Origin of the sequence: Pseudomonas sp. PONIH3, from assembly GCF_002934345.1 — a bacterium.
Lineage (GTDB): Bacteria > Pseudomonadota > Gammaproteobacteria > Pseudomonadales > Pseudomonadaceae > Aquipseudomonas > Aquipseudomonas soli.
Genome location: NZ_CP026386.1, coordinates 2,329,019 through 2,383,835 on the forward strand (window position 1 = coordinate 2,329,019; position 54,817 = coordinate 2,383,835).

At 55.5% G+C, this 54,817-nt stretch carries 60 protein-coding genes and 6 pseudogenes (2 of these 66 cut by a window edge); 33 read left to right on the forward strand and 33 right to left on the reverse strand.

The features are described 5' to 3' along the window. On the forward strand, positions 1-578 hold the 3' end of the coding sequence (locus C3F42_RS10725) for a site-specific integrase (protein WP_104444408.1). It extends 799 nt beyond the left edge of the window; only the last 578 of its 1,377 coding nucleotides appear in the window; the start codon falls outside the window, past its left edge; the stop codon is at positions 576-578. Further along, positions 575-1,243 carry a hypothetical protein gene (locus C3F42_RS10730; RefSeq protein ID WP_158659559.1) on the forward strand — a complete coding sequence of 223 codons (669 nt, stop codon included), beginning with the start codon at positions 575-577 and terminating at the stop codon, positions 1,241-1,243. Before C3F42_RS10725 ends, C3F42_RS10730 begins: the two co-directional genes overlap by 4 nt. Here C3F42_RS10730 and C3F42_RS10735 read toward each other — a convergent pair. After that, a complete protein-coding gene (locus C3F42_RS10735) occupies positions 1,232-2,260 on the reverse strand; it encodes an IS30 family transposase (RefSeq protein ID WP_100774681.1) in 1,029 nt (342 codons plus the stop codon). The genes C3F42_RS10730 and C3F42_RS10735 overlap by 12 nt on opposite strands. Between C3F42_RS10735 and C3F42_RS10740 the strand changes: the two genes are divergently transcribed. The 6 genes from C3F42_RS10740 to C3F42_RS10765 all read left to right on the forward strand — a co-directional run bounded on the left by C3F42_RS10740 (position 2,201) and on the right by C3F42_RS10765 (position 10,398). Continuing rightward, on the forward strand, positions 2,201-5,041 hold the full coding sequence (locus tag C3F42_RS10740; protein WP_158659560.1) for a hypothetical protein: 2,841 nt from the start codon (positions 2,201-2,203) through the stop codon (positions 5,039-5,041). The two genes, C3F42_RS10735 and C3F42_RS10740, sit on opposite strands and share 60 nt — an antisense overlap. Positions 5,042-5,235: 194 nt before the next feature. After that, on the forward strand, positions 5,236-5,652 hold the full coding sequence (locus C3F42_RS29350) for a hypothetical protein (RefSeq protein WP_158659561.1): 417 nt from the start codon (positions 5,236-5,238) through the stop codon (positions 5,650-5,652). After that, the gene (locus C3F42_RS10750; protein ID WP_158659562.1) at positions 5,636-6,034 is read left to right on the forward strand and encodes a hypothetical protein; all 399 of its coding nucleotides are present in this window, start codon (positions 5,636-5,638) and stop codon (positions 6,032-6,034) included. The genes C3F42_RS29350 and C3F42_RS10750 overlap by 17 nt, the downstream gene beginning before the upstream one ends. Then, complete coding sequence (locus C3F42_RS29355; protein ID WP_158659563.1) at positions 6,015-7,859, forward strand: hypothetical protein; 1,845 nt, start codon at positions 6,015-6,017, stop codon at positions 7,857-7,859. The genes C3F42_RS10750 and C3F42_RS29355 overlap by 20 nt, the downstream gene beginning before the upstream one ends. An 825-nt stretch (positions 7,860-8,684) precedes the next feature. Then, positions 8,685-8,894, forward strand: coding sequence for a hypothetical protein (locus C3F42_RS29360; RefSeq protein ID WP_158659564.1), 210 nt, complete (start codon positions 8,685-8,687; stop codon positions 8,892-8,894). A 40-nt stretch (positions 8,895-8,934) separates the two neighbouring features. Then, on the forward strand, positions 8,935-10,398 hold the full coding sequence (locus tag C3F42_RS10765; protein WP_104444414.1) for a YecA family protein: 1,464 nt from the start codon (positions 8,935-8,937) through the stop codon (positions 10,396-10,398). A gap of 218 nt (positions 10,399-10,616) precedes the next feature. On the opposite strand, the gene C3F42_RS10770 is transcribed toward C3F42_RS10765, so the two are convergent. Both C3F42_RS10770 and C3F42_RS10775 read right to left on the reverse strand, forming a co-directional pair. Further along, on the reverse strand, positions 10,617-10,826 hold the full coding sequence (locus tag C3F42_RS10770; RefSeq protein ID WP_039612666.1) for a hypothetical protein: 210 nt from the start codon (positions 10,824-10,826) through the stop codon (positions 10,617-10,619). Further along, positions 10,823-11,212 carry a hypothetical protein gene (locus C3F42_RS10775; protein WP_039612665.1) on the reverse strand — a complete coding sequence of 130 codons (390 nt, stop codon included), beginning with the start codon at positions 11,210-11,212 and terminating at the stop codon, positions 10,823-10,825. Before C3F42_RS10775 ends, C3F42_RS10770 begins: the two co-directional genes overlap by 4 nt. A 410-nt stretch (positions 11,213-11,622) precedes the next feature. Here C3F42_RS10775 and C3F42_RS10785 point away from each other — a divergent pair, with 410 nt between their 5' ends. After that, positions 11,623-12,072 (forward strand): 3'-5' exoribonuclease, encoded by a 450-nt coding sequence (locus C3F42_RS10785; protein WP_104445304.1) that lies wholly within the window; start codon positions 11,623-11,625, stop codon positions 12,070-12,072. Here the strand turns inward: C3F42_RS10785 and C3F42_RS10790 are convergent. The 6 genes from C3F42_RS10790 to C3F42_RS10815 all read right to left on the reverse strand — a co-directional run bounded on the left by C3F42_RS10790 (position 12,062) and on the right by C3F42_RS10815 (position 15,241). Further along, positions 12,062-12,436, reverse strand: coding sequence for a nucleotidyltransferase family protein (locus tag C3F42_RS10790; RefSeq protein WP_247722178.1), 375 nt, complete (start codon positions 12,434-12,436; stop codon positions 12,062-12,064). The genes C3F42_RS10785 and C3F42_RS10790 overlap by 11 nt on opposite strands. Before the next feature lie 3 nt (positions 12,437-12,439). Next, positions 12,440-12,649 carry a hypothetical protein gene (locus C3F42_RS10795; protein WP_104444416.1) on the reverse strand — a complete coding sequence of 70 codons (210 nt, stop codon included), beginning with the start codon at positions 12,647-12,649 and terminating at the stop codon, positions 12,440-12,442. Positions 12,650-12,711: 62 nt separating this feature from the next. Beyond that, a complete protein-coding gene (locus C3F42_RS10800) occupies positions 12,712-12,942 on the reverse strand; it encodes a hypothetical protein (RefSeq protein ID WP_029887781.1) in 231 nt (76 codons plus the stop codon). 218 nt (positions 12,943-13,160) lie between these two features. Then, entirely contained in the window at positions 13,161-13,529 is a 369-nt protein-coding gene (locus tag C3F42_RS10805; RefSeq protein WP_104444417.1) for a histone-like nucleoid-structuring protein, MvaT/MvaU family, read from the reverse strand. Between the two features lie 151 nt (positions 13,530-13,680). Next, positions 13,681-14,856 carry a DUF3800 domain-containing protein gene (locus C3F42_RS10810; protein ID WP_104444418.1) on the reverse strand — a complete coding sequence of 392 codons (1,176 nt, stop codon included), beginning with the start codon at positions 14,854-14,856 and terminating at the stop codon, positions 13,681-13,683. Between the two features lie 16 nt (positions 14,857-14,872). Next, complete coding sequence (locus C3F42_RS10815; protein ID WP_104444419.1) at positions 14,873-15,241, reverse strand: hypothetical protein; 369 nt, start codon at positions 15,239-15,241, stop codon at positions 14,873-14,875. 240 nt (positions 15,242-15,481) lie between these two features. Between C3F42_RS10815 and C3F42_RS10820 the strand changes: the two genes are divergently transcribed. Continuing rightward, a complete protein-coding gene (locus C3F42_RS10820) occupies positions 15,482-15,826 on the forward strand; it encodes a stress-induced protein (protein WP_104444420.1) in 345 nt (114 codons plus the stop codon). Positions 15,827-15,880: 54 nt separating this feature from the next. Here the strand turns inward: C3F42_RS10820 and umuC are convergent, their stop codons facing one another. From umuC to C3F42_RS10835, 3 genes are all read right to left on the reverse strand, one after another. After that, complete coding sequence (umuC, locus tag C3F42_RS10825) at positions 15,881-17,161, reverse strand: translesion error-prone DNA polymerase V subunit UmuC (protein WP_104444421.1); 1,281 nt, start codon at positions 17,159-17,161, stop codon at positions 15,881-15,883. Continuing rightward, the gene (locus C3F42_RS10830; protein WP_081011249.1) at positions 17,148-17,576 is read right to left on the reverse strand and encodes a LexA family transcriptional regulator; all 429 of its coding nucleotides are present in this window, start codon (positions 17,574-17,576) and stop codon (positions 17,148-17,150) included. The genes umuC and C3F42_RS10830 overlap by 14 nt, the downstream gene beginning before the upstream one ends. Positions 17,577-17,660: 84 nt before the next feature. Then, a complete protein-coding gene (locus tag C3F42_RS10835) occupies positions 17,661-18,578 on the reverse strand; it encodes a bifunctional helix-turn-helix transcriptional regulator/GNAT family N-acetyltransferase (RefSeq protein WP_059394579.1) in 918 nt (305 codons plus the stop codon). A gap of 188 nt (positions 18,579-18,766) precedes the next feature. Between C3F42_RS10835 and C3F42_RS10840 the strand changes: the two genes are divergently transcribed. After that, entirely contained in the window at positions 18,767-19,459 is a 693-nt protein-coding gene (locus C3F42_RS10840) for a DUF421 domain-containing protein (RefSeq protein ID WP_104444422.1), read from the forward strand. 243 nt (positions 19,460-19,702) lie between these two features. Next, the gene (locus tag C3F42_RS10845) at positions 19,703-20,497 is read left to right on the forward strand and encodes an OBAP family protein (protein WP_104444423.1); all 795 of its coding nucleotides are present in this window, start codon (positions 19,703-19,705) and stop codon (positions 20,495-20,497) included. Positions 20,498-20,675: 178 nt separating this feature from the next. Here the strand turns inward: C3F42_RS10845 and C3F42_RS10850 are convergent, their stop codons facing one another. Together C3F42_RS10850 and C3F42_RS10855 are read right to left on the reverse strand one after the other, a co-directional pair. After that, positions 20,676-20,840 (reverse strand): hypothetical protein, encoded by a 165-nt coding sequence (locus tag C3F42_RS10850; protein WP_218277425.1) that lies wholly within the window; start codon positions 20,838-20,840, stop codon positions 20,676-20,678. Between the two features lie 125 nt (positions 20,841-20,965). Next, positions 20,966-21,874 (reverse strand): alpha/beta fold hydrolase, encoded by a 909-nt coding sequence (locus C3F42_RS10855; protein ID WP_059394582.1) that lies wholly within the window; start codon positions 21,872-21,874, stop codon positions 20,966-20,968. A 340-nt stretch (positions 21,875-22,214) separates the two neighbouring features. On the opposite strand from C3F42_RS10855, the gene C3F42_RS10860 reads away from it, so the two are divergent. Further along, positions 22,215-22,775, forward strand: a complete 561-nt coding sequence (locus C3F42_RS10860) for an isochorismatase family protein (protein WP_104444425.1) — start codon at positions 22,215-22,217, stop codon at positions 22,773-22,775. Between the two features lie 43 nt (positions 22,776-22,818). Here C3F42_RS10860 and C3F42_RS10865 read toward each other — a convergent pair whose 3' ends face one another. From C3F42_RS10865 to C3F42_RS10880, 4 genes and pseudogenes are all read right to left on the reverse strand, one after another. Next, positions 22,819-23,013 (reverse strand): LysR family transcriptional regulator, encoded by a 195-nt coding sequence (locus C3F42_RS10865; RefSeq protein WP_080709236.1) that lies wholly within the window; start codon positions 23,011-23,013, stop codon positions 22,819-22,821. Between the two features lie 183 nt (positions 23,014-23,196). After that, positions 23,197-23,697, reverse strand: coding sequence for a ferritin-like domain-containing protein (locus C3F42_RS10870; protein WP_009681418.1), 501 nt, complete (start codon positions 23,695-23,697; stop codon positions 23,197-23,199). Between the two features lie 24 nt (positions 23,698-23,721). Next, positions 23,722-23,952: a hypothetical protein gene (locus tag C3F42_RS10875; protein ID WP_104444426.1), complete on the reverse strand. Its 231-nt coding sequence runs from the start codon at positions 23,950-23,952 to the stop codon at positions 23,722-23,724. Positions 23,953-23,967: 15 nt separating this feature from the next. After that, positions 23,968-24,678: pseudogene (locus C3F42_RS10880) on the reverse strand (manganese catalase family protein); the annotation flags it as partial. Positions 24,679-24,734: 56 nt separating this feature from the next. Between C3F42_RS10880 and C3F42_RS10885 the strand changes: the two are divergent. Further along, positions 24,735-25,763 carry an IS30 family transposase gene (locus C3F42_RS10885; RefSeq protein WP_100774681.1) on the forward strand — a complete coding sequence of 343 codons (1,029 nt, stop codon included), beginning with the start codon at positions 24,735-24,737 and terminating at the stop codon, positions 25,761-25,763. Between the two features lie 28 nt (positions 25,764-25,791). Here C3F42_RS10885 and C3F42_RS10890 read toward each other — a convergent pair. After that, positions 25,792-25,962, reverse strand: a pseudogene (locus C3F42_RS10890) (manganese catalase family protein); the annotation flags it as partial. 262 nt (positions 25,963-26,224) lie between these two features. Here C3F42_RS10890 and C3F42_RS10895 point away from each other — a divergent pair. Together C3F42_RS10895 and C3F42_RS10900 are read left to right on the forward strand one after the other, a co-directional pair. Beyond that, positions 26,225-26,734, forward strand: coding sequence for a ferritin-like domain-containing protein (locus C3F42_RS10895; protein WP_009681420.1), 510 nt, complete (start codon positions 26,225-26,227; stop codon positions 26,732-26,734). Positions 26,735-26,795: 61 nt separating this feature from the next. Continuing rightward, positions 26,796-27,017: a DUF2061 domain-containing protein gene (locus tag C3F42_RS10900; protein WP_009681421.1), complete on the forward strand. Its 222-nt coding sequence runs from the start codon at positions 26,796-26,798 to the stop codon at positions 27,015-27,017. Here the strand turns inward: C3F42_RS10900 and C3F42_RS29860 are convergent. Together C3F42_RS29860 and C3F42_RS29865 are read right to left on the reverse strand one after the other, a co-directional pair. After that, the gene (locus C3F42_RS29860) at positions 27,014-27,301 is read right to left on the reverse strand and encodes a hypothetical protein (protein ID WP_029886733.1); all 288 of its coding nucleotides are present in this window, start codon (positions 27,299-27,301) and stop codon (positions 27,014-27,016) included. The genes C3F42_RS10900 and C3F42_RS29860 overlap by 4 nt on opposite strands. A gap of 103 nt (positions 27,302-27,404) precedes the next feature. After that, positions 27,405-27,845, reverse strand: a pseudogene (locus C3F42_RS29865) (DNA polymerase ligase N-terminal domain-containing protein); the annotation flags it as partial. A gap of 206 nt (positions 27,846-28,051) precedes the next feature. Between C3F42_RS29865 and C3F42_RS10915 the strand changes: the two are divergent. Genes C3F42_RS10915 through C3F42_RS10925 form a run of 3 tightly spaced genes read left to right on the forward strand, consistent with a single transcriptional unit; the run spans position 28,052 to position 30,859 of the window. Continuing rightward, on the forward strand, positions 28,052-29,254 hold the full coding sequence (locus C3F42_RS10915) for a zinc-dependent alcohol dehydrogenase (protein WP_009681423.1): 1,203 nt from the start codon (positions 28,052-28,054) through the stop codon (positions 29,252-29,254). Between the two features lie 13 nt (positions 29,255-29,267). Continuing rightward, a complete protein-coding gene (locus C3F42_RS10920) occupies positions 29,268-29,501 on the forward strand; it encodes a PLD nuclease N-terminal domain-containing protein (RefSeq protein ID WP_009681424.1) in 234 nt (77 codons plus the stop codon). A 32-nt stretch (positions 29,502-29,533) separates the two neighbouring features. Beyond that, the gene (locus C3F42_RS10925; RefSeq protein ID WP_009681425.1) at positions 29,534-30,859 is read left to right on the forward strand and encodes an SDR family oxidoreductase; all 1,326 of its coding nucleotides are present in this window, start codon (positions 29,534-29,536) and stop codon (positions 30,857-30,859) included. Positions 30,860-30,916: 57 nt separating this feature from the next. Here the strand turns inward: C3F42_RS10925 and C3F42_RS10930 are convergent, their stop codons facing one another. Then, positions 30,917-31,195, reverse strand: coding sequence for a hypothetical protein (locus C3F42_RS10930; protein ID WP_041505960.1), 279 nt, complete (start codon positions 31,193-31,195; stop codon positions 30,917-30,919). Between the two features lie 267 nt (positions 31,196-31,462). Here C3F42_RS10930 and C3F42_RS10935 point away from each other — a divergent pair, with 267 nt between their 5' ends. Together C3F42_RS10935 and C3F42_RS10940 are read left to right on the forward strand one after the other, a co-directional pair. Beyond that, positions 31,463-31,915, forward strand: coding sequence for a response regulator (locus C3F42_RS10935; protein ID WP_104444427.1), 453 nt, complete (start codon positions 31,463-31,465; stop codon positions 31,913-31,915). A 136-nt stretch (positions 31,916-32,051) separates the two neighbouring features. Continuing rightward, positions 32,052-32,270, forward strand: coding sequence for a general stress protein (locus tag C3F42_RS10940; RefSeq protein WP_004573951.1), 219 nt, complete (start codon positions 32,052-32,054; stop codon positions 32,268-32,270). A 376-nt stretch (positions 32,271-32,646) separates the two neighbouring features. On the opposite strand, the pseudogene C3F42_RS10945 reads toward C3F42_RS10940, so the two are convergent. The 4 genes and pseudogenes from C3F42_RS10945 to C3F42_RS10960 all read right to left on the reverse strand — a co-directional run. Next, positions 32,647-33,396 (reverse strand): annotated as a pseudogene (locus C3F42_RS10945) (sensor histidine kinase); the annotation flags it as partial. A 63-nt stretch (positions 33,397-33,459) separates the two neighbouring features. After that, positions 33,460-34,200, reverse strand: a complete 741-nt coding sequence (gene istB, locus C3F42_RS10950) for an IS21-like element helper ATPase IstB (RefSeq protein ID WP_064491510.1) — start codon at positions 34,198-34,200, stop codon at positions 33,460-33,462. Continuing rightward, positions 34,197-35,717: an IS21 family transposase gene (istA, locus tag C3F42_RS10955; RefSeq protein ID WP_081273177.1), complete on the reverse strand. Its 1,521-nt coding sequence runs from the start codon at positions 35,715-35,717 to the stop codon at positions 34,197-34,199. The genes istB and istA overlap by 4 nt, the downstream gene beginning before the upstream one ends. A gap of 129 nt (positions 35,718-35,846) precedes the next feature. After that, positions 35,847-36,650: pseudogene (locus C3F42_RS10960) on the reverse strand (GAF domain-containing protein); the annotation flags it as partial. Positions 36,651-36,833: 183 nt separating this feature from the next. Between C3F42_RS10960 and C3F42_RS10965 the strand changes: the two are divergent. Continuing rightward, positions 36,834-37,211, forward strand: coding sequence for a response regulator (locus C3F42_RS10965; RefSeq protein WP_059394587.1), 378 nt, complete (start codon positions 36,834-36,836; stop codon positions 37,209-37,211). 31 nt (positions 37,212-37,242) lie between these two features. On the opposite strand, the gene C3F42_RS10970 is transcribed toward C3F42_RS10965, so the two are convergent. The 4 genes from C3F42_RS10970 to ligD all read right to left on the reverse strand — a co-directional run bounded on the left by C3F42_RS10970 (position 37,243) and on the right by ligD (position 41,183). Then, positions 37,243-37,653, reverse strand: a complete 411-nt coding sequence (locus C3F42_RS10970) for a response regulator (RefSeq protein ID WP_104444428.1) — start codon at positions 37,651-37,653, stop codon at positions 37,243-37,245. An 83-nt stretch (positions 37,654-37,736) separates the two neighbouring features. Then, the gene (locus C3F42_RS10975) at positions 37,737-38,171 is read right to left on the reverse strand and encodes a DNA methylase (RefSeq protein ID WP_080889160.1); all 435 of its coding nucleotides are present in this window, start codon (positions 38,169-38,171) and stop codon (positions 37,737-37,739) included. After that, positions 38,168-38,392 carry a DUF2188 domain-containing protein gene (locus C3F42_RS10980; protein WP_059394590.1) on the reverse strand — a complete coding sequence of 75 codons (225 nt, stop codon included), beginning with the start codon at positions 38,390-38,392 and terminating at the stop codon, positions 38,168-38,170. The genes C3F42_RS10975 and C3F42_RS10980 overlap by 4 nt, the downstream gene beginning before the upstream one ends. A gap of 4 nt (positions 38,393-38,396) precedes the next feature. After that, a complete protein-coding gene (ligD, locus tag C3F42_RS10985) occupies positions 38,397-41,183 on the reverse strand; it encodes a DNA ligase D (RefSeq protein WP_104444429.1) in 2,787 nt (928 codons plus the stop codon). 176 nt (positions 41,184-41,359) lie between these two features. Here ligD and C3F42_RS10990 point away from each other — a divergent pair. Beyond that, positions 41,360-41,690 (forward strand): annotated as a pseudogene (locus C3F42_RS10990) (isochorismatase family protein); the annotation flags it as partial. A 57-nt stretch (positions 41,691-41,747) separates the two neighbouring features. Here C3F42_RS10990 and ctlX read toward each other — a convergent pair. Continuing rightward, complete coding sequence (ctlX, locus tag C3F42_RS10995) at positions 41,748-42,686, reverse strand: citrulline utilization hydrolase CtlX (RefSeq protein ID WP_058603585.1); 939 nt, start codon at positions 42,684-42,686, stop codon at positions 41,748-41,750. Positions 42,687-42,718: 32 nt separating this feature from the next. Further along, complete coding sequence (locus tag C3F42_RS11000; protein ID WP_059394592.1) at positions 42,719-43,771, reverse strand: ornithine cyclodeaminase; 1,053 nt, start codon at positions 43,769-43,771, stop codon at positions 42,719-42,721. Between the two features lie 183 nt (positions 43,772-43,954). Here C3F42_RS11000 and C3F42_RS11005 point away from each other — a divergent pair, with 183 nt between their 5' ends. From C3F42_RS11005 to C3F42_RS11015, 3 genes are all read left to right on the forward strand, one after another. Continuing rightward, on the forward strand, positions 43,955-44,377 hold the full coding sequence (locus tag C3F42_RS11005) for an Lrp/AsnC family transcriptional regulator (RefSeq protein ID WP_058603583.1): 423 nt from the start codon (positions 43,955-43,957) through the stop codon (positions 44,375-44,377). 357 nt (positions 44,378-44,734) lie between these two features. After that, entirely contained in the window at positions 44,735-46,150 is a 1,416-nt protein-coding gene (locus tag C3F42_RS11010) for an amino acid permease (RefSeq protein ID WP_104444430.1), read from the forward strand. Between the two features lie 10 nt (positions 46,151-46,160). After that, a complete protein-coding gene (locus C3F42_RS11015) occupies positions 46,161-46,394 on the forward strand; it encodes a hypothetical protein (protein ID WP_059394594.1) in 234 nt (77 codons plus the stop codon). Between the two features lie 49 nt (positions 46,395-46,443). Here C3F42_RS11015 and C3F42_RS11020 read toward each other — a convergent pair whose 3' ends face one another. Then, complete coding sequence (locus tag C3F42_RS11020; RefSeq protein ID WP_059394595.1) at positions 46,444-47,421, reverse strand: LysR family transcriptional regulator; 978 nt, start codon at positions 47,419-47,421, stop codon at positions 46,444-46,446. 156 nt (positions 47,422-47,577) lie between these two features. On the opposite strand from C3F42_RS11020, the gene C3F42_RS11025 reads away from it, so the two are divergent. The 7 genes from C3F42_RS11025 to C3F42_RS11055 form a co-directional block, all read left to right on the forward strand. Beyond that, positions 47,578-48,873, forward strand: a complete 1,296-nt coding sequence (locus C3F42_RS11025) for an MFS transporter (RefSeq protein WP_104444431.1) — start codon at positions 47,578-47,580, stop codon at positions 48,871-48,873. Between the two features lie 13 nt (positions 48,874-48,886). Next, positions 48,887-49,642, forward strand: a complete 756-nt coding sequence (locus tag C3F42_RS11030; RefSeq protein WP_059394597.1) for a class II aldolase/adducin family protein — start codon at positions 48,887-48,889, stop codon at positions 49,640-49,642. Further along, complete coding sequence (locus C3F42_RS11035; RefSeq protein WP_059394598.1) at positions 49,639-50,568, forward strand: glyoxylate/hydroxypyruvate reductase A; 930 nt, start codon at positions 49,639-49,641, stop codon at positions 50,566-50,568. Before C3F42_RS11030 ends, C3F42_RS11035 begins: the two co-directional genes overlap by 4 nt. A 28-nt stretch (positions 50,569-50,596) precedes the next feature. After that, on the forward strand, positions 50,597-51,823 hold the full coding sequence (locus C3F42_RS11040) for a Zn-dependent hydrolase (protein ID WP_059394599.1): 1,227 nt from the start codon (positions 50,597-50,599) through the stop codon (positions 51,821-51,823). 139 nt (positions 51,824-51,962) lie between these two features. Then, positions 51,963-53,288: an MFS transporter gene (locus tag C3F42_RS11045; RefSeq protein ID WP_016712287.1), complete on the forward strand. Its 1,326-nt coding sequence runs from the start codon at positions 51,963-51,965 to the stop codon at positions 53,286-53,288. A 73-nt stretch (positions 53,289-53,361) separates the two neighbouring features. Next, positions 53,362-54,669, forward strand: a complete 1,308-nt coding sequence (locus C3F42_RS11050; protein ID WP_104444432.1) for an OprD family porin — start codon at positions 53,362-53,364, stop codon at positions 54,667-54,669. A gap of 58 nt (positions 54,670-54,727) precedes the next feature. Then, a protein-coding gene (locus tag C3F42_RS11055) for a RidA family protein (protein ID WP_059394601.1) crosses the window boundary here: on the forward strand, positions 54,728-54,817 show its 5' portion. Its footprint extends 300 nt past the window's final position; 90 of the gene's 390 nt are visible here — the first part of the coding sequence; it begins with the start codon at positions 54,728-54,730; its stop codon lies off the right edge, out of view.

The window sequence follows — 54,817 nt, forward strand, 5'->3', positions numbered from 1 at the left end:
CGAGTGCTGAACAAGCTCATAAGAAACTTGCCTACAAGGGCCGCACTACAGCGTCCCTTGTGCTATTCGAACCTTTCAAGACAACTTTCTTTGAATCACTTTCCGAATACCTGGCAGTCAGACCAAAGTCTTCAAGTGAATATCTCTTCGTATCCAGCACGAAAAAAACATATGGCTTACCACTACTTTCCTGTCAAAAACAAAACACAACCAACAAACTCTTCAATAGAACCCTGAGGAAAGCACAGGAAAAACTCTGGCCAAATCACAACCAAGATCAGATCTATACATCGCATAGCCTGAGACACTTCTATGGCGTATGGGCCAGAAACTTTGTTTACATCCCAGGCCGCCCAAGCATCGGCTTAGAACTTGCCGAAATCCAAATATTAATGGGCCATAAAGACATTAAATCGACGGCTATCTACGCGAAAATATCGGAAGAGAATTTGATCATCGAAATTGAAATCGCCGAGCGAAACAAGATGTACCTAGGAGACTTTCAAGACATCAACGAAATTCGCTCAGCAGTATACATTGAACTAGGAAACGAACTTAAGTCGCGGATGAAACCATGATTAATTACGGAACAAAAGTCGAAACAACAGGTAACTCCCCTATCGGTCTTGATATGGGAGAGGCCCTATCAGCCTTATCCAAAATGACCCGCAATGAAATGGGAGTCAATTTCAAACTCGACCCGAAGTCAAAAAACGTCCAGGCCAGAAATCGCTTTGCCTTGCAGAACCTTGAAAGCATCAAGTCTGTTTATGACTTCACTCACGAAGACATGCATACAATGTACAAGCTCTGCACCAAAAAAGCAGGCGAACGCACTGAGATTTCCAGTCTGTATACGAAGCTACTGGGATTTCCGCCTATTTTTTTTGAAGACGCATTGGGTTTGAGAGTTTCATTTCGCGCCATGTTCCTAATGCTTTGGATTAAAGGCAAGGTGACTCTTCCATATACATTCACAACAGAGGGTGCTTTTCATAAGTACCCGATGCTTAGCACAACCACGAAAGGCTTCGTATTCAAAATCGCAACCGCTAGCCCACAGACAGTTAAACCATCCAGGGTTTTTCAATACCGCACCAACTGGCATTCTCCTGAGCATGTCTCATTCCAAGAGGCATGGGACGCAGCACCTTTTTTAAGCAAGATCGAAGACAATGATGAGAATGACTTCCGCTATCATGGGCGGTTGCAGGAGCTGAGTGCAACACGGTCATTGAATTGAAACTGGAGCATCATGCCGCATAGCCATGGCCTTCTGCATCACCTCGCCCATAACTTCGATTGGGCATTTGAAGTCGAAGCGCTTACGCGGACGCATGTTCAGTTGCAGTGCGATGGCATTCAGTTCTTCCTGGCTGTGTACCGACAGGTCTGTGCCTTTGGGCAGGTACTGGCGGATCAGGCCATTGATGTTTTCGTTGCTACCGCGCTGCCAAGGGCTGTGCGGGTCGCAGAAGTAGATCGCCACGCCGGTTCTTTGGGTGATCTCGGCGTGTCGCGCCATCTCCCGGCCCTGGTCGTAAGTCATGCTCTTTCGCATCTCCAGCGGCATGCCATTGAGCGCGGCGCTGAAGCCTTCCAGCGCCGAAGTCGCCGTCGCGTCGTTCATCTTTACCAGCATCAGGTAGCCACTGGTGCGTTCCACCAGCGTACCGACGGACGAGGCGTTGGCCTTACCCTTGATGAGGTCGCCTTCCCAATGCCCCGGCATCTGCCTGTCTTCAATCTCCGGCGGGCGCACATGAATACTGACCATCTCGGGGATCTGGCCGCGCCGATCCACACCACCAGAGCGCGGTCGGCGTGTCGTCTTGCTTTGCCGCAGGCAGATGATCAGCTCCTTGCGCAGTTCACCGACCGGCAGGGCATAGATCGCGTTATAGATCGTCTCGCGACAGACGTAGGCATCTCTGAGGCTGGGAATGTTCATGCTGCGCAGCTTGCCGGCAATCTGCTCGGGAGACAAACGCTCACGGAGCATATGCGCCACCAACTCGAAGCGCTCACCACCCGGCAACAGCTTTCGCTTCGGTCGACACACCTGGCGGCGAGCCTGCATCTGCTGCTGGGCCGCGTGGGCCGAGTAGCCGCCACAGACATCTCGATTGCGGCGCAGCTCCCGGCTGATGGTCGAAGGGGATCGGTTGATCAAGCAGGCAATCCTACGCAGGCTGAAGCCTTGAGTACGACCGATTTGAATGGTGGCGCGCTCTTCAACGCTGAGTTCGGTATAAGACATAGTGGCAGCACCGTACCGGAAAGGTCAGGTGTTGCACTCAGTTTTTGCCGCCGCCATGCTTGGTTGCAAGAATTTTCGTCACAATATCCAAACCGAATCACCCAAGAACAATTATTCTACTTAGAAAAATACCAGCAACACCTTAATTCCAAAAAATCATCGCAGAACTCCCCTGACGTCCACGCTCATACTTATGATGAGTTCAAAGAATACTATAACTGCACACCACAACAAGCCAAAGGTTTAACAACCGTAGAACGCCAGCGGCAACGGCGGAACATTAGCAGAAATCAGAAAGCAGTCAAAAAGGCCATCAACAAAAAAGCAAAGCACAAAGAAAACATCGATAACTTTATCAAAGAAACTGACTCTTACAGCCCTGAAGAACTTGCACTGGTACTACGCAAGGCGCCCAAATCGCTAGACAACTTTAACTGGCTGAGCAGCACTCACTACTACACCCGCGAGCACATAGATATTGACAACACTAGCCAGGAGTGGATCGCAGCAAGCGAGATGTTTTTAAATCGCCTTAAAACGAATGGCGACTCTACGTCTTCGAGAAAAGTTAAAATTAAAAATATAAACTTTCTGCTTGACTATTTATTTTGCTACCTACCACTTTGGCTGGAATACAATCCTAAATCATTGATCAGACTTCCTGCCTCGGTATGTGAGTTTGAGCGAGTATTATTTTGGAATAACAATATCAGCGAATCAGACAAGCAAAGTTATTTATTTAAGGCAGCAGGCATCCCTTCTGACATACCGTTGCCTATAACTGCCTGCCAATTTTACGACCGTGCGTATAGCAGCATGACGAAGTCATCTTTCGTTGTTCACATTCATGAGTTTTTTGAGTTCTGCCGAGCCAACCGGGTGTTACTCAATCAAGTACCTGGTTGTTCAATAGACGCCGATTTCGCTAACCCGGTCAATCTTTTAATCGACCGAACAGGTAGTGGTTCACGCGGTGGCAGCAACAAAATCCCTCTTCCTCTTGACAGCACGCTCATCGTCAAGTCCTACATTCAAGCCATCAATGACATAGGCGTTGAAATTCGCACAAGGATTCTTAATAAAGAATTTAGCGAGACTTTCATCGCTGACATTAAATCGAAGGACTGGCTCACGCTTTCCGATTTTAACCTAAGTTACACCATAAAAATCCAGTCATCAATCGATGAGTTCCTGGAAATCCCATTAACTAAAATCGCAAATGTTTATTCATGGTATTTAGGCCGCTACACCAACAATGACCAACTGATTACAGTCCCATGGATGAGTGTTGTCAGAATGCTTTCGATTGCTCTTTATGCGGGTTTGAGAATGCAGAACTGCCAATGGTTGGACATCAACTCGTTTGATCAATTTGTTTCTAGCCTAGACTCATCCGTACTGTCATCAACCATGATGTTTGTGAACACCGACAAAAGTGGGAAGGAACGCCCCGCAGTAGTGTCGACTGATGTAATGAAGTCACTGCTTGATGAGAAAGAATTTCAAAGCAATATCTTCACCAAGCCGATTACTCCTGTTTACTATGAAAACGACGATGATGACCCAAAAGAGTATGGGCCTATCTATCCGTTATTTCGAAGCCCTTGGGTTGGCTACAGCCTGCCCTTCTCAGACACATCCTACACATTAGTATGGCCAAAAATTCTTCTCGGCGTAGAAGAAATCTATAACTCTTTAGTGCCTGAAGACCGACATCATACCTTTGTTAAAACCGCAGCCAATGGCAGGCTCATGGCCATCCACACCCCGCATGCATTGAGAGCGACGTGGATCACGCACATGAAAATTTATGGGCACCTACAGGTTTCCATTATCCAAGGACAGGTTGCACATGAAAATGAATACACCACTAACTATTACGTAGTCCCTAATGCGAAAGAGCTTATGGAGCAGATAGATATTGCAAATTCCAGGGTGGCATCATCTGCTTGGAATAGGCTGAAAGGTATCAAAGAAGCAAATTCACATCCTCAATCCGTCATTCCAAGGGAATGGGCTAACAATAGGGTAGCGTTAGCCAAAGACCAGAACTTTATTAGCATTTCGTCTGCAATAATAGAGACGGAGGCTAGTGGTATAGAATTAATCGCTACTACTGCCAACGAGCCTGTAGCTTTTTTCACTCAGTGTGTCTGTGTCAAAAACGGCGAATGCCCCAAACAGCTGATTGCTTTCACTGGTCGTGAGCGTGTATGCGGGCTCTGCCCCATTGCCGTATTTGGTGTCGACCATTTGCCTGGTATCAGCTGCATTATGAGGCGTTTGGCAGGTAGGTCAGAGCAGCTGATTCAGCAGCTCAAGAAGCTCAAGGCCAGTGACGCTCGCCCCGAGGAAATCGAGTATGTACATCACGATTTGACTATAAACAAACTAGAACTGGCTAGTTATCTTCACATCAGCCAGCTTCTCAACAAACATCTAGAAACAGCCAAGAACGATGTTGGTTTAATCACCAGGTTGCGCGATATCAAAGATTACGTGAAACATGATATCAACATGGGCAATCCCGCACAGCGAGTCATCGCTCAGATCTTAGATAGCTCACTCTTCCCTCAACTTACCGGGGATGGCTATCCACATCTCATCCAGAAAATTGCGAAAAGCCCTGAGTTGCTCCAAGTGGCGCTGAGCGATCCTGATGCAAGAGAAATGTATACCGCTCAAATCCTGACCATCATGACAACCATGGGTATTTCACTTAGTGAACTCAGTGACAGTATTGAGTCTAGGCATATCAAATTGCTTGAGGCCGCCGCATGAATGTAACGGCCAAAGACACTCATCCGAAAAAGAAACAATTAAAATCCACCCTAGGGCGCTTGAAGATCGCCATCAAGCAACTTATATGAGATGAGTCTACGTTCGAGAATAAGTCGCGACTGGCAGAGAAACTTGGAGAAATTATAGATATAGATCCTTCCACGTTCAGAAAATCAAATGGTGAGCATCGAAAGATGCTCAACCAGTATTTACACATCTTGGTTCCTGGCACCAAGGTCGTCGTGGAAGACGTTCAGGTGGAGCTAAAGGCGCTGCGCAGCCAGGTTGTAGAGCGCGACAGGAAAATTGAAATCTACAAAAAAGTGTTATCTGAACAACAGTCTGTGCAATCCCCTCATCCACCCGACGAAGCTAAAGTTCATAGTGAAGAGTATTACTTTGAATACGAGATGACCTGTCTTTTTCTCAAGGATATTTTGAATGCAAACCCTAATCTGAAATTTGACAACGGCAGGCTTTATGATCACGCAACCTTCTCTGGTGATCCCGAGCTTGTCTCTGACAAGAAGCATACTGATGCCTACCTGAGATGGGAAAATGGACGCAATAGAACTCATAAACGAATTGAACAGCTTGAATCTGAAGAATGAACGAGCAATAGCACTAAGGGCAATGGCCGTTGAAAAGATCAACGGTGGGCAACCCTTTTTGAAGCATGGCAATGGGCTGAATCTTACGTGGCTAGCTAACGAGATCGGCACCAGCCGCCAAATCTTTTACCCCGACCGTTGCTCAATTGAGATTGCAAATGTCTTGCAGACGCTAAACAAGAACTTAGACAAGCTCAATATTTCCTCTATGGCCAAAACCAGCAACAGCTCAAAGGATAAAAGAGTACAGACGCATATCCTAAAAGTCAGAGAAGAAAACGCTTTTTTGAGGTCTCGAATTCGTCAGCTCGAAATGCTGAAAAGCTCGATCTTTACCAACTCCTTGCTAATTGACCTCGCTGATGACGATCTACTTAGTTAACGAAATCTCTCATCGCCTTGACGGTACTACTCTCGTCAACTGCATAACCCAACGCAGCCATCGACGGCTGAACCTACGCTTATCTGCAGGCAGCTCCGACACTGCTATATTGGTCGGCAGCGCATACGATTGCACATGGCGTTTCAAACTCGGCATTAGGAATGTGACATCTGTTTTACCAGCAACAATCCCGGATTGTTTCTGGCCTGTGCTTGTTTCTAAAAGTTTTTACATCCCTAACCTGACATTACCCAAGAAACTTAGGTCAACCTTACTTGGCCTCTCTCCCCCCTTGCAAACCCAGCTTTTGAGCTCACTTTCCAAGCGTGAGACTACTCTCTTCGAGGGGTACTTGCCTGAACCATACTTAAGCGAATTAGCCTTCCATATTGCCGAGTCACAACAACGTCATTTGACACTAAGCGCAATGCTACGAGCGGGGATTTCGGTAAGAAATTCTGAGGCAGTTTTCGCAGTCCATGGAAAGGAGTCCCTTCAAGTTATTAAAGACCCTATGAAGCTGCGCCAGTTCCAACCCCTAGCACCCGACTCTCTCCACGATGGTTACCGACTAATTGAATGGCTTGAACGGAATGCCAAGTGCGGTTCAACAATTATAAATGAACTAGATATACCACCTGACCTTCGCCATCGAATAGATTGGTGTAAATCACAAAAACTTATAATTGGTGGTATGGGTAAAGTACAACTCGTCACACATGCTATCCAGCAGCGATTGCTCAGGCAACAGATTCAACGCGTCAGTGATGGATTTTTTCCTCGCTATGCAGCATCTGAAATCGACTATGCGTACTCACGTTATTCCGGGCTCATGGGAACCCTTGATGGCCAGGATTTTTATGAGGCTGTATCGACAGCCATCAACTCTCGCATCTCCTATTTATCCTCCAGTTCCCTTTCCTCCACCTTGGACTTCATATCTGAACTCTCCGCGATGATCCAGCTTCTCGGGGCGCAAGCTCCCCTAATCGTCGTTAGATGGAAAGAACACACACTGCGCTATTCGAGCCTGGATAGTGAATGCAAGCTAATCTCGGAACTTCCACAGATCGAAGATGGGTACAGATCGTTTATCGCGCCAGACTTTCACCACTACAGCATTAGTGACTACCATAGTCTGTTCACGACTCTTACTCCTAAAGACAGGCTGGTTGCAATATCCGACCTGGCTAATGCTACCACTCACTACCCCGGCTCACAGGTTGCTAGGCAGTTCTCCGAATACTTCCAGCATGCCAATATACCTGGCAGCCCAGGCAGCGCTATTGAATCGATAACTGGCACCATTTCATTTAACTTGCAGATAGCCATAGACAAATTAAAAGCCAATAAGAGATTAGTAGCCATCTGCGATGACATGGGGATTGCAGACACAATCAACAGCTTCTCAGTTAATCAGTCTGAGGACGTGCTACTAGCCAACCCAGATAAAACATACTTCAAGTATGACAAGACAATAATTTACCCGCTGATTTCTAGCGATATCTCCCCATTTTTTTGCACGCTCCTTTCGACGAGTGACAAAGGTATTTACGCCGACTCTCCTTCTGGTGCGAAACGAATCTCAAACCAGGCATTGAGCGAGTCGCAAATCGTGGCTGGCTTTGCAATGGTTCCCGAGGTGGCATGTACCATTGGTATTAAGGAAGCGATCCTAGTGTGTAGAGAATCTAACAAACATGCTCTTTCAAGAATGCTAATTAGTTATGGAGTTAACATACAGTCCTGCCTCACCTACCAGGATTCCGAACACTCTCTAAAGCTTTCTTGCAGTATCCAAAGGATCGTACCTATCGTGGAGTAGCTAGATTAGAGCATCACTGGCCCTAATGGGCTATTCAACACGTCCTCTCACCAACAGCTCTCCTGCAAAACATAGCCCTAGCGGGCGTTCATTCTCGGGCATTTGCCTGTCATAGGTCGGCACAATCCGCATTTTTCGTTCCATTCGGGCTTAGCCTCAGCCTCCATTTCCAGAGCATCAGCCGCTGAGATACCATCGAAATAAACCTGTTCAGCCAGGCTCCAGAGAGGACATGGATGCCGAACGTTTGGTCGAAGATGCCAGAGATCATTGACGCCTGGATTGGCCTGTTATCGGACTGCTCCTGATGCCGCTCATCCTGCTGCCCGTTTTCTGTTCGGCTGGATCATGTGGGACTGGGCTTCGCCAGCAGCGATCTACGTTCATCTACGACAAGACCTTCATGATCGCCGTTGGGGTAGCCCTGCTGCTGCTCCTGATCTGGACGGAGGGTTTCAAGGCATCGCTGGATGAGGCACCGACCTTGGCCAAATTCCAATACGAGATGCCTAACCTCGGCTGGTTGCGGCGCTACTACCTTCGCAGGAACGATCTCATCGAGGCCTACTGGCGCGTGTACAACTACGAGGTGAAGAAGACTCGCTCGCGGTGTACCTGCAGCAGTACATGCCCGAGGTGTATCGGAGCCACACCCAGGCGATGTCGTTCATCGCCGAGAGGTTGACGCTTCAGCACGTCAGCGGCCACATTCGAAGCGGGCTCCTCCGCTACACAAAAAATGGGCCGGTAAGCGTGAGATCGCAGCACGTCAGCGGTCACTGGAGATCGAGACGTAGGTGGCTTGGCAAAACAAAGGGGGTCGAAATGAACGTACAGCTAGAACTTATGAATAAAAACATATCCATGCTCCAGGCAGAAATAAAATACCTGCAAACTAAAATCCAAGAATCCAGACACGTAGGTGACCAGGAAAAGCATAGCCAACTCTTAGAGCAGCAAAGCTCTGCAGCCTACTACCTCGAACATGCAATAGGGAAAAAGGCCAAGATAATTATGAACACCAATAAAACCTAGACACTCACAACAGCCAATACTTGCAGAAAGGATATGCAGATTGTTAAAGCCAATCAACAAGGAAGCGAGTGTAAATGAAAGCGAGAAGATTCTTGCCACGATTGCTTCAAATACATTTTTTAGCCTGTGGTGTTACCCCAGTCTGTATCGGTCGTTAGGAAAAGGAAAAGAGCTTACCGACCTCACCGTGTACTTCAATAATACAGTTATACTATTTTCCGACAAGGGGCACGTTAAATTCCAAGAGCAGAATGACCCAAAACTTGCTTGGAGCCGGTGGTACAGAGCCGCAGTCAAGGAATCTGCAAAGCAACTGCATGGAGCAGAAAGTTGCATTAGGAATCACCCAGACAAGATCTTCCTCAACAGCAAACTTGATGAGCCATTCCCTTTTGACTTGAGTAGGCCTGATCTCAAAATACATTTGGTAGCGGTAACCCGAGGAATAGGTAAACATGCCAAGCAGCATTTCGACGCCATAAGGCCCGGCAGCCGTGGTTCGCTCGGCTACTTTTATGGAGCGAATGAAGAACAGTTGCTCGATAAACCGTTCTTCGTCGGCGATGTAGACATGAGCAAAACCTTCGTTCACGTGCTAGATGAAGGGGGTATAAAACTTCTCCTAGAAGAGCTTTGCACACCTGCAGACTTCATCCGATACCTCGAGGTTAAAGAAGATGCAATCCGCAACAAAAATCTTCTGATCAGCGCTGGAGAAGAGGAAACACTTGCATGCTATCTCCAAGAGGATGGTGGCAACGGGTTCGGAAAAATCACCAACCCGCCTCACAACAAAGGCAACTTCCTAGTGATACCCGAAGGAGAATGGGATCATTACAGGAAAACGGTAATATATGCCTTGAGGTATCAACAAAGAAAAGAAGCAAAGCTATGGAATGATATAATTTCCCGCTTCGCGGACGGGATTGTGGATGCACAGGTAGGCGAAGCAAGTAACTTACCGTTCATAACGCATGCAAATGCTGTGCAGGTGTTGGCGTCGGAAAACCTTCTGTCGAGTAGTCTCCTTGCAACTGCCCTATTCGATAAGTTCCATACAGTCCCCAGCGGAACACGCTCAGCACGAACGACTCACTCCATCTGTAATCCAGGCCGAGTGTACGTCTTCGTATTTTTCCCCTGGAGTAATAGATTCAACTCCTATGATGAATATAGGCAGGAGCGAACTGCCTACATGCAGCTATACGCATGTGTAGCGCGGTACAAGTTCCAGAAAGCTAAAGAAATCTTAGTTCTTGGAGCCGACACCAAAGGCCATCAAGGGGGCTCTGAGACAATTTTTGCTATAGATGCATCTGTTCCGCTTACTGGCGATGAGCGAACGACTGCTCAAAAAATCATGAAAACCTACAACATACTAGACAACATTTCTCAGAGAGCAATACCAGGGAACGGGGTGGCGAAGAGCGTTAGCCGAAATGCTCCGTGCCCATGTGGCTCTAATAAAAAGTATAAGAAATGCTGCTTAAATCCAGAGCCATAACTTTTTTATGGATGGGTGAGAGTTCCTCCAACAGGCGGAAAACATCGCTCAACGGAGAGTTATGGCCCCGCCCCCTACTAGGGGACAGCTGTCGTGAACCGAACCCCGGCTGCGCCCGGTTTTGGCCCTACGGGCTTCCATCCTCTCGCCTCTGGCCCTTCAGGCCGGCGCGCTCCGCTTGCGAATTTGCCAACAAACGCAAAGACCTCTGCGATCCACTAATGGACTGACTGCCCAAGCGTGCCAGCCTTGTGCAACTGGTAGTCGATGACGGTTTGATACAGGTGGTCAGCCTCAAGACGAAGCCTTTCGATCTCCTCTGCTGGTCGCCCTTCATCCACAGCCTTCTGATGCGCCCGGACGGCTTGGAGAGCCTGCTGCAAGAGCGGCTCGCCGGCCTCTACCATACCCAGGATCGTTCTCTTCATCGCGACCTCTTGCTGCGATGGGCGCTCAGGTGCTCAAGCTCCTGGTGCCACACGGCCACGAACTTCTCGAAGTCGCGCAGATAGGGCCCCTCTGCCAGGCGGGTAGAGCCAACACTTGCCGCTTGGAAGCGCTGCAGCCATGGCTCGGGGATGCTGTCCTCGACGAGCAGCTGAACGCCGCTGTGGAGCTTCGTGGTGACGACATCGACGAGCTCCTGGGCGGAGAGCTGATCACCACTCACGATGTCCCGCAGGCCCTGGTCAACCTCGTCGAGCTCAGCCAGCACCTTTTCAGCGCGAGCGTCTCCAGGCTGTAGATCGGCAAGTGCCCACAGCGCTCTGCGCCTCGCGATCTCCAGCCTCCGCAGCCGATGATCAATCGTCACATCACTTCTCCCTGCCGCAGGTGGACGTCACAGGCCAAGTTCGACTTCTAACTGCGATCCCCGCAAGGTACGGGTGAGCTCGCCTCTCGGCAGTCTTGCCAGGATCCCATCGGAGAGGTCGTTGGCGTGCCGGGCGTACAACGTGACAACACCTGGTACAGGCACGCGATCTGGAACGAGGGCCCCAACTCGCACCTGGGCAATTTTCAGTATATTCACGACATCTGCGGGTAGCGTGTCAGTCGACAGGTGCTCGACGGTCGGCCTTGTGGGAGGGCTCGCACCGCCCCACAGATCTACAATCGTTTCCAACAGCTTTTCGGGGCCGAAATACGCCAAGGCGATTTCCCACAGGCAGCCTTCCTGGGACAGTTTCAGGCGGGCCCTAGTCATTGCAGAGGTTCCAACAGATGATGCTCTTTCTCGATTGTGAGTTCACTCAGCTCAACGCGCAGGCGAAGCTGATCTCCCTGGCACTGGTTGGCCAAGATCGCAGGGAATTCTACGTGGAAGTGATCGACGCGTGGCGAGAAGAAGAATGCAGTGATTTCGTGAAAGAGATCGTACTGCCGCAGTTGTGGGGTGGTGAGTACGCCATGCCAATCATCGAAGCCAGGTCGGCGCTCCTGCGGTTCCTGGCAACCTACGATGAAGAACTCGAGATTGTCACTGACGCACCTGCCTACGACTGGGAGCTGTTCTGCGAGCTCGCCTATGACGATGGGAAATGGCCCCAGAACGTCAGGAATTTCCCCACTGATGCCACGACCCTGACCGCGACGAACGATGGGGACGAACTGCCTCACCATGCCCTGTTGGACGCCAGGATCATCGCAAGCATGTTCAAAGCTACAGCGTAACCATCTCACGCTCAATGGATTGCCTGAGGTGCTCGGGCATGTTGTTGCAGACGTGGAAGTCGACTGGCACCCCCACCAAGGCCTGGAGCTCATCCTCGAGCTCGGCGATGTCGAACAAGGAAATCTTGCCAGCCATTTCTGGAGGGATGGTGGCGAGCAGATCGAGGTCACTCCCATCGTGGTCATCGCCTCGAGCGGCAGAGCCGAAGAGTTTGGGCTCAATAAAGCCATAGGTCTCGATCAGGCGTCGGATGTCCCCTTCCTTTCCTCGTATCGCATCAGTGGGCCTCATGCCTTTCTCTAAGTCGACGCTGAGCAGCGGGCAAAATGCAAATTCGGCACCTTGCTGCTTAGGGTAGGCCATCTGTTAATGACCTTTCTCAGCGGGGCCGCCGAGGGCGTGCAACTGGTAGTCAGTGACAGCCTGAAAACGATGCTCAGCCATTAACCGAAGGCGCTCCAGCTCCGCTCCAATTACCCCTTCAGCCTGGGCTTGATGGTAGATCTTCAGAGCTTCCACAGCCTCGGCGTACAGAGGGTGGTCGGGCATGAGCACCTTGCTCAGATCTCTCTTCACGATCCCTCCTTTTCGCCATAGCGATCCCACACGACGCGATGCCATGAAGGCTTGTGTTTAGCCTACCACTGCTGATCAGCCTGGACGGAGTGGGCGTACATCAATGCTTCGTCGGCGAGCTCCAGCATGTCAGCCAAGGTTCCTGAGTCTACGGCATGCGTATCACGTAGCGCATATGCGTGATGCAGAAGCTCCCTGTGATGTTTCTTAGGTGCGAGAAGCAGGGCCTCGGTGTCGTTGAGTAGCTGCCGCCACTCTTGGATCGACATTACGGGCAGATTGGTGCCTGTCATGGCGGCATTCCCTATTGCTGTATGTGCATACAGTATTCGGAAAATATCTGGCTGCATAGGTACTGCGGACGAAATGCGCCTGCGATGAGACCAGATCAGTTGCTGGAACGAGGCAGGCCTTCGCTGGGGGTTATGAGTCGCTCAGGTGTATCACCTGACAGCATCACAATAGAAAAAGCCCCCGTGAGGGGGCTTTAGCAAACCATCTGGGGAGAGTGTTACTGGGCGAGCCAGCCTTCCACCACATCAGAGCCGTACTCGGCTTTCCATTCCTTGAGCAGCTTGTGATTGCCGCCCTTTGTCTCGATGATTTCGCCGTTATGCGGGTTCTTGTACTGCTTCACCTGCCGCGCACGACGCGGGGCCTTCTCAGCTGCAGCAGGAGCAGCGGTGCGGCGGCTGGCCTGCGGATCGAGGATGTTGATGATGTCGCGCAAGCTGTAGCCGTACTTGTTAAGCAGGTCACGAAGCTTGGTTTCAAATTCGATTTCTTTCTGCAGTTCGGAGCTACCTTTCAGCGCTTCCAGCTCTGCGAGTTGTGCTGCGAGTTGCTGTTCAAGCTGACGAAACTCTGCCAGACGAGACATATTCGATCCTCAAAGTTAAGGGAAACAGGCGGAACATCCTAAAGCATCCCGCGAGCGATGTCCTTTAATAGGACGTTGGTTCTGGATCTTCGTTCGGTTTAACTAGCCTGGAAACTTCTCGAGACAAGGAAATTATGCCTGGCCTTATCAATCATTTGTCTGGGGCGAAGGCATCAAGTGAGGATAGGAGCTTCTCCAGATCCATAAGCCTGGACACCTTGATGATATCGTACTCACCACGACTACTCAGCTTATAGACCTCACGGGCCTTTTTGACACGCTCAAGCAATGGCACGACCACGCCAGATGCCATCTCCAAAAAGTCATTGATGTCGGCTCTTGTCTGCGGGATTTTGTAGCCTTTGGACGTACTTGTGATGATGACATCGGCGTCCCGCAGCTTCGCAATACCACTTGATCTGACCCGCTGCTCGGAGAGATCGCCAAAGCCTTTGTCACCGAGATGGGCCAAGATCGCGGCTGTAGGGATGTAATCCTTCGTGACGAACTCACTCTGAAATCTCAGGTAATCCAGGATGCTGATCTGTAGACGCTCGTCCTCGTCCGGGTGTTGGCCGGCCTTTTCGACGAAAAGTTCTGCTTGCCGGAGAGCTTCCTGATGCACCTGGTAGTCCGCGTAGCTGGACTCATCCATCGGCGGAGCAAGCAGCGAATTGAACTTGGGTGGCCACTCCAGAAGGCCGAGGGTCTGCTCGCGAAGAATCGTTTTATAGACTTCAGCAATATCGCCAACAGTCTTCTCCTCATAGATCTGGGCTACAGACCCCGCGAAGAAATCAGCGACCTGAATCAGGACATCATCCTTGCTGGATTTCGTCTGGAACGCATGGTCATCCCCGAAGAGATCATCGACGTAGCGATCTTGTACGTAGGCCTTCAGACTCTCTTGGAACTCAACTCCGCCATGCTCATCCACTGTCATCTGTAGATTGCGCCAGTTCCTGAAAAGCCGGCTGTAGAGTAATCCGTTGATATGCTTTACGAATGAGGTTTTGAATTGCAGGCCCCCATCTTTGTAGATGCGCTCCTTCTCCACCACCACGAAATAGAGCTTGATCGGAAGCTTCGCCAGGTCGGTAAGGATACGAACGCGTCGTTGAGCATCCTTCGCACGCACCTTACTGGACTTGATTTCGCCTGTCTGGAAGTGCTGCCGCCGAAGCTCCTCGGCACGCTGGTAGGCGGCCTGCAGGTCTTTCTCAGCCACAAGGATGGAGCAAACCACAAAGAAGCCAGAGCTCCCAGCCTTGGATGTGTCTAGGTCAGAGTTACCTGACTCATCAACATAGGCATACGTTCTGTCCAATCAGGTGCCTCCCTCATCAATAGGTGGCTGTACTGCTACCAGGAGCGGGCCCTTCGCTGAATGTGTAGTTGATGACTACATCATCGCGGATGAGCACATCCAACGTCTTCTGCGTACCGGTGGTGGTGACCTTCATCGTCACAACGTAGCTCTGCGCATGGGCAGAGCCAGAAGTGTACGTGTAGATCCACTTCTCATCGGTCTCGCTCACAGCACTCTTCGTGTATGGCTCACCGAACAGTTTTTTCAGCTCCGTTGTCGTGGTCTTTCCTTTGGTGATGCTCGCTACACCCGCCGATGGGAAGTCGCGCCCAGCGGTGTAGTGGGACGTGGCGCATGCACCGAGCAAGAAGCACATCCCAATGACAGCAATGAACCTATTCATAGTCTTCCTTGAATAATCTGAAGCCCGAGCTTATCTCGCAACCAGGCCAAATGCCATCATCGGACATTCCTTCGCAATTCATCATTCACGTAGCAGCGACCTTTATTGCGCAATACGTTGCGCTTGGAGACCTTTCGCGCCCTCTGTCAGCTAATACAGAAGTAAAGGAATCCAGCCGATTCCGCCCAGCATCCGAAATAAACACAGGTTCCCCTGTGTGAACCGACGAGGTGCGAGATCATGGCAAACGATCAAGACAAGACTGGCCAGCAAGGCGGCAGCACTCAGAACAACCCCGATGGCTTCGAGAACGATGCACACCGGCCATCTGAGCTAGGACAAAGAGGCGTACAGATGCCAGGTGGCCAGTCCAACATGGAACGGCAACATGAATCCCAAGGAGGCGGCCAGGGCTTAAGTGGCAACCACCAAGGTGATCAACAGGGAGCCGGCAGTGCAGTTCATCAAGGCGGTACGGGCGGCCATACCACTGGGCCAAAGTCCGACAATGACCAGAGCGACCTTGACGAAGCTTCGCAAGCTGTACAAGACGAAGACAGCGGCATGACTGAAGACAACCGATGAGGTTAATCAGGGCCAGGGAAATGAAATCCCTGGCCTTGCTCAGGTACTACCGCCCTATTTGCAGTAAACCGTCCAGAGCTCATCCACACGCGTTGTGAAGCTCTGGCTCATCATCTCCCTGCGCATGCCCCAGCTGGGATCGACAGGCACACTCGCCAACCGCATCGTTCCCCTACCCCACCGGCCATTGACCGCGTCAAGCACGCCCATAAGCCTCTCACTGGCGACTGGCTGAGCAACCGTAAACAGATCACCTGTGATCTCGTTACGCTGGCTGAGGTCGAGCAGAAGGACTTCAGCCTTGCTGTAGCGGAAACCCTCCCGGTAAACCCGCTCTACCCCCTCCTGCGCAGCCTTTGTCAACAAACGCGTGTCGTCCGTAGCGTATGGCAGGTCGACGAGGATTCCGTTGGCATACTTCGCCTCATTTGGGTTGAACTGGCCCGTGCGGATACTCACCCGTAGGCGTTTGCAGAGCGACTGCTGCGCACGAAGCTTCTCGGCAGCCCTAGACGTGTAGGTCGCCACTGCCTCCTTGATAGGGGCCAGCTCAGTGAGCCGGGTACCGAACATGCGGCTGCAGCAAATTTCTTTCTTGGGGGGATCGGGCTCGTCTAGCTCCAGGCAGGTGGTACCACCAAGCTCGCGTACAGTCTTCTCCAGCACAACGCTGAACTGCTTTCTGAGCGACCAAGCGTCGGCATGCGCAAGCTCCCACGCAGTACGGATATCCATAGCCGCCAGGTGAGCGGAGAGACGACGGCCAATGCCCCAAACATCTCCTGCATCGCATTTCTTGAGCACCCAGTTGCGCTTCACTTCATCGCGCAGATCTACAACGCCACCGGTATGGCTCTGCCATTTTTTGGCAGCATGATTGGCTAGCTTCGCCAAGGTCTTCGTCGAGGCAATACCGACGCCGACTGGGATGCCCGTGCGCCGGTATACCTCGGCTCGAATCTGCCTGCCCAGCCGCTCTAGATCTCCAGACATACCCGTGAGCTCAGCGAAAGCCTCGTCGATACTGTAGACCTCAGCTGCCGGCACCATGGACTCAATGACAGTCATGACGCGCTCACTCATGTCGCCGTAGAGCTCATAGTTCGACGAGCACGCCACGATGCCATGCTTACGGAGCTTGTCCTTTATCTGGAAGTACGGCTCACCCATCTTCACGAAAGGCTTGGCATCCGCTGAGCGAGCGATTACACAGCCGTCGTTGTTGCTCAACACCACTACGGGCTTGTTGCGAATGTCGAGGCGGAATACGCGCTCGCAACTGGCGTAGAAGCTATTGCAGTCGATGAGGGCGAAGACTCTCTCAGGCTTTGTCATGACTGCGCACGCTGTAGGTGACAACACCCCATACCTGGAGCTCTTCACCCTCCAGCAGATATCTAGATGGGTAGCGCGGGTTCTCCGACTTGAGGACTACCTGACTGCCGTCCCGGGCCAGACGCTTGCAAAGAGGTTCGCAGTTCACGGCAGCGATGACTATGTGGCCAGGCTCAGCCTCAATGGAGCGATCCACGATCACAAGGTCGCCTGGGTAGATGCCGGCACCGATCATCGAGTCGCCCTCAACACGCACCAGGTAAATGTGCGGCGCCCGGACGTCGAGCAGCTCATCCAAGGAAATGCGCTTTTCGAGATGGTCAGCTGCCGGCGAAGGAAAACCTGCCGGGACATGGAAGGCAAAGAGCGGGAGTTTCGCACCGCTTGGTTCGAGGGGGCCGAGGATGGTGACCATGACGAAAACGCCTATACTGTATATTCGTACAGTTAAACGTTTTCTCGTCAGTTGGTCAATGCAGCCCGGAGAAGCTGAAGATAGCTAGAGATCGCGAGCCCAAGTCTGGCTAACCAAATCTTTGCCGAAGCTGTTGACCTCCTCCTCTTCAATAAGCTCAAAACCGGCACCTTGATAGAGCTTACGGGCGGTCGTGAGATTGCTGGTCGTCCAGAGGATCATCCTTTTGTAACCAGCCTGACGAGCGAATCGTAGTGTCTCATCAACCAGGCGCTTACCAATACCCAGGCCTCTCGCACGAGCGTCGACGTACAACATCCTCAGCTTGGCAGTGTTCTCATCGTGCCGAACGACGAAAATTGATCCCACCACCTGGCCGCCCTGCTCTGCGATCCAGCAACGCTCTCGGGCTGGATCAAACTCCCGGAGGTACTTCGCGACGATCTCCGCCACCAGAGCCTCAAATTCGGAGTTCCAGCCGTACTCACCTGAGTAGAGTGCGGCCTGCTGCTGAACGACCAGCCCCATGTCGCCAGGCTGGGGATCACGTAGTAGGTAGGAGCGATCTGCTTTACCAAGAAGCCCTTCAATTTGCTTCATTGCCTCAGTCAGTTGGCGCTGCTGGGGCTCGGACAGAGGCTCAATTAGGGCCATCACCGCGTCTCGAGATACCTCCTCAAGCGATGCCAGGGTTCTCTGTCCCTCATGGGTCAGGTGGATCTCGTAAGCTCGAGCATCTTGGTCAGAGCGTACCTTCTCAATCAGGCCACGTTTCTCCAGGCCTGTTATTACCCTACTCATGTACCCAGCATCTAGGCTGAGGTGACTCCGAAGATCAACGCTGGTGAGTGGTCGACCTGCACCCAGCTCAAATAGGATCCTAGCTTCAGTTAGGGAAAACTCTGATCGAAGCAGATGTTCGTCGAGCAACCCCATCTGGTGCGTATAAAAACGATTGAATGAGCGGATGACATCTGCGCGCTCCCGCAAGGTGTTATGCATGACGAGCCTCAATGCTTGCTTTTAGCAATCATATCATTGCCAAAGGCAAGCATGTCAATTCAACTCTTCAGCCTCCCTGGCTTACTAGCAACAACCAAGATTAGGTGTCTCGCTGCCCCCCCCTGAACCAAGAAGGAGAAATCCGGGTCAACCCGTAACAGGAGATTGCGAAGGATGGGTTACGGCAAATGGTTTCATTTGACCTGCAGCGGATGCTCATTGGCGAGTTCCCACTGACCTTTCTGTTAGAGGTCGCTCTCCGCGTTTCAGCGGCGTTTCTAGCCGTATTCTTCTTTTTGAAATTCAGTGGTCGACGTGGAATCAGGCAACTGTCTCGATTCGAGCTCGTGGTGATCCTGACCTTGGGCTCAGCCGCAGGCGATGTGACGTTTTACGAAGATGTTCCTCTTCTGCCGGTCGCGTTGGTGTTCCTCACTTTACTTCTGCTTTATCGCGGAACTGTCTACGTGATGAGGCGGAGCAAAACATGCGAGGCCTGGGTCGATGGGCTACCCATAACGGTCGTAAAGGACGGAATGTACGAGATCCATTCGCTGCGGAATTTGAACATCTCGTCCAACGAGCTCTTTATGGAACTGCGCCAACAAGGCGTGGAGCATCTCGGCCAGGTTCGACTCGGCCTATTGGAAACCGATGGCGATATCAGTCTGTATTTCTATGGGCCAGATGACACCCGCCCAGGGCTGTCGGTGCTCCCAGTCGAACATCGTCCAGAGTACCTGGTACCGCCGAACGCGGGCTTACATTGTTGCGTCAGCTGCGGCTTCCCAACCTTCCATGAACCTCAAGACTCAGTCGTGTGTGAACGCTGCGGACATAACGTCTGGTCACCTGCATTGGATACCGTGCGCAACCGCTAGACCAAATCCACTTATGAGCGCGGGGTTGTACAGGCACCACCTTCACCGACGGGTTTATTCACGTCCTTTTCACATGCGGTGTGGGAACGTTAGCTATCCCTACGTGTGATAGAAGCTCCCTTGCCCGCCCCCAGCGGGCTTTCTTTTGCCCGAATTCTTCATCGACACGGGCCATTCGTCCGTTGGGCTGTCCGCTTTATCGGCCAAGGCTGTCCTCTATGGACACCAACCAGAGCCTTCCTCATGCGACAGCTATTCCAAACGATAACCCTTCCCCTCGCCTGCACTCTTCTGTGGGCTTGCTCTGCTCACGAAACTAAGTCTCCCGTGGAGACACCAGGCAGGCCCGAGTCTGCTAAAACCCAGCTGCTGGAAGCCGGCGCCGCGACGCTGCAGTCCAAGCCGCCCATTGAGGCCATCAATGCCTACCTGGATGGCTTCCACTTCTACAACGGGCATCCGGACGTGCAGATGGAGGCGCACCACTACTGCTCCATCCTCAACGAGGATGTCATTCAGTGTGTGATATTCGACGGCAATACTAAGGGTGCGAAGATCATGGGCGTCGAGTACATCATCGACGAGAAGCTGTTTGCCGGGTTGCCACCCAAGGAGAAGGCGATGTGGCACAGCCATGGTTACGAGGTCTCTTCTGGGCAGCTGATCGCTCCAGGCATTCCTGCACCTGCTGAGCATGCCCTGATGGAGCGCCTGGCGCATACCTATGGGAAAACATGGCACACCTGGCACACCGATCAGGACAAAGCGCTGCCGGTGGGTGTGCCGCAGTTGATGATGGGTTTTACCGCAGATGGCCAGGCTGACCCGGCGATGGTCGAACAGCGCAATCGGCGCCTGGGTGTGGATGCTGCAAAAAACAAAGCTGAGCGGGCTGACATTCGTATTCCTGATGCTGATCCTCAGGCGGATGGCTGGCAGCACGGTAATGTCATTCAAATCACCGATCCAACCGGTGCCCATGTACATCACCCTTCAACAGCTACACCACCCACTACAAATAGCCGATCCAGCCAATAGCCGCCTGCATCAGCTCTGCGTGGATGGGGCCTCGGGCGTGTCCCCCTTGCGGGGGAACGGCTGTCGTGTACCGCGCCCTGGCGCAGCCAGGGTCACGGCCCTACCGGGCTTCCATCCTCACGCCTACGCCCCTCCATGGGCTTCGCGCTCCGCTTGCGGGGTCAAGTCGGAACAATTTTCATCGTGCGATATCCTGCTTGTAGCGTTCCGCGTATACCTGCATGACCATGAAAACGACGTTCGGGATCATCATGATGGTGATCATCCCACAAAATCCGACTATCCCCCAGCCATGTAAGGCAGCGCCCAAAGCGATACCCAGCATTGAGAGCAGTACCTGCAACCACACGACCTTCCTTTGCCCCTTCATTCGAGTTCCTTGAGTTGACTCGTACATCATTTTTTTCGGTTACAGCCTACATATCGACCCAAGCGCAACAGCTAATCGCGGGTTAGGCCAAATGGGATTCACTTGCTGAGAAATGTCAGAGCGGTGCGGGCAAACTTCTCCGGCTGGTCAAGCATTACGAAGTGAAAACTGCCGTCAATGCGCTTTAACCGGATGTCGCGTGCTGAGGTATAGGCCTGATGGAACATCGAATCCACGCTGGATGAAGGCACGCCATACATTGGGTCATATGCGTACACGACCTCCACCGGCACGGTGATGCGGCTGAGTTCAGGTCGCAAATCGGTGACCATCAATTCATAGACAGCATCGGCCACCGTTCTGCGATCCGAGCGGATACTGTCAGCGACCAAACCTGGCCTAAACGCTTCATTTTTAACAAGCCGAGCGATGGATGCAGTTTGCATGGCTTCGTTTTGCTCAGCAGATGCAGCCATTAGCGAATCACGCATCACAGCAGCAGGCGCTGTAGCAGTTTCGGTGGTGGCCGAAGGGTCGACTAACAAGCTGTAAAAGGGAAGCGCATCAACGATCAGCAATCGGCCCACCTGATCGGGATGGCGAGCTCCAAGCATCAAAGCTGCCTCTCCTCCCAGAGAGTGACCGATGATCACCGGTGCCTTGATCCGCTGAGAGTGGATGTAGTCAGCGATCTCTTCGACCGCAGGAGCAATGACTTTCCCCTTGGTTTCGGATACGGCAGGCGACCCGGCGAAACCTGCCAGCTCAACCAGGTGAAGGCGATAGCTTTGCCTTAATTTGGGGACTAGGTCATCCCATACCTTTCGAGACGATGCCAGGCCTGGGATCAATATGACGTCCTTGCCGGAACCTTCAACCTGCACAGAAATTCGCTGCAGGCTGGAATGCTCTGCTGGCTGGGACGATAGGCCTGCTGATGCCATTACCGGCCCTGTCATCAACGAAAGCGTGGTTCCAACCATCGCCATGATTCTTCCAACGCGCATCAGACCCGCCCTTCTACGCAAAGCACTGCAATTTTTGCAGAACAATCACCTTTGAGAATAGTCGGCGTCATAGTCTCTCCTTGACCGTTGGCAAACGGACAGTATAAGGGCTTCAAAGCGCGGTGAAACCAGTAATCCGAGGTTCAGCTTGAGCCAAGGGGTGAAAAAAGTAGGCGTCCGCCCAACGCACCTTGCGTGAGCTGGGTCGGAATCCACTGACAGGTAGCAGCCCGTCCTTAGTGGCCTCGTTGCAGCACCGGCACCCTAGCGCGCCTGCGCTGCTTGTTGACGGGAATACGTTGCAGCACACTAAGCCTCCATCGTAAGGAGACGACCTCGCATGAAGGATACGCCTAGCATCCCCCTGATTATCCTCGATGTTCAGGATGCTATCGATCAACCTGTTTGGAATGGTAAAAGCCACCCTGGCTATTTGTCAGTTATCCAACGCCTTCTTTGGCACTGGCGATCCAGTGGCTGGCCTGTCCTTCATGTGAAGCATGATGAAGAAAATCCCACCTCCAGCTATTACGTTCATGGCCCTTGGAATGGGATCAAGAAAGAAGTGGCACCGGTAGAGGGCGAGATTGTCATTATCAAGCATGAGAACTGCGCATTCATAGGAACCCAATTGGATGCCATTCTCAAAAATATGCAAGTAAAACGCATTGTTTTGACGGGCGTTGTGGTTCACAACAGCATGGATGCCACTATCCGGGCCGGGAAAGCGCTTGGGTACGAAATTCTTCCTGCGGATGCCACGACTGCTGTACCCGTAACCGGGCCGCAAGGAACGTGTTGGGACGCCTTAACCGTTTATGAGCTGGCCTTGGCCATACTGGGCACTGAATATGCCCAAGTCATGTCATCAGAGGATGTGCTCGCTCAGCTCCGCCTATGAAGCAGCGGCAGGCCTCCACTGATGCGGTAGCAAGCGCCCGACTTCACTGGCCCGCTGCGTCGGCAGCCGCATCAGAACGTCCTTTGAACAAGTTGTCCCCCAGACGGGACTCCAGTTGACGCACTGAGTAACTAACCGCTGACTGTGTAACACGAAGCTTGGCCGCCGCACGGGTAAAATGTCTTTCCTGCGCCACTGCTAGAAATACGACGAGGTCGCTGAATTTGTCGCGGGCCATTGAAGCCGGCTAATGCAGATCCCAAAATTGCGGACTCTCTGCGATGTTCGTCAACTTCAAGGCACCGTCGTCGCTAGACTGCACAGAAGCGTAGCGCCTGACACAGTGTTGTCGAGAATGCACCAATTGGGTGGATGGATAGCGCTGTACAAGCCCGGCGCATCCTGCACCGGGCATCAGCCATCATTTTTCGAGTGTTGCCGCCTGGTTGCCACCTTCTTCAGCAATTGCAGAAAGCTTATCGTCCGCTGCTTTTTCCTCGGCCAAGGTATCGCCCAGCAACGACACTGCTTCCTTCATTCCCAGGTGCTTGGCCATGGCGATCAGCGTTCCGTAGCTGGCGATCTCGTAGTGCTCCACCTTCTGGCAAGCCCCGATCAACGCTGCATCGAGCACCGCGCCTTTTTCGATTTCATCGAGTAGCTCCTTGCTCTCCTCGACCAGCCCCTCCATCGCAACGCACTTCATCCGCTTGAGCTTCAAGCCTGCCGACTCCACCAGTTGGTCGATGCGCTCGATCTGACCCTGGGTTTCGGCCAGGTGGGACGTGAAGGCGTCGGCCAACAATGGATTGGTGGCGGCCCTGGCCAACCGAGGCAGCGCCTTGGTGATCTGCTTTTCTGCGCTATACACGTCAGACAGTTCGTGGATAAACAGGTCTTCAACAGTTTTCCGTGCAGCCATTGGTTATCTCCTAGACGGTAGTGATCAGTGCAGGGTGTTACTCAGAAAAGTTTCTGGCCGCTCGACTTCCGGCGCATCGCCGGGAAGGTCGTTCGGTAGAAGCGAGCCGACTCCGAAGGTCATTACGGCCATGCGTAGACGGAGAGCTCGACAGGCCAAGCGGGACTCAGCTTCAAATTCGGCCAACGCTTGACTCATGAGGTGCTCAACGCCAACCAGGCGATGTGGCGAGGCTTTCTTGCGCAGAGTGTTCATGTAGCCTCCGGCAGCTCAGTCTTTGCCATTGATCAAGCCGCAGCCAAGATCCGCTCCGGTGACCGGGTTGGTGGTTGGATCGGACATCGTCCGAAGCTTCATCGCCTCGACCGTTTCAGCCTCGGCAGGAGTCAGCGTCACCGAAGCGGTGCCATCTCCCCCATCAACAGCTGCGGATGGATTTTCCACGTACTCCCACTCGCTGCCCTCGTTCCAAGGGCCGCGCACATTGGGCTCACCGGACATGTTGAAATACTTGTTGGTGAACTCCGGCATGCCGGGGAGCTTGCCTTGGGGGAAGTTCGGCTGAATGGCGTGAAGCGCCTTCTCAAAGGAAAGCTGATGGGCGATCTCTCGCGTCATGAGGAAGCCCAGCGCCTCTTTCACCCCTGGGTCATCAGTCACGTTCATCAGACGCTCGTAGACGATCTTGGCCCGCGCTTCAGCGGCGATGTTCGAACGAAAATCTGCTGTTGGCTCGCCTATGGTATCGACATAGGCAGCGCTCCAAGGGACGCCAGCCGAATTGGTGAGCGGAGCGCCGGCACCGTACAAGATGCTGGTGATATGGGAGTCGTTGCCCGCACCATTGATCGCTCGATACAACTCACCCTCCTCTTCTACGCCCTCTGCAAGGCGACCTTTGGCCCCTTTGTTGAGCATGACGATGATGGAGCCGACGATCTCCAGGTGACTGAGCTCCTCGGTCGCGATGTCCATGAGCAGGGGCGGCGGCAAAAACTGAGTGCAACACCTGACCTTTCCGGTACGGTGCTGCCACTATGTCTTATACCGAACTCAGCGTTGAAGAGCGCGCCACCATTCAAATCGGTCGTACTCAAGGCTTCAGCCTGCGTAGGATTGCCTGCTTGATCAACCGATCCCCTTCGACCATCAGCCGGGAGCTGCGCCGCAATCGAGATGTCTGTGGCGGCTACTCGGCCCACGCGGCCCAGCAGCAGATGCAGGCTCGCCGCCAGGTGTGTCGACCGAAGCGAAAGCTGTTGCCGGGTGGTGAGCGCTTCGAGTTGGTGGCGCATATGCTCCGTGAGCGTTTGTCTCCCGAGCAGATTGCCGGCAAGCTGCGCAGCATGAACATTCCCAGCCTCAGAGATGCCTACGTCTGTCGCGAGACGATCTATAACGCGATCTATGCCCTGCCGGTCGGTGAACTGCGCAAGGAGCTGATCATCTGCCTGCGGCAAAGCAAGACGACACGCCGACCGCGCTCTGGTGGTGTGGATCGGCGCGGCCAGATCCCCGAGATGGTCAGTATTCATGTGCGCCCGCCGGAGATTGAAGACAGGCAGATGCCGGGGCATTGGGAAGGCGACCTCATCAAGGGTAAGGCCAACGCCTCGTCCGTCGGTACGCTGGTGGAACGCACCAGTGGCTACCTGATGCTGGTAAAGATGAACGACGCGACGGCGACTTCGGCGCTGGAAGGCTTCAGCGCCGCGCTCAATGGCATGCCGCTGGAGATGCGAAAGAGCATGACTTACGACCAGGGCCGGGAGATGGCGCGACACGCCGAGATCACCCAAAGAACCGGCGTGGCGATCTACTTCTGCGACCCGCACAGCCCTTGGCAGCGCGGTAGCAACGAAAACATCAATGGCCTGATCCGCCAGTACCTGCCCAAAGGCACAGACCTGTCGGTACACAGCCAGGAAGAACTGAATGCCATCGCACTGCAACTGAACATGCGTCCGCGTAAGCGCTTCGACTTCAAATGCCCAATCGAAGTTATGGGCGAGGTGATGCAGAAGGCCATGGCTATGCGGCATGATGCTCCAGTTTCAATTCAATGACCGTGTTGCACTCAGCTCCTGCAACCGCCAGGTCTTTACGCCCCGGATCGTCTTCCGCCAACGCTTGAGTGAAATAACGGCTAGCAGCCGCCAGTTCACCTTGAGCACCACCGAATTGTTCGAGCAACAGGTTCGCCAGACCTGGATTGGGCTGCGCTACTCGCACGGTATATTGCAAGCGCTTGTTATGGATAAACATGGCTATCTCCTCGCGGCTAGTCGAACGCCCATAATTATTTGTGAACGTCGTCTATGGCTGGGAGTGAGCTCCGTCTTACATCGTGCTAACCAACGCTCAACATTCAGGACGGGCGGCCACGCAGAAATAGTTCAAAGTGATTTTCCATGCAAATAAAAATAAATAGACTCCAATAGTTAGTGCGCAACACCATTCATCGTCGGAAACGAACAGTTCCTAAAGGACGGTTTCCCAATAATTCCCTCACAAAGGATATTTGACCATGGCGACTCCAACCGAGAACTTACTGGATTGGCTGCGTGATGCTCACGCAATGGAACAGCAAGCTGAGACAATGCTGAAGGGGCAAGCAGAGCGACTTGAGCACTATCCCAAACTTCGCGAGCGAATTGTTCAGCACATTGCAGAAACCGAAGGACAGCAGCGTCGGCTAGTGGAGTGCATCGAGCGCCTTGGCGGAAGCACATCGAAACTGAAAGACATGGCCGGCAAACTCATGGCGTTTGGCCAAGCTGTTGGCGGCATGGCGATGAGCGACGAAGTGGTCAAGGGCGCCATGGCTGGCTACGTGTTCGAGAACGTAGAGATCGCTTCCTACACGGTGCTCGTAGAAGCGGCTACATTCGCGGGCGACGAGCTGACGGCAAATGCGTGCCGTTCGATCCTCAAAGAAGAGATCGCCATGGCGAAATGGCTGGGTGAGCATTTGCCAGAAATCACACAAGCCTTCCTTTCTCGTTCTGCAACTCCGGATGTTGAAGCGAAACGCTGATTTCGAAAAGGCCGTATCGCGTTGATACGGCTCATTACTTTCCGTTGGGCCTCCAATCGATATGAAAGACTTTTCCGATATCAACTGCTGCCATTCCCGCCTTAAAGGGCCGCTATGGAAGACGTTGAGCTTTAGCGTCTTACACTTCTCGATAGCCTTTACCGTCGCCTACCTACTCACCGGCTCTGCATTGACAGGCGGACTGATTGCGATCATTGAGCCGGCTTGTAATACCGTTGCCTTTTATTTCCACGAAAAGGTGTGGCAACGTCTTCAGAGCTAATAATTAACAACTTTACTGCGCGGATCACTGGCAATCCTTCTGGCCCGTCCTACACCCCAGGCCAGTGCACGGGTCATCGATTCTCCTGGCCTAGCATCAAATGCTTCTTCGTGGAGTGGCATCCCAGTGGCCGCATAGACGCCGATAAAAACCTGGGTAGCCCCGGTTCGCGACAATCTCGTCTGTACGTCAATAACCGTTCCGTTGTCCAGTGTCTCATCATGGCTACGATGGGGAAGCACAGGGTCAGCCCACTTCCAGAAAACATCACCACGTATTCGCATGTCAGCCATCCTATGACTTTAGTATCATTTAGACATCACCTGACCTTAGCGGAGCAGCCCATCAACGCGAGCGCCAATTTCCGACAACGACGCTTTTCGGACAGCCGGTAACGGTCGCCCAACTCTTCAACGTGCCATCGAGCTCCGAGCGGAAGTCGTAATGCAGCCGTGTGGCGTCATGCTTCTGGACGCAGAATTGTAAGGCCTGAATATTCCTGCTCGACTGCTTACGATTTCCAGACGGCTCCGGTGACGCGTCGAAATCTCGCATCCGGTTGTATTTCTCAAGGCTGGAGACATGGTTAGTGGATGGCGCATCGGGCTCGATGACGGCCTTGCCCAAAATCACCTCAACGAGCGTGGCCAGGGTTTTACGCTGAGCCTTGGCTTCAGCACTGAGGATCTGTACGGCCATGGTTTCACGCAGATCTGGGAGTGCTTCGCCAGCCTCCAATGCCTCCGCTTCTGTAAGCACTTGTACCTGCGAAAGCGCCTCAGGATGTGAGGCAGCGAACACCATGTATGCCAACATCGTGTCGTCCATCGCCACGCCCCTCGTTTAATCGGCCTGGCTCTTGTGGCACGGGCTCAGATCGTTCTGATACCGGTGTGGTCAGGAATGTTCAGCTTGAAATGTGGGCGTCGCGAATGAGTTTTAAGTACCACCGGACTTGTTCGGCTGAACTTTGCCATCTGTCATGGCTTCCCCTGCATACCTATCACGGAAAAACGCCTGCAGGAGCTGACCTTATGAGAGCACTGACCTACCACGGAGCACACGACGTCAGGGTCGATAACGTCCCCGATCCCATCATTGAGCAGGAAGACGACATTATCCTCAGGGTCACCGCCACAGCCATTTGCGGCTCTGACCTGCACCTTTATCGAGGCAAAATTCCAGAAACCGAAGCGGGTGATATCTTCGGCCATGAGTTCATGGGCATCGTCGAAGATACTGGCAGTGCCGTCACCAATCTGCAGATCGGCGACCGAGTAGTGATTCCCTTCGTGATCGCGTGCGGCAGCTGTTTCTTCTGCCAGCACGACCTGTTCGCTGCCTGTGAAACCACCAACACAGGTCGTGGTGCGATCATCAACAAGAAGGGAATTCCCCCAGGCGCCGCGCTGTTTGGATATAGCCATCTCTATGGCGGTATCCCTGGCGGCCAGGCGGATTACGTGAGGGTGCCCAAGGGCAACGTCGGCCCGTTCAAAGTGCCCACCGCGCTGGCCGACGACAAGGTGCTGTTCCTCTCGGACATCCTGCCGACCGCTTGGCAGGCGGTCATCAATGCCGAAATAGGCCAAGGGTCATCGGTGGCGATCTACGGCGCCGGGCCGGTGGGCTTGCTGAGCGCCGCCTGTGCGCGAATGCTCGGCGCTCAGACCATCTTCATGGTCGACGACAACGATTATCGCCTGGCCTACGCACGAGAGGCCTACGGGGTCATACCGATCAACTTCGAGCAAGACGACGATCCCGCCGACAGCATCATCCGCCAGACGCCAGGCATGCGCGGCGTCGATGCGGTGATCGATGCGGTCGGTTTCGAGGCGAAAGGCAGCACTGCCGAAACGGTGATGACGGCGCTGAAGATCGAAGGCAGCAGTGGCAAGGCGCTGCGCCAGAGCATTGCTGCAGTGCGTCGCGGCGGAGTTGTCAGTGTGCCGGGGGTATACGCCGGCTTCATCCACGCCTTCATGTTCGGCGATGCCTTCGACAAGGGGCTCACCTTCAAGATGGGCCAGACCCATGTGCAGAAATACTTGCCTGAACTTCTTGAACACATCGAAGCAGGTCGCCTGCAACCAGAGCTGATCGTCACCCACCGCCTGGCCCTCGAAGAAGCGGCCATGGGCTACAAGATGTTCGATCAGAAGCAGGACAACTGCCGCAAGGTCATCCTCGTGCCAGGCGCGGCAGCGGGCACCTTGGGCCCTGACTTCGTGTAAAGGAGGCAAGCACATGAACGGTATCGCCAGCTACTCCTGGATTGCCGTCGCGGCAATCCTCTTGCTCATCGATCTGTGGGCCATCGTCAGCGTGTTCCGGAGCGACAAGTCAGATGCAGTCAAAGCGGCCTGGGCCCTGCTGATCGTCGCCCTACCGCTGGTTGGCCTGGGTATCTGGGGCGTTGCTGGCCCACGCGGTATCAAGCGAGGTACTGGGCCCACTTCCGACGAGCACAGCAAAGGCTGACATTTCCGAGCTCCACTTACAGGGGTTTCAACATGATCGATCAAGCGACAGGCATGAAACCAGGCGAACGCTATCGCGTGGAAAACGTGGAGCGCGCTCATCAGTTCCCCGGCTTCTTTCAAGACGGGAAGTATTATCTCGGCCCTGAGCTTCTCACCGCCGTGGGATGGCTTGAAGGCACACAATTCATCTACGACAGCCTGGATGCCGAAGGTGAGCCCGTGTTTCCTAACCGGGAGGCGGGAATCATCGAAGGGCTGACTTTAACCCTGGTAGATGGCACCGCTCTGGGACTTTGCCGAGTCGAGGCCAGCGAAACCCTTGCTAACTTTGACGCCAGTACGTCGGGCACAAATGATGGAGCACTTGGCGATAGTTACCCGATCAAGGGCCCGCTTCGCGGCAAAGTCGTGGTGATCACTGGCGCTTCAAGCGGTATAGGTCGCGCCGCTGCGCACGCCTTTGCGTGCAAAGGTGCTCGCCTGGTACTCGCAGCACGCGACGAAGAGGCGTTATTCGACGTCCTGGATGAATGCACCGATTGCGGTACCGACGCCATAGCGATTATGACGGACGTCACCCGCAACGATCATGTTCAAGCGCTCGCCGAGCAGGCTGCAGAATTTGGCCATGGACGGATCGATATCTGGATCAACAATGCCGGGGTCGGCGCGGTCGGCAATTTCGAAGAAACGCCATTGGAGGCGCACGAGCAGGTCATCCAGACTGACCTGATCGGTTACCTGCGAGGTGCCTACGTCGCCCTTCCCTTCTTCAAGGCACAGGGCAGCGGTATTCTGATCAACACGCTGTCGCTGGGCAGCTGGGTGGCCCAGCCCTATGCCGCCGCTTATTCGGCGAGCAAATTCGGCTTGCGTGGACTGACCGAGGCATTGCGAGGCGAGCTGACTGGATATCCCAACATCCATGTCTGCGATATCTATCCAGCAGTCATGGACACACCTGGCTTCCGAGACGGTGGCAACTACACCGGACATACGCTGACACCGCCAAGCCCCGTATACGATCCCGAGATGGTGGCAAAGGCTATGGTGGCATGCGCAATCTCGCCTCGGGCTCACACCACCGTTGGCGCTGCAGCGCGCATCGCGCATTTGGCCAGCTACCTGATACCAGGGCTGCCTCTGTTGTCAGGGAAGCTGACGCGCTGGGGGATAAATCGCAGCCCCGTAGCCGCAGCATCATCAGGCAACCTCTTCGAGCCTCCAAGTGGCAGGAGAGGTATCGACGGAGGTTGGAGGAAGTCAAAAGATAAAACGCCCCTGCTGATCGGCGCAGCGGCGCTGGGAATCCTTTTGGGTATTACCCTCACACGTTCACGACGCAGGGATAGATAGAGAAGGTCTGCTTACAGAGGATTGAGCGTGGTTTCATTGCGAGATCACGTTCGATCCCTACTCTGCTGACGAGCTCCTGGGTTTAACCGGGCGATAGTCCTCCCCTGCTACCGCTCTCAGGTAAGCAGCGTCAGCCTCCAGACGAAGATCGCGCCATTCCTGCCAGCAGATAATCCCTCGACGATCCATCTCATCGGCTTGGCGAAGCAATTCCTCGTGATAATCGTCAGGCGAGTCCATGCGCAATGCCCTGTCTTCAAGCACCCGATACCAAACCGCCAAACAATTGAGTTTCAGCAATTGGGCGGCAGACAGGTTTTTCTCGAGTGTTCGCATCAGGAGGCCTCATATGCTGATGGAGGGTTGAGTCACGCAGATTGCAGAGGTTCAGTAGGGCGGTGTCAGCGGCATGGATGCGTCCAGATGGTCGCCCCCGTTATAGATCCGCTCACGGATGGGAATGGATGGCACTGACTCAAGTTGAAGTGAATTTTTTGAACGCTGGCGATGTCGTAGTGATGGCGCGCTGCTACGTCTTGCTGGAAGAAAGCAAGCAGACCTGGATGTCCCTCCCTTCCTGCAGCCGCATGTCCGAGTACACGTATGAAAGAGCTGCTTTCCGCTGCGAAGATAATTCGCCCAACTGTTCTCATCGTTGAGGACGAACCCATGATTCGAGAGCTTTTGACCCTGTACCTGGAAGAATGGGGGGCCATGGTGACAGCGGTGGCGACTGCCGATGACGGTAATGAGGCGTTGAGGAAGCAAGATTGGACGCTGCTGATAACGGATGTACAAACGCCTGGTTTACTCAATGGGGTTGATCTTGCCTGGATGGCAAGCCAGCAAAAACCTCAGACGCGCATCATTGTCATGAGCGGATACTACGAATTTGCAGGGAGAGTGTTGCCGCCAGGCGCGGAGTTCCTTCCTAAGCCGTGGCCAATAACCCAGCTCCAGGAACTGCTCTGCGCTCAGCTTAACCACGCCGACGAGGGTGGAAGGTCGGCGTCTGCCAAGCTTGATCTTTCCCAAACGTTCGCGAACAAAGCTTAAGGACGCCACACACGCCTGCACCGGTTCTTTCGCGCAACCCGTCGGCCTTGGCCAAAACCCACTGAGTAAACACCCCGCCCCAGGACGTCCGAGTTGAACACAGACTTTCCTGTGTGACGACATGAGGTGAAAGATCATGGCTAACAACCAAACCAATCGTGGCCATCAAGGTGGTACTGCTCAGAACAATCCTGGCAATTTTGCCAATGATCGCGAGAAAGCGTCGGAGGCAGGTCGCAAAGGCGGGCAGAGCTCAGGCGGCAACTTTGCCAACGACCGTGAGCGTGCCTCCGAGGCGGGCCGTAAAGGCGGGCAAAACAGCCACGGCGGCGGTCGCGGTAGTGAAAACCGGTAACTTGAAATGAGCCTGGCCGGGGTGCATGGCACTCTGGCCACTTTTTGAGAAAATGAAAGCGGTCTCAAGAAGACAGCGAAATGGGCAACAAGGGTTTGCCTCTCGCTCGAAGACGACCACCAACGAACACCAGCGCTAATGACGCTGCCGCTAGCAACAGGCTCACCCCTAGCATCTCGCTAGTGAGGTTGTGAAACCCTGAAACCGCAACGCCGATTATGGCTAACATTCCTGAAAGCCCAGCGTAACCTACCGCAGTCATCAGCCATCCCCAGTTACGCATACCCTACTCCTCCAATGATGATGCCAGGTCTCGAATCAGCCTGATTACGACCATACGCATTTGGCTAAGTGCCATCGGTGTGTGCAGGCGCGCCTAGAGTTTGAAGCGTACATGGATACAACTTTTACTATCCTGCCGATCAACCTCCACTGCCGCGCTACCGTAACCGGAATAGCTTTTGACCAATCGCATGCCAAGCCCTGTACCTGTCGGCTTAGGATAATTATCAGGGAAGCCGTCGCCCTCATCCCTGACGGTGAGTAGCGCATGGTCGCCGGCATGCTTGACGGCCACCTCAATGTCGCCCTTGCCATACTTGAGGGCATTCGTGATCAGTTCAGAAATCACCAGTCCCAAGGGCGCCATTCTTTCTGGAGGCAATACGAAGTCGTCAGCCTCCAGCGCAATTTTCCGGTCAGCCAAAGCCCTGCCCAGATCCCCCAGCAGAGCAGTGAGGTAGTCACGAGCACGAAGTTCTTGTTCTTCGGCAGCTTGGTACAGCCGCTCGTGAACCGTGGCAATGGTCACCACTCGGCCTGCGGCGGTTTCAAGTTGCAATTTGACCGCTGCATCAGGCGTGAGATTGGCCTGCAGCAAGAGTAGTGTGTTTACCAAGTGAAGGCTGTTCTTGACGCGATGGTGGATCTCTTCGAGATAGAGGTCGCTTCGGTTTTGCTTGCTATTCTGGGCCTCGATGAGCGACAGCAATTGAGCTTCATATTGATGACGCTCGGTGATATCTCGCGATACGGCAATCATTCGCTCGACCTTGCCGTCCACTCCGAGGATCGGCGCCACCGTCACGTCCCACCATTTTGGATCATCTGCAGAGATGGGGTGATAGGTGTCAATGGCCATTAATTTTGACCCACTTTTGGCCAATAGAATTGACCCACTTGCTCACCGCTAACCGCCGGTTTTCTGCTTCAAACGATAGCTCTCACCTCCCAGCATAAAGATGTGTGAATGGTGGATCACGCGGTCGATGATGGGCACGGCCACGTTGTCGTCATGGAAGAACTCGCCCCAGCTGGTGAAGTCCTTGTTGGTGGTCAGGATGACCGAGCGGTACTCGTACAGGTTGTTGATTAACTGGAACAGGTTGTACCGGGCTTGGCGCGTCATCGGCAGGTAGCCCAGCTCATCGATGATCAGCACGTCGTATTTGCTCAGCTGATTAAGGCGCTTCTTCAGCTCGCCCTTCATTTCCGCCAGCTCCAGATCCTCGACCAACGCCAGAGCCGTGCGGAACAGCACCTTGTAGCCCGCCTGAACCGCCTTGTGGCCAATCCCAATGGCCAAGTGGGTCTTGCCCACACCCGGTGGTCCGATGAACACCAGGTTGTCGCGGTTGTCGATAAAGCTGAAGTCCAGCAAGGTGCTGACCTGGCGCTTGGTGATGGTGGTCTGGTGCCGGTAATCGAAGGCCTCCAGATGCTTCTCCGAGGGGAACTGCGCCTGCTTGAGGTTGCGGCTTACGCGGCTACTGGAGCGGGCGTTAAGCTCATGCTCGACCAGTGACTGGGCGAAGCTCAGGTAGGACAGTTCATTGGCTTCGGCTCTGGCCAGCAGGGTGGCCAGCTCACCCGCGGTCGCGCTGAGGCGCAGGCTTCGGTACTGCGCGATAGTGCTGTCGAGCAGGCTCATTGGGTCACCCCGTGGCCAGTCGACTGGCCAATGCGGGCATAAGCGTTCAGGTCGGCGTGACTAACCTGGCTACCGGCCTCTGGCGCATAGTCATGGTCGCCGATGATCCGGCCCCGCGCCTTGGCTTGCTGCCATGCTTCGAGGTAGCGCTTGAGCCCGGTGGCGGTCAGTTCACTGCGCTCGCACAACTCGCCGAGCAACGCCGTATCAACCGGCGCATGGGCCATGAGCAGGTCGCGTGCAGCAACCAGCTGATCCTTGTAGATACGCGGCGAAGTACGCTTGAGCAGTTGGCACAGGGTTGCCCCAAGGGCATCGGGCAGGATCGAGTCGATGCCGCGCTCCAGGTCGGTAATGCGCTGGGCATGGTCTCGGTAATGGTTGTTGTTCTTGATCATCCGGCCCTTGGCCTTGCACAGGTCATGGGTGGCTATGAGTTCACCGCTCTCCAGGTCATGGATCAGCAACTGGTTGTCCTGTGCGCTGACACCGACACGGGCTTGCTGCCAGGCCATGGGTACCGAGTACTTGTTGGCCTGCCATGAGATCAAGCCGGTCTTGTCGACCTTGCGGGTCTCCCTTGTCGGCGCCACGTGCAGCAGGTTCTGCGGGACGAGATAGGGCTTGAGCTGACTACGCTCCAGTGCCTCGAAATGCGCTCTTGGATGCTGCCCCGTCGTGCCGTGCACGCGTGCGTTGGCGACAGTCTCGAGCCAATCATTCAGGTGCTGTCGGACGGCGGCCTCGTCCTGGAAGTGCTCGCCGTAGAAGCAGTCACGCTTGACGTACTTGACCCCGGCCTCCACCTTGCCCTTGCTCTCCGGGTCATAGCCCTCGCAGGCATGGATGCGGTACCCGACGGTAGTCGCATACTGGTGGAAGCGCTGGTTCAGCGTCAGCTCACGGTACTGCTCGTTGATCACCACCATCTTGGTCTGATCGTAGATGCACTCCTCGGTGACGCCGCCGAAGTAGCGGAAGGCCTCGTCGTGCATCTGGATAAACCGTTCGGTATCCAGCGGCCGGAAGTTCAGACCGACATACATCAGCCGTGAACAGGACAGCACAAACACCACAAAATGAACGACACGCTCCAGGCCGCCAATCATGACGCCTCGCAGCTCACCGGGGTCGACCTGACACTGCACGCCAGGCACTGACTCAACGACCGGCTCGTAATAGCGCAACTGGCCACTGGCAACCTGCTGCTTGAGCGCTTGCACATAGCGGCGAATGCTCCGGTCTGACACCGCCAGCTCGGTGGTGCGCTCCCTCAGGCGACGGGCCAGCTTGACTGCGCTCAGGGCTGGAAACTGACCCAACTGATTAATCAGATAATCGCGGTGCTCGTCGAGCACCTTGGTGCGTGAAGGGTCAGCAATGGTAGCGCTGATCTGCATCTCATCCAGGTGGAGATACTTGCGTACGGTGTTCCGGGAAATCCCCAGCTCACGACTGATGGCACGGACCGACAGGCCTCGGCCCTGGTCATACAACCCCTTGATCTTGTGAATCACAACCCACTCCTTCAATGATCTGTCCCCGGCCTGTGCATAAGGCGGGTGACGCTACATGGTCGGTGGCCAATGCCACTATGGGTGGGTCAAAATTGTTGGCCAGAGGTGGGTCAGTTTAATTGGCCATTAACAATAGGCCTCGAATCGAGCGGTTTCCCCGCTGCTGACCTTTCCCATAGCCTCGCAAACAAGTGAGCGAGACTCCTCGGGCCACAAGTCTTGCCACCTCTGGCCTTTTACATCCGCCAGCTGGGTAGCCAGGAAGAGTAGCCCGGTTTCGTTCATGAACTCGATCTCGCCACTTGAAGTCAGGATCTCGACCCAGTCGGGACTAGCGTTCAGAAGTGTTTCCGAATACGGATCGGGAAGAGGGATATCTGCTCCCGCAGATATTCGCTCAAGGGCCATGGAAATGACGTTCGAGATACCCTCCAAAAATACGAGATCGCTCTCTACAAAATCGTCCCCGTCACTGCTATCGGCTTCGAGAACGCCAAAGGGGCTAAGTACGCCCCGGATCGGGACGTTGATAGCCCTTTCGATTCCGTATTTCTTCAGCAACTCCGGTGTTCGGAACCGGTGCTCCATGCCCAGATGGTTCGAGAGCACTGGCCTGTAGGTTGCCAATGCATAGCCTGCCGGGCTTGCTTCATCGGCACCCACGGTAGCCTGACCGATGTCAGAAGCGTCCCAGCCCACACCGTGTGACAAGATGAAGCCTTCCCCCTCCTCAGCCGGCTGCAGCACCTTGGCGAAGCGAGTGCTCATCCCTTCAGCGACGACTTCACAGGCATGGGTCAACAACACATCCAGGTCAGTCACTTTCAAGGACATCACGCCGAACTCCACCACCAGTTCATGTTGGCGGTGCAGGCGAATGTGGGTCTTCTTCAAGGCCGCTCGTATGGTTTCGTCAGCTGGCAGCTGCTGCATAGTCTTCCCTTCAGATTGACGGTATACGCCCCGAAAACCGGGCAGAGCGTGAAGGCGGTTCGCTTGACGCCCTCCTACGATAGCCGCTAATGCCATGCGACGCTTGGCCCACCACTCATCGCTTCGGAGCAACATCAAATGGCCGGGAGGCCCTAACGCATACCAGAAGCGAGCTAACGACGCATGACCAAAACCATTTTGATCGTGGAAGACGACGAGCTACTCAGAGATCTCACCGCAGAGAGCCTCTCGTCACTTTACGCGGTAACCGTTACGTCCACGGCAAATGCTGACGAGGCGCTTCACCACCTTTCGCATGAAGAAACCCCTGCATTGGTAATGACCGATATCCACATGCCTGGCCGCATGGACGGATTAGGCCTGGCGCACGTAATTTGGCGCAGGTGGCCTACCCTACCCGTGATTTTGACGTCAGGACACGCAATCATCGATACCCACTTACTTCCGGTGAGGGCGGCATTCCTGCCCAAACCGTGGGGGATTACCGATCTGGCCTCGCTGATTAACAAGCTCGTAACCCTGCCCGCCATAGAGGCTTAAGCAAACCATGGGGGCGCAGATGCCTAATCACTCACTCGCCCGTGCCTACGGAAGCAGTGCTGAGTGCCTTACATATTGCGTCTGCTAGCTGATCAATCGACCATGGCTTGAACAGGTAGATCACAGGCGGGGTCACCTGCGACGCGTCCAGTTGATGGCCCGAGGTCAGAATCGCTGGCAGCCCAGGCCACCTCTCATGGGCCATGGAGATGAATTCCATTCCCTGAATGCTTCCAGGTACGCCGTGATCCACAACGATCAGCGAGCATTCATCTTTAAGGCTCAACATGCTGATCAAGGCATCTTCGGCGTTATCGAATGCAGCGCAGGCGGCGCCCAATTCGCTAAGAATTTCCACCAGCAAGGTTCGAAGCGTCGGATCGTCTTCTATGACGATCACTGTCTTCCCTGACAGCGACAAACCCTTGATGTCGAGCCTCATCAGCTACTCCAGTCCATAATCCAATCACCGAGTGTTTCACTCATGTGTCCGCACGTCGATGGGGGCTATAGGCCACCCTCTGCTCAGCGGCCTACCAACGTCTTCAAATGGGCCCGACCTTCGCGCAGGAATATCTCCACCGTCTTAGGGCCTATACCTTCAAACTCCATTAGCCAGCGTTTAAAACCCTCAATGCCTGTGGCTCCCGGCAGTGCCTCAAGTTGGGCAGCCAGTTCCACCTCAACCTTGTTGGCAAGGGCATGTAACCGTCGGGCCGTGGATTCATCGTATCGTCTGTACCCGGCCTGACCGAGTAGCCTGACAAGTGCCGAATGAGAGGTTTGGACAAGCTTTTGCGGCGTATCCAGCCCCTGCTCATGGACGAGGATTCGGTACGCCTTTACAGCCACGGTTGAGCGGATGGGCTTGCCTATGAGGAAACTGGCCAGCAACCATCTGAACAGGCCAAGGTCATCCGCGACCTCTATGCCGATGTCACTGGCAGTTACGTCCATCAACCTTTGCTACGACGCGGGTCATCTGAGCGGGGGTAGGTACGCTCCTCCTCGATGGTGCCGTCGGCCTTGTGGATTTTTACCGACGCCGTTTTCCCTTGGAAAAATTCAGAAAGTGAGGCCACCAGCTCCTGCTTGGTGGAGCTGCGTTTTGAGGCCCGTTCAGCTCCAGCCTTCTTGAGCTCCCAACCTTCTGCTGTAGGGCTTACGTGGTAGTTGTCCATCGTTCTACTCCTTCTGTTTCATGCCGATCCGCTGTCTCATCTCTGACGTGATGAGCTGCTTCGTACTGGCCAGTTCCGCCCAAGGATCATCACCGCCGAGCTCATCCAGACGCTCCTGGAGGTTGGTGATGTTCCACCTCGCTGCGGACTTGAGCTCGGCGACCTCCTCTCGGTAAATCGGGACAGATACAGGTAGCCCTTCACGAGCCCTGGCCGCATAGACATTGACCGTCGTAGCGCCTTTAGCGTTTCGCAAATAGTCGATGAAGATTTTGCCGATGCGGTTCTTCGGGCCAAGCACAGCCGAAAACCGATCAGGGATGAGCTTGGCGATGTACTTCACCACCGCCTGGCTGAACGACTTCACCTCTTCCCATGAAGCCTTCGGAGTAAGCGGCACCATGATGTGGATACCCTTCCCTCCGCTGGTCTTCAGGAAGGACTGCAGGCCTAGTTCATCCAGCACCACCAGGGTGAGTTGTGTGGCCTCGACCATCGCCTTCCAAGGCAAAGCAGGATCTGGGTCGAGATCGAGGACGAAGCGATCAGGCTGATCAATGCGAGCGGTTGTGCCGTTCCAGGAGTGCAGCTCAATGGTGCTCATCTGCACCGCCCCGACCAGAGCTTCGACGCTGTTGATCACCATGCCGGCTTTGCCTGCTTCGGCCTTCGGCACGGTCGTGATGTTGGGTATCGCTAGGCGATCAGCATTCTTCTGGAAGAACAGCTCACCCGTGATGCCTTCAGGCGCTCGCACGAGCGCAATGGGACGATCTTTCAGGTGCGGCAAGAGCCAAGGTGAGACCTGGGCATAGTATTCGGCCAGATCACGCTTTGTGAGGCCGCTGCTGGGATCGATGACGCGCTCGGGGTGCGTGATCCTAACCTTACTGCTTGTTGGTTTGGTCGCCTCAGCTTTGGCGGATGTCGCTTTTTTCGGCGCGGGCGCCGGCTTCTCTTCCGTGATGTCCTTAGCGGGCTTGTCAGTGCGGATGCCATGGAAGACGGCATGTCGCACAACACCATCCGAGGTGATCTCAGCGAACATGACCTCAGCTAACAGCTCAGGCTTCAACCAGTGGATACCCCTGGCGTCGACGCCCTTTGGCGGATTCACCACGGGCACTTTTTTCTGTTCCAGGGGCTGTAGCTTTTGCAGGATGGTGGCAAGCGTCGACTCGGTGAACCCAGTGCCCACCTTCCCAGCGTAACGAAGCTCTCCACTGTCCTTATCGGTGAGAGCAAGCACCAATGCCCCGAAGCCGCTGCGAGCACCTTTCGGATCGGTGAAGCCAACGATCACGAATTCCTGGCGATGCTTGCACTTGAGCTTGATCCACGAATCGCTGCGCCTTGATACGTAAGGACTCCCGGAGCGCTTCCCAATCAGGCCCTCCATTTTCATTTGGCACGCACTGTTCATGAGCGCCTCCACGTCTTCGGTGAAGTCGTCCGAGAACCGAAGCAAGGGATGTTCGTTGCTTTCCATCACCTGTTTGAGAGCGGCTCGCCGCTGCTCAACAGGCACCAGGCGCAGGTCGGCGCCGTTGAGGTACGGAAGGTCAAACAGGTAGTAGATGATGCCCTGGCTCTTGCCCGCGTCGAACGCGTTTTGCAGCAACTGAAAATCGGGGACACCTTCAGCGTTAGGGACGACGATTTCGCCATCCAACCAGGCACTCTCCAAACCCAGCTCCTTGATAGCTGCGGCCTGCTTCGGCAGCTTGTCAGTCCAGTCATGTCCATTTCGAGTGAACAGGCGCACTTCGTCACCCTCGACTCGGCAGAGCATGCGATAGCCATCGAACTTGATTTCGAAGCGCCACTCACTGCCCTGCGGACTCGACTCGACGAGCGTGGCCAACTGCGGTGCTAGCTTCTCTGGGAGGTCTGCCGGTACTGCATGAGCCGTTCGGAGCGGCTCGGCTTTATCTGGTGACTCACTCGGAGTGGAGGATTTAGGCTTGCCTCGTTTCTTGTGAATGACGGTTCGGTCGCTGAGCACGCTGTTCGGCTGCTCCGACACGACATCGTAATCAGCGAGCGGTCTGGCCGACTCGTCCTGATGTTTGATGAGAAACCACTGCTCCTGCTTGCCTTCGATATTGGTTCGAACCAGATTCCACAGGCCTGACAGCTTCTCACCCTGCAGTTCGAACTTGAGTCGGCCTTTGCGGTAGGCCTCGTCCGGATCACCTTGAGGGATCCAGATACCGCGATCCCAGACGATCACCTCGCCGGCACCGTAGTGCCCTTTGGGAATCGTTCCTTCAAAGGTGGCGTAGTCGAGCGGATGGTCTTCGACATGCACCGACAGCCGCTTCACCTTTGGATCGAAGCATGGGCCTTTCGGTATGGCCCAGCTCTTGAGCGTGCCGTTGAGCTCGAGGCGGAAATCGTAGTGGAGCCTTGTGGCGTCGTGCTTTTGCACGCAAAACTGCAGGGCTTGTGGTTCGGAATGTTTGCTTCGCTTCGTGGCCCTGGATGAACCGGAGGGCTCAGGCGAGGCACCGAAGTCGCGCATCTGATTGTACTTTTCTAGGCCTGGAACCGTGTCAGGTTCCTCTGCCACTTGGCTCGATTGGCCGGTGAACTCTAGTATCAGTGCCTTCAGTGAAATACTACGTTTCTTAGCCTCTGCCTCCAGAATCTGCGAAATCATGGTATCTCGCAGCGCCGCCAAGGATTCACCGGCCTCCAAGGCATTTGCCTCCGTAAGCGCTTGTATCTTCTCTACCGATTCCGGATGGTCAACGCTGAAGGCCAGAAATGCCAAGGTGATGTCATCCATGGAACAGTCCTCAGGGTAGCGATGGACGCCCGTCAGTCGCCTATTTATAGGAACGATCAGAAGGTCGAGGCTAGTGACTGAATGCATATTCGATTCGCCAACCACTGCGGGGGTTCAGCCAGAGACGAAACTGCGCCTGCAACCGGGAAGATAGTACGTCCTCCAATGCCTTTAAGCGTGTAAAACGTCTGGGTATTGTCAACGCAATGGATGATGAGAACTTTGCTGCTGCCGTTAAAGCCACTGGCCGCACAAAGTTCATCGTGGCCGGCGTCACCAACGACGTCTGCACCGTATATCCAGTGTTGACCTTGCTGGCTCAGGGGCAAGAAGTTCAGGTAGTCGCTGATGCCGGTGCTTCCCCAACCGTGATGGCTGACGATATCGCGATCCGCCGCATGGACAAGGCAGGCGCCACGCTGACCAGTACCAACCAAGTCATTGCCGAGCTGGCCGGCTCCAGAAGGTGGCGAATTGGTGCAGGTACTCATGGAATCCTTCGCCTAAACCACATCCAACAGCTGCCCAGTGCGGCGTCTCATGACGCTCACCGGGCAGCTTTTTTTATGCTCGGGGCGAAAGATGGATGCCGGCGATCATGCAGCGAACTGAGCCACCGGCCATCTCGATGGTGGGAACATCCAGCGGCACCAGCCTGGCCGAGCGATCAATACGCTCCCGTTGCTCTGCGGTGAGGCTGTTATGAGCCCTGCGCGAAAGAGCCAAGATGCGCCCGTCCCGCCCGGAGAGCTCAATGGCGTTGCCGGCAAACTCATTGATTTGCTGGTTGGTCAGGTCGATGACATCCCGACCCGACTCCATCAATCGCATGCGCACCTCCTCGGCTCGGGCCTTGTTCGTGAACGTGCCGAAGCCCACCAATGCAAACTCGGTCGCCACGCACATCAGCACGTTGGTGTGGTAAATCGGCGCCCCCTTCTCGTCCGCTGTATCGAACACCATCGGCTCGAAGTTGAAGTGGGTGCTGAAGCGCTCCAAGGCAATCGGGTCGGCCCGATTTGAACGTGCCGTGTAAGCGACCCTGGACATGTGATCGAACACCATGGCCCCAGTGCCTTCGAGGAACAGTTCATCCTGCTCCAGCCCCGAGTAGTCGATCACATCTTGAACCCGGTACTCCTGCTTGAGCATCTCAATGACGTCCACTCGTCTTTCCCTTCGACGATTCGGGGAGTACATGGAGTAAATCGCCACATGCCCGCCTGGATGGGTCGAGAACCAGTTGTTGGGGAAGACGGAGTCAGGGGTGTTGTTCTCGCCAAAGTCATCAAACAGGTGAACCCGGACACCCTCAGCTTCAAGCCGGCCAGCAGCCTGCGTGACTTCGTCCCGAGCAATCTCGGAGAGCGCTTGAGCGGCGATATCAGTATTGGTGCTCTGGAATGAGTTATCTGCTGCCGTTTCCGGGTTGGGGGTGAAAGCATGTGGCCTGACCATCACCACTGCCGCAGGTGCTTGAATAGAACGCGTAGGAAATGCCATCTCGAAATTCCGATGTGTGTCTGATCTTGGAGTTATGCAACGCGTCGGATGCGTTTCTTGGCAGCGCGGTCACGGGTATGGCTGAACAGATCCTTGGGATCATCCTCAACCCATGGCACCAGATCGATCTTCGTCCCAGCACCACGCTTCTCAGCCTGCTGCAGTACGTAGCGCAGTACCGAGTAGTCCTCGAGAGCGAAGCCCACGGAGTCGAACACCGTCACTTGCTCAGCGCTTTGGCGCCCTTCCTGTTCGCCCGTCAGCACTCGCCAGAGGTCAACGACAGGCGAGTCTGCTTCAAGCTGCTGGATGTCGCCTTCGATACGGGTCTGAGGCTCGTACTCCACGAAGACCCTGGCCTTGCGCAAGACATCAGCGTGAAGCTCGGTCTTACCGGGGCAGTCACCACCGACAGCGTTCAGGTGCATGCCCGGCTCAAGCATCTCCGGTGTGATGATGGTTGCGTAGGCCTTGTCGGCAGTCACGGTTGTGACGATGTCCGCACCCCGTACTGCTTCGGCGACACTCTGGGCACGCGTGATTTTGAGCTCTGGGTATTCCTGCAGGTTTCGGATCAGCTTCGCGGTGGCAATAGGGTCGGTGTCAAAGGCCACGATCTCCTGGATGCCGAGATGCTTATGGAAAGCCAAGGCCTGGAACTCACTCTGGGCGCCATTCCCGATCAACGCCATCTTGCGAGAGTCCGGACGGGCGAGTGCTTTCGCCGCCATCAGCGAGGTCGCGGCGGTACGCAGAGCCGTCGCAATTGTCAGCTCGGACAGCAGGACTGGATAACCAGTGTCGACATCGGCCAAAACCCCGAACGCCATGACTGTATGAAGATCTTTAAACGTATTGGATGGATGGCCATTTACATATTTGAACGCATACTGACTGTTATCAGCCACAGGCATTAACTCGATCACCCCAACATCAGAATGACTCGCGACACGGGCGGATTTATCGAAGTCCGGCCAACGCTTGAAGTCGTCGCGGATAACCTCAGAAAGCTCCCCCAGAAACTGGACTACTCCAATGTCATGAACCAGATCAGACATAGTTGGAACGTCGATGAAATGCGTCATTGTTATGCACCTTATGAGTGCGCCCGCTTCCAGACAGTGCACAGCGAGCGCCAAGTATATTTTTTTGCCACCTCCGAAATTCTGATGAAATAGTGGTACAAATTGAAGCATACAGGTTGCCAGATTTATCAGTTTTCTGGACACTTTGCTCACCCAATCTAGCAGTATGGATAGCGCAGCATCATGGACAGCATTGATCGAGAGCTCATCGCCCTCCTACGAGACAACGCTCGAACCCCAATCATGACCCTGGCCAAAAAGCTCAAGGTCGCTCGGGCTACCGTTCAAAACCGCCTCACCAAGCTGGAAGAGAGCGGCATCATCATGGGCTACACGATCCGCCTACAGTCAGACGCCATCGAGCGAGGGGTCAGGGCAATCACAAGTATCGGTATCAGTGGACACCACGCTGCAGAGGTCAAACACGCGCTACGCGGGCATCCCAACGTGGTTGCCATCCATACAACCAATGGCCGCTGGGATCTGATGGCGGAGCTCCGAGCCGAAACACTCGAAGCGTTTGACAAGGCGCTGAACACCATTCGATCCATCCCCCACATCGAAAACACCGAAACCAGCATCCTGCTGTCGACGTTCAAAATGTAGGGAGAAAGCAGGCTTTTGCACCATGGCTGTGCAGCTGAACAGAATGCTCAGCAGGCTATGCAGAATGCTAAACTAGGCCTCTAGGGCTGACATTTTGTAGCGTTCCTGTTGGCAACTATGGCTGGCAGAATGGGCACTTCCAGGCCATCAAGGCGGATGCCGGCAAGAAAAATAACCATACAACGCTACTGAAATCTAATTATCTGACAACTTGGTCAGATTCTTCTTGCGGGATTACTGTTCTCGTCTGCGTAATAACCAGCCCCTCCACTTTATGAGGTGCCTACGTGCACATAAATCACCTTCCGTAAGGAGGGGTGGGATAGGTTTTTACAAAAAAAGAATAAGAGGTCAATTATGCATCAATCGTGCAACTCGCAAGACGCGATACATGGCGACGGTCGAACACTTAAGCGACGACTGGAAAATAGACACATCCAGCTAATTGCCATCAGCGGCGCCATCGGCACAGGCCTATTCATGGGTTCCGGGAAGATGATCGCCCTCTCCGGATCGTCAATCATCCTGGTCTACGCGATCATCGGATTCTTCGTCTTCTGCATCATGCGAGCAATGGGCGAGATGCTCCTCGCCAACCTTGAAATGGGCTCGTTCGCAGAGCTCGTCCATCACCACCTGGGCCCACGCGCCGGGTTCATCCTAGCCTGGTCATACTGGCTGAGCTGGGTGGTCACAGCAGTCGGTGACGTGGTGGTGGTCGCAGGGTTCCTCCAATACTGGTATCCAGACCTCCCGACGTGGATCCCGGCATTCGGCGCAATGTTCCTGCTCGTGGCGCTCAACATGCTCGCCGTGAAGGCCTTCGGTGAGGTGGAGTTCTGGTTCGGCCTGATCAAGATCATCGCCATCGTAGCCCTCGTGCTCACCGGCCTCTACATGGTGGCTACTTCCTACACCTCCCCTGGTGGCGTGACCGCGTCGTTCAGCCATCTCGTCGAGCCGGGCGTGATGATGCCGCACGGCGTGTTGGGCTTCCTGGCCGGCTTCCAGATCGCCATCTTCTCGTTCGTAGGCACCGAGCTCATCGGCACTGCTGCAGCTGAGGCCCACAACCCCGAAAAAACGCTCCCCAAGGCCATTAACACCATCCCACTGCGGATCTTGCTGTTCTACGTCACTGCACTCGCTTGCATCATCAGCGTGATCTCCTGGGCCCATGTGCCTGCGAACCGAAGCCCCTTCGTCGAGCTCTTCCTGCTGGGTGGCTTGCCAGCGGCTGCCGGGATGATCAACTTCGTAGTGATGACATCTGCAGCCTCCTCGGCCAACAGCGGCGTGTACTCCGGCTCTCGCATGCTCTACGGCCTGTCGCACAACAAGCAGGCTCCCCAGTCCTTCGGACGTCTGTCAGGTTCTGGAACTCCCATCCGGGCACTGATGTTCTCAGGCCTGTGCATGACTATCGCGCTGACGTTGCTGTTCGTGATCCCTGACGTCATGGCGGTCTTCACCCTGGTCTCTACCATCTCGGCGGTCATGGTGATCGTAACCTGGTCACTGATCTTGCTGTCGTACCTCGCCTACCGCCGCAGCAGCCCTGAAGCCCATCAGCGGTCAACCTTCAAGCTCCCCGGCGGCAAGCTCACTGCGGTGACGTCACTGGTGTTCCTGATGTTCGTCCTGTGCCTGCTGGCACTTGAAGCAGACACCCGCACCGCCCTGTATGTGATGCCTGTCTGGTACATCGGCTTGCTGCTGGCCTATCAGCGCAGCGCGAAGGCATCCGGCCCTGTAGCCGTATCGGCGTTGTGAGGGGGCGCCCGTGAGCTCGACCACAGGCATCAAACTTGACGCGCTGACCAAGGAGCGCATCAGGGAAGCAGCAGGCTCGCTTGACCGGACGCCTCACTGGTTCATGAAGAAGGCCGTGATGTACTGGCTGGAGCGAGTTGAGGGAGGTGCCAGCGTTGCTGACATGCTGAACGAGGTCGAGCTCAAGGACGATGATCGGCTGAACAGCGTGCTGACCCGGCAGCGATTGCTGAACGCCGACTAGCGAAAGGTAACGACCGCAGCCAGTGCTGCGGTCGTCTCACTTGGGCCCCTCAAACGAGCGAGGCCTGCGCGAGACAATGCTGAAAGCTCTCCAAGAACACCGTCTCCGCCATGGTCATCCTCTGCTCCCTGTTCCAGAGCAGGTGCAAGTCCACATCGACGATCCCTTCGTATGGCGGCAGCCGCCAGAGCAAGCCTTTCTCCAGATCCTCATGGAGAAGGTGCTCAGGCATGCAACCCACTCCGTAGCCGGCACACACCAGCCTCTGGACTTCCTCGACGCTCGGCGAGGAAGCAACGATGCGCCCGGTGAAACCATGCTGATCGCGGAACATCGCAAGCGGCGAAAGGTTGCCGCCCAACTGGTCGCTTACAAAGCTCACAAAGTTCTCCCCACGCAGAGACTCGAGGCTGAGATCGGTGCGCCCGAACAACCGATGTCGCACACCACAGAAAAACGCATAGCGCTGATTGAGCAACAGGCGCTGCTCCAGCTTGGGCTGGGGTATACGACACAGGCCAACACCTGCCGTGGCGGTCTTCTGCAGCAGAGAACTGATGATGTCGGCACTGCGCATGACATCAATCTCCAGCTCAACTCGCGGGTGAGCCTCGTGGAAATCCCCCAGAAAATCGTCGTAGACCCGCGACTGCACGCGACTGACGCTCAGGATGCGCACCTTCCCGACGACCTCATCGCTCTCTTTTTCAACAGCCGCACTGATGCGTGACACGTCGCCATAGATATCGATGGCGATACGCAGCACCTCCTCTCCGGCAGCTGTCAGGTCGAAACGCGGGCCACCGCGAAGAATGAGGGCACAGCCGAGCTGATCTTCAAGACGCCTGAGCGCCTGGCTCACGGCTGACTGGGTTACGTGCAATCTCGCTGCAGCCCTGCTGATGCTGCCCTCTTGGCCAATCGCAAGGTAGGTACGCAGCAGGTTCCAGTCCAGGCGGTCGTTCAGAAATCGACGCCCTTCCCATTTGTTGACCAAAGCATCAGATCTTGAAGTTGGCGGATTCATCTACGGGCCCATTAGTAGCGCTGCTAATACGACGGATAAGAATTAGCAAATTGACTAATCATAGCCCCAAGGCGATAAATCTCGAAAGCGCCGAACAGAGCGCGACCGGTTTAGCCAAACCTGCCCACCTGCCTATAACTCTAAGAAGGGCCTTGCATGCATACGTCAAACCAGCCGCGTCGTGCGGCGGCTGCCGCATTTGTCGGCACCACCATCGAGTTCTACGACTTCTACATCTACGCCACGGCGGCTGCACTCGTACTGGGTCAGGTGTTCTTCCCGAGCAGCAACCCCTTGCTCAGCACCTTGGCGGCATTCGGCACCTTCGCCGTAGGCTTCATTGCCCGACCGATGGCAGGCATGGTCTTCGGCCATCTGGGCGACCGTCTGGGCCGCAAAAAAATGCTGCTGGTCACCATGGTGCTGATGGGCCTGGCCACCACAGGCATTGGCCTGCTGCCCAGCTACGCCACTGCTGGTATCTGGGCCCCCATCGGACTGATTGCCCTGCGGATTGTCCAGGGGATCTCCGTAGGTGGTGAGTGGGGTGGTGCCGTCCTGATGGCCAGCGAGCATGCGCCGGCCAAACGCAAAGTGTTCTACGCCTCGTTCGCTCAGCTCGGCAGCCCGGCTGGCCTGCTGCTCGCGCTGATCGCATTCCGCCTGGTGTCATCCTTGGAGCCCGAAGAGTTCCTGAGCTGGGGTTGGCGTCTGCCGTTCCTGGCCAGTGGCGTCCTGATGCTGGTGGGTCTGGTTATCCGCTTCGGCGTCGAGGAAAGCCCTGAATTCCAAGCCGCCAAGGCCAAGCAAGAGGTCGTCAAATACCCGGTGCTGGAAGTGGTACGTGACTGCTGGAGGCAGATCCTGTTTGCCGCTCTCGCGGTGACCATCGGCTCCGCCGGTTTCTTCTTCACCAACACCTTCATGATCACCTACGTCACCACCTACCAGGGTATCCCTCGAGCAACCATCCTCGACTGCCTGTTCCTGGTGACCATCCTGCAGTTCTTGACCCAGCCACTGGCCGCGCTGCTGGCTGAACGCATTGGCGAAGGCCGCTTCCTCAAGCTGGTAGCCCTGCTGTGCATGGCTGTGCCCTACCCCATGTTCATGCTGGTCGGCACCCAGAACCTGGTGTTGATGACAGCCGGCATCGCCATGGCAGTGGTCACGCTCTCGGCACTGTATGCGGTGATCGCCGGCTACATGACCCAAGCCTTCCCCGCTCACCTACGCTACTCCGGTATCTCGCTCGCCTACCAGTTGATTTGCGCCATCGCCGGGGGCAGCACGCCGATCATCGGCACGTTGCTGGCCGACCGCTTCGCCGGCCAGTGGCTGCCACTCGCCGTGTTCTTCACCGCGCTCTCCACGCTTTCCTTGATCGGCGTCTGTGGCCTCTCTCGCCTGCGTGGCGAGCAGCAGCAACCCACCCCCGCCATCGCTCGTTAAATCAGGAGTTTTCATGAGCAAGCCGCACAACATTAGCGATGTCGAATGGCAGGCACGCTGCGAACTGGCCGCGCTGTACCGGATGGTTGCGCACTTCCGCATGACCGATTTGATCGACACCCACATTACCCTGCGTATTCCTGGGCCTGAGCATCACTTCCTGATCAACCAATACGGCGTGATCTTCGACCGGATGCGCGCCAGTGATCTGGTACGCATCGACCAACATGGCAATGTGGTCGACCAGGCCAATGGCGAGCGCCGGGTGAACGCGGCTGGCTTCGTGATCCACTCGGCGATCCACATGGCACGCCCGGACATGCACTGCGTGATCCACACCCACACCGCAGCCGGCATCGCCGTCTCGGCTCAGGAACACGGGTTGCTGCCGATCAGCCAGCATGCGCTGAAGTTCTACGGCAAGCTGGCCTACCACCAGTACGAAGGCATCGCCCTGTCTCTGGATGAACGCGAGCGCCTCATCGCCGACCTCGGCACGCACAAAGCAATGATCCTGCGAAACCACGGCCTGCTGGCCGGCGGCTCCAGTGTTGCCGAGGCCTTCCACGAGATTCACTTCCTGGAGCGCGCCTGCCAGGCGCAAGTACAGGCATTGGCCGGCGGCAGCAAGCTCATCTACCCCAACGAAGAAGTCTGCCGCCACACCGCCGCGCAGTTCCAACGCGACGAGTCAGCGCAAATCATCAGCCTGAGCTGGAACGCCGCCCTGACCTTGATCGAACACCAACGCGAGTCGTACTGCTCATGAAACCGCTGGTACTGCTTTCAACCGACCAGGCACTTCTGGGCCAACTGCAGTCTGCCTTCGCTCGCAGCGCTCCCCAGCTACGTGTGGTGCTTGCCAACGATCCCGCAGCCCAGGAGGCACAGGTAGCCGCATGCTGGTTCCCTCCCGTAGGCAGCCTCAGCGCATTACCCAACCTGAAGCTGATCCACTCGGTGGCTGCAGGTGTTGATCACCTGGCCAACGACCCGAGCCAGCCAGCATTGCCAGTGTGCAGAGTCGTAGACCCAGCTCACCGCCAAGGCATGGCGGAGTATGTTCGCTGGGCGGTCATCCACTACCACCGGGACTTCGACCGAGCACTTGCCCAACAGCAGCAACAGGTATGGCAACGTCATCCTCAACGCCTCGCTGGTGAATACCGCATCGGCGTCATGGGGCTCGGCTCCCTTGGAGGGGCTATTGCCGGCGAGTTGGCCGAGGCTGGATATGCTGTCCGAGGTTGGTCGAGGAGTGCCAGGCAGCTGAGCGGCGTGCGCACATTCTCGGGCCCAGCGGAGTTCGATCAGTTCCTGGATGGTCTCGACCTGTTGATCAACCTGCTGCCATTGACCGATGCCACTCGCGGCATCCTCTGCCAGAAGACCTTTGAAGCCTTGGCGCCAAACGCGGCAGTGATCAACTGCGGACGAGGGCAGCACCTGCAGGTGGATGACCTGATCAACTCCGTCAACAGTGGCCGACTGCGCGGTGCGCTTCTCGATGTGTTCGAGAAAGAGCCGCTGCCATTGGACAGCCGCCTCTGGAACACGCCGGGAATCGTCGTCACACCCCACATGGCCTCATGCGCTTCCCACGACTGTATCGCCCAGCAAGTTGCCGAGAACGCTCGGCGTCTGGCCTGTGCTGAACCACTCCTGAACCAAGTAGACCCCGCGCTCGGATACTGATCCCACCGCCTGTTTGAGGATTCACATCATGCATACATGCAATGGCACACGGCTGTGGGACAGCCTCATGGACATGGCCAAGGTTGGCCCAACCGCCAAAGGCGGCAACTGCCGCTTGGCACTGTCGAAAGAAGACCGAGACGGACGCGAGCTGTTCGCAAGCTGGTGCCGCGAGGCCGGAATGAGCATCCATGTTGATGCCATCGGCAACCTATTCGCCCGCCTGCCAGGCCGCAATGACGCCCTGCCCCCGGTGGTCATGGGCAGCCATTTGGACACCCAACCGAAGGGCGGTCGCTTCGATGGCATCTACGGCGTACTTGCCGGCCTGGAAGTGGTACGTAGCCTTCAGGACAAAGGCCTGCAGCTCGAGCGCCCATTGGAAATTGCGGTCTGGACGAACGAAGAAGGCGCTCGTTTCACTCCTGCCATGCTCGGATCGGCGGTGTTCACGGGCGAGCTGCCCCTCGAGCAAGCGCTGTCCAGCCGCGATGCTGAAGGCGTCAGCGTTGCCGAAGCGTTGGAGCAAACCGGCTACGCAGGTGAGCTACCTCTGGGCCGTGAGTTCGACGCGTACTTCGAAGCACACATCGAGCAAGGCCCAATCCTGGAGGACGCCGGCCTGCCCGTAGGGTTGGTCACGGGTGGGCAAGCGATCTGCTGGCTGGACATCGAGATCAGTGGCCAGGCCGCTCACGCAGGCACCACGCCAATGCCTCTGCGCCGCGACTCCTTGTTCGGTGTAGGGGAAATGATCACCGCACTGGAACAACTGTCACGCGACTTTGCGCCCAAAGGCCTTGTTACCGTTGGCCAATTGCAGATCGCTCGCTCTTCCCGCAACACCATCCCTGGCCACGTGGCGTTTACCCTCGATCTTCGCCACCACGAAGATGCCGCCATCGCTGACATGGAAGCCAGCGCCCGTGCACTCATCGACCAAATCGCCACCAAGCGTGGCTTGGAAGTCCAGATCAACCGTCACTGGCTGAGCCCGGCCACGCCTTTCGACCCGGCCTGCATCGATGCAGTACGCAAAGCCATCGAAGGCCTGGGCTACCCGTACCAGCCAATCGTCAGCGGCGCCGGCCATGACGCCATTCACCTGGCCCGTCACTGCCCAACCACCATGGTGTTCATCCCCTGCGTCGGCGGCCTGAGCCATAACGAAGCCGAAGACGCCTTGCCCAACGACGTGACCATGGGCTGCGACGTACTGCTCAACGCCGTGCTGACCCGCGCCGACAGACGCTGACTAAACCAGATCCACCCAGGCGCCCAGCCAATTCAAGAAAGCTGGGCCCACGGGAACGCTTTGCCCAAAAACAAGAAATAGCCGCTCCGCCTTCAGCTGCCAATAACAACCAGAACCCATCTTTCGGGAGAAAATGGCAATGACCAGCCCTGCGTACACCGAGGTTGCCAGCGCGCAACCACAACGCACCGCCGACATGAAAAAAGTCGCGGTCGCCAGTGTGATCGGCACCACCGTTGAGTGGTATGACCTGTTCCTCTTCGCCACGGCCTCGGCCCTGGTATTCAATAAGATCTTCTTCCCAGGCTTTGATCCCCTGGTAGGCACCCTCCTCGCTTTCGGCACCTTTGCTTCAGCCTATGGCGCCCGGATGATCGGCGCCGCGCTTTTCGGTCACTTCGGTGACCGCCTGGGCCGAAAGTCGATGCTGCTCATCTCTTTGCTGACCATGGGTGCGGCCACCTTCGCCATCGGCCTGTTGCCGAGCTATGAGTCGGTCGGCATCTGGGCACCGATCATGCTGCTTACACTGCGCATCATCCAGGGCCTGGCTCTGGGCGGAGAATGGGGCGGCGCCGTGCTGATGGCGGTGGAACATGCGCCAAAGCATCAACGCGGACTCTACGGCTCGTGGGTTCAGATCGGCGTACCGGCGGGGACGATGCTGGCTAACCTCGTGTTCCTGATGTTCGCCACCACGCTGACCAACGAGCAGCTGCTGGATTGGGGCTGGCGTGTGCCGTTCCTGCTCAGCGTTCTGCTGATCGGATTGGGGTTGTACATCCGCCTCAACATCCATGAGACACCGTCGTTCAAAGCGGTGGAGAACAAAGGCAGCCAAGTCAAAGTGCCGCTGTTCGAGGTGTTCCGCAAATACTGGAAGCAGGTAGTCCTGGGTGGTGTGGCAACTATGTCCACTGGCACCTCCTACAACCTCATCGTGGCCTTCGGCCTAACCTACGGCACCCAGACCTTGGGCTTCACACGTGGCGAAATGCTCACGGTTGTTCTGGTTTCCTGCGCTGCCTGTATCGCCATGCTGCCATTCTTCGGCGCCCTGTCCGACAAGGTTGGCCGCAAGCCGATCATCATCGGCGGGATCATCGCCGAGGCACTCGTGGCCTTCCCGATGTTCTGGCTGATGGATTCCAAAGTTCTCGGCCTGGCGTTCGCCGGTTACATGCTGATGATGACGGCATTCGCGGCCAACTACGGCCCCATTGCCACATTCCTCGCGGAGTTGTTCGGCACTCGAGTTCGTTATTCGGGCCTGTCGATCAGCTACATGCTTTCCGGCCTGCTCGGAAGCGCCGCAACGCCTCTGGTTACCACCGCATTGCTGTCGTGGACTGGCAAAGGCTCATCGATTGCCTGGTACATGATCGGCTCAGCCGTTGTTTCTCTGATCGCGCTGCTGCTACTCACTGAGACCTTCAAACGGGATATCGACCAAGCACGGCAGTAATTCCGTGCTGTACCCCCGAGTTTCTCTCGCCAATCAGGCGAGTGTTTCCTACTTCCGTTTGAAGAGTTTCCAGATGAAAAAATACCTGATGAGTGCAGGCGTTTTCGCCTTGTCCCCTTTCGCTCAAGCCGATCTGGTGGGCGACAGCCATGCGAACCTTGGCCTGCGCAATTTTTACTTCAACAACGACTTCCGCGATCAGGCCGGCAGTCTCGGCCAGAGCAAAACCGAAGAATGGGCCCAGGCCTTCGTCCTCGACTTCAAATCCGGCTACACCGAAGGGCCAATTGGGGTCGGCGTGGATGCCCTGGGATTGATGGGCGTGACGCTTGATAGCGGCGATGGTCGCCACCGGGGCAGCAGCATGATCCCCGACGACGGCAGTGGCGCGGCCCAACAGTGGAGCCGCCTGGGCCTGACACCCAAGCTGAAAGTCGCCAACACCGAACTGCGATACGGCACGCTGATGCCCAAGCTGCCGGTGCTGACCTACAACGATGGTCGCCTGCTGCCCCAAACGTTCGAGGGGGCCCAGATCACCTCAACCGACCTAGATGGCCTGACCCTTACCGGCGGGCGCCTCAACCGTGCTACGGGCCGTGCCTCCAGTGACCGTACTGGATTGGCCGTAGCCGGCGGCACCCGTGAGAGCGACCAGTTCCTCTTCGCGGGTGGCGACTACCGGATCGGCAAACAACTCACGGCGCAATACTATGTTGCCAACCTCGAGGACTATTACACCCAGCACTTCGTCGGTCTCACCCACACGCTCCCGCTCTCCGAAGGCCAATCGCTGCGCACTGACCTGCGCTACTTCCGCACCTTCTCCGATGGAGCCAACGACTCCGCTGCGGGTCGCGCAAGTGGATACCGAGTGGGCGGCTACACCGAGGACGGTGACGGCAAGATCGATAACCACACCTGGAGCGCAGCGCTGACCTATTCCGTCCAGGGCCACGCGCTCATGGCCGGCTATCAGGAGGTGTCGGATGAAAGCAACTTCGTCCAACCGAACCAGGGCTCCCTCAGCGGCAAGGGCGCAGGTGGTGCCAGTGTCTACCTCTACACCGACCGGATGCTCGCGAGCTTCAACCGAGCGGGCGAGCGTACCGCGTTTGCCCAGTACAGCTATGACTTCGCCGCTGCCGGCGTACCTGGCCTGAAATTCTCCCTGATGTACCTGAAGGGTGAAGACATCCGCACCACCAGCGGCAATGACGCGTCCGAGTGGGAACGGGATGTGGGCCTGGACTATGTCGTGCAGGACGGTGCCCTCAAAGGTCTCGGCCTGGCTTGGCGCCATGGATTGCTGCACTCCGAAATCGACCCCAACCAAGAGCAGAACCGACTCATCGTCAGCTACACCCTGGCGCTCTTCTGATCTCTGACCACGTGCTGCCGGCGAGCCGGTGGCACATCTTCGCTTCAAGGAGCTCTCAATGAAACGCATCCACAGCGCCCCTGGCACCATCAGCCCAGTAGGCCCGTATTCCCAAGCCGTGGTCAGCGGCCACCTGGTGTTCACCGCC

Bases quoted from the DNA above. Each gene is read 5' to 3' on its own strand.
- C3F42_RS10770 (WP_039612666.1), bottom strand. From the start codon at position 10,826: ATGAAGAGAACGATCCTGGGTATGGTAGAGGCCGGCGAGCCGCTCTTG.
- C3F42_RS10935 (WP_104444427.1), top strand. From the start codon at position 31,463: ATGAAAGAGCTGCTTTCCGCTGCGAAGATAATTCGCCCAACTGTTCTC.
- C3F42_RS10835 (WP_059394579.1), bottom strand. From the start codon at position 18,578: ATGCATAACACCTTGCGGGAGCGCGCAGATGTCATCCGCTCATTCAAT.
- C3F42_RS10870 (WP_009681418.1), bottom strand. From the start codon at position 23,697: ATGGCTGCACGGAAAACTGTTGAAGACCTGTTTATCCACGAACTGTCT.
- C3F42_RS11050 (WP_104444432.1), top strand. From the start codon at position 53,362: ATGAAAAAATACCTGATGAGTGCAGGCGTTTTCGCCTTGTCCCCTTTC.
- C3F42_RS11045 (WP_016712287.1), top strand. From the start codon at position 51,963: ATGACCAGCCCTGCGTACACCGAGGTTGCCAGCGCGCAACCACAACGC.
- C3F42_RS10815 (WP_104444419.1), bottom strand. From the start codon at position 15,241: ATGAATAGGTTCATTGCTGTCATTGGGATGTGCTTCTTGCTCGGTGCA.
- C3F42_RS29360 (WP_158659564.1), top strand. From the start codon at position 8,685: ATGAACGTACAGCTAGAACTTATGAATAAAAACATATCCATGCTCCAG.
- C3F42_RS10785 (WP_104445304.1), top strand. From the start codon at position 11,623: ATGATGCTCTTTCTCGATTGTGAGTTCACTCAGCTCAACGCGCAGGCG.
- C3F42_RS11025 (WP_104444431.1), top strand. From the start codon at position 47,578: ATGCATACGTCAAACCAGCCGCGTCGTGCGGCGGCTGCCGCATTTGTC.
- C3F42_RS11040 (WP_059394599.1), top strand. From the start codon at position 50,597: ATGCATACATGCAATGGCACACGGCTGTGGGACAGCCTCATGGACATG.
- C3F42_RS11030 (WP_059394597.1), top strand. From the start codon at position 48,887: ATGAGCAAGCCGCACAACATTAGCGATGTCGAATGGCAGGCACGCTGC.
- C3F42_RS10800 (WP_029887781.1), bottom strand. From the start codon at position 12,942: ATGACAGGCACCAATCTGCCCGTAATGTCGATCCAAGAGTGGCGGCAG.
- C3F42_RS10865 (WP_080709236.1), bottom strand. From the start codon at position 23,013: ATGGCCCGCGACAAATTCAGCGACCTCGTCGTATTTCTAGCAGTGGCG.
- istB (WP_064491510.1), bottom strand. From the start codon at position 34,200: ATGAGCCTGCTCGACAGCACTATCGCGCAGTACCGAAGCCTGCGCCTC.
- C3F42_RS10855 (WP_059394582.1), bottom strand. From the start codon at position 21,874: ATGCGCGTTGGAAGAATCATGGCGATGGTTGGAACCACGCTTTCGTTG.
- C3F42_RS10790 (WP_247722178.1), bottom strand. From the start codon at position 12,436: ATGGCCTACCCTAAGCAGCAAGGTGCCGAATTTGCATTTTGCCCGCTG.
- ligD (WP_104444429.1), bottom strand. From the start codon at position 41,183: ATGGATGACATCACCTTGGCATTTCTGGCCTTCAGCGTTGACCATCCG.
- C3F42_RS10970 (WP_104444428.1), bottom strand. From the start codon at position 37,653: ATGAGGCTCGACATCAAGGGTTTGTCGCTGTCAGGGAAGACAGTGATC.
- C3F42_RS11000 (WP_059394592.1), bottom strand. From the start codon at position 43,771: ATGACGCATTTCATCGACGTTCCAACTATGTCTGATCTGGTTCATGAC.
- ctlX (WP_058603585.1), bottom strand. From the start codon at position 42,686: ATGGCATTTCCTACGCGTTCTATTCAAGCACCTGCGGCAGTGGTGATG.
- C3F42_RS29860 (WP_029886733.1), bottom strand. From the start codon at position 27,301: ATGCGAATACGTGGTGATGTTTTCTGGAAGTGGGCTGACCCTGTGCTT.
- C3F42_RS29355 (WP_158659563.1), top strand. From the start codon at position 6,015: ATGACGATCTACTTAGTTAACGAAATCTCTCATCGCCTTGACGGTACT.
- C3F42_RS10930 (WP_041505960.1), bottom strand. From the start codon at position 31,195: ATGCGAACACTCGAGAAAAACCTGTCTGCCGCCCAATTGCTGAAACTC.
- C3F42_RS10920 (WP_009681424.1), top strand. From the start codon at position 29,268: ATGAACGGTATCGCCAGCTACTCCTGGATTGCCGTCGCGGCAATCCTC.
- C3F42_RS10840 (WP_104444422.1), top strand. From the start codon at position 18,767: ATGGTTTCATTTGACCTGCAGCGGATGCTCATTGGCGAGTTCCCACTG.
- C3F42_RS10845 (WP_104444423.1), top strand. From the start codon at position 19,703: ATGCGACAGCTATTCCAAACGATAACCCTTCCCCTCGCCTGCACTCTT.
- C3F42_RS10860 (WP_104444425.1), top strand. From the start codon at position 22,215: ATGAAGGATACGCCTAGCATCCCCCTGATTATCCTCGATGTTCAGGAT.
- C3F42_RS10805 (WP_104444417.1), bottom strand. From the start codon at position 13,529: ATGTCTCGTCTGGCAGAGTTTCGTCAGCTTGAACAGCAACTCGCAGCA.
- C3F42_RS10830 (WP_081011249.1), bottom strand. From the start codon at position 17,576: ATGGTCACCATCCTCGGCCCCCTCGAACCAAGCGGTGCGAAACTCCCG.
- C3F42_RS10940 (WP_004573951.1), top strand. From the start codon at position 32,052: ATGGCTAACAACCAAACCAATCGTGGCCATCAAGGTGGTACTGCTCAG.
- C3F42_RS10980 (WP_059394590.1), bottom strand. From the start codon at position 38,392: ATGGACAACTACCACGTAAGCCCTACAGCAGAAGGTTGGGAGCTCAAG.
- C3F42_RS10820 (WP_104444420.1), top strand. From the start codon at position 15,482: ATGGCAAACGATCAAGACAAGACTGGCCAGCAAGGCGGCAGCACTCAG.
- C3F42_RS10875 (WP_104444426.1), bottom strand. From the start codon at position 23,952: ATGAACACTCTGCGCAAGAAAGCCTCGCCACATCGCCTGGTTGGCGTT.
- C3F42_RS11020 (WP_059394595.1), bottom strand. From the start codon at position 47,421: ATGAATCCGCCAACTTCAAGATCTGATGCTTTGGTCAACAAATGGGAA.
- C3F42_RS10735 (WP_100774681.1), bottom strand. From the start codon at position 2,260: ATGTCTTATACCGAACTCAGCGTTGAAGAGCGCGCCACCATTCAAATC.
- C3F42_RS10885 (WP_100774681.1), top strand. From the start codon at position 24,735: ATGTCTTATACCGAACTCAGCGTTGAAGAGCGCGCCACCATTCAAATC.
- C3F42_RS11035 (WP_059394598.1), top strand. From the start codon at position 49,639: ATGAAACCGCTGGTACTGCTTTCAACCGACCAGGCACTTCTGGGCCAA.
- C3F42_RS10895 (WP_009681420.1), top strand. From the start codon at position 26,225: ATGGCGACTCCAACCGAGAACTTACTGGATTGGCTGCGTGATGCTCAC.
- C3F42_RS11005 (WP_058603583.1), top strand. From the start codon at position 43,955: ATGGACAGCATTGATCGAGAGCTCATCGCCCTCCTACGAGACAACGCT.
- C3F42_RS10965 (WP_059394587.1), top strand. From the start codon at position 36,834: ATGACCAAAACCATTTTGATCGTGGAAGACGACGAGCTACTCAGAGAT.
- C3F42_RS29350 (WP_158659561.1), top strand. From the start codon at position 5,236: ATGCTCAACCAGTATTTACACATCTTGGTTCCTGGCACCAAGGTCGTC.
- C3F42_RS10730 (WP_158659559.1), top strand. From the start codon at position 575: ATGATTAATTACGGAACAAAAGTCGAAACAACAGGTAACTCCCCTATC.
- C3F42_RS10900 (WP_009681421.1), top strand. From the start codon at position 26,796: ATGAAAGACTTTTCCGATATCAACTGCTGCCATTCCCGCCTTAAAGGG.
- C3F42_RS10915 (WP_009681423.1), top strand. From the start codon at position 28,052: ATGAGAGCACTGACCTACCACGGAGCACACGACGTCAGGGTCGATAAC.
- umuC (WP_104444421.1), bottom strand. From the start codon at position 17,161: ATGACAAAGCCTGAGAGAGTCTTCGCCCTCATCGACTGCAATAGCTTC.
- C3F42_RS10925 (WP_009681425.1), top strand. From the start codon at position 29,534: ATGATCGATCAAGCGACAGGCATGAAACCAGGCGAACGCTATCGCGTG.
- C3F42_RS11010 (WP_104444430.1), top strand. From the start codon at position 44,735: ATGCATCAATCGTGCAACTCGCAAGACGCGATACATGGCGACGGTCGA.